Annotated in this window: 47 protein-coding genes and 1 pseudogene (1 of these 48 only partly in view); 27 read left to right on the plus strand and 21 right to left on the minus strand. The window is 73.2% G+C overall.

Translation table 11 applies throughout. The annotated features are described in order from the left end of the window. Positions 1-410: 410 nt before the first annotated feature. Together pspAA and ACZ4W5_RS21360 are read right to left on the minus strand one after the other, a co-directional pair. On the minus strand, positions 411-710 hold the full coding sequence (pspAA, locus tag ACZ4W5_RS21355; protein WP_360227951.1) for a PspA-associated protein PspAA: 300 nt from the start codon (positions 708-710) through the stop codon (positions 411-413). Positions 711-744: 34 nt separating this feature from the next. Continuing rightward, entirely contained in the window at positions 745-1,560 is an 816-nt protein-coding gene (locus ACZ4W5_RS21360; RefSeq protein ID WP_402487495.1) for a PspA/IM30 family protein, read from the minus strand. Positions 1,561-1,861: 301 nt separating this feature from the next. Here ACZ4W5_RS21360 and ACZ4W5_RS21365 point away from each other — a divergent pair, with 301 nt between their 5' ends. Then, positions 1,862-2,455 (plus strand): DUF3043 domain-containing protein, encoded by a 594-nt coding sequence (locus ACZ4W5_RS21365; protein WP_360227957.1) that lies wholly within the window; start codon positions 1,862-1,864, stop codon positions 2,453-2,455. Between the two features lie 158 nt (positions 2,456-2,613). After that, positions 2,614-3,354 carry a methyltransferase domain-containing protein gene (locus ACZ4W5_RS21370; RefSeq protein WP_360228946.1) on the plus strand — a complete coding sequence of 247 codons (741 nt, stop codon included), beginning with the start codon at positions 2,614-2,616 and terminating at the stop codon, positions 3,352-3,354. Between the two features lie 26 nt (positions 3,355-3,380). Here ACZ4W5_RS21370 and ACZ4W5_RS21375 read toward each other — a convergent pair whose 3' ends face one another. After that, positions 3,381-3,581 (minus strand): hypothetical protein, encoded by a 201-nt coding sequence (locus ACZ4W5_RS21375; protein WP_360227960.1) that lies wholly within the window; start codon positions 3,579-3,581, stop codon positions 3,381-3,383. Between the two features lie 105 nt (positions 3,582-3,686). Here ACZ4W5_RS21375 and cobU point away from each other — a divergent pair. The 7 genes and pseudogenes from cobU to ACZ4W5_RS21410 form a co-directional block, all read left to right on the plus strand. Then, positions 3,687-4,259, plus strand: a pseudogene (cobU, locus tag ACZ4W5_RS21380) (bifunctional adenosylcobinamide kinase/adenosylcobinamide-phosphate guanylyltransferase); the annotation flags it as partial. Between the two features lie 11 nt (positions 4,260-4,270). Next, a complete protein-coding gene (locus ACZ4W5_RS21385) occupies positions 4,271-5,386 on the plus strand; it encodes a nicotinate-nucleotide--dimethylbenzimidazole phosphoribosyltransferase (protein WP_360227963.1) in 1,116 nt (371 codons plus the stop codon). Between the two features lie 209 nt (positions 5,387-5,595). Next, a complete protein-coding gene (locus tag ACZ4W5_RS21390) occupies positions 5,596-6,387 on the plus strand; it encodes an adenosylcobinamide-GDP ribazoletransferase (protein WP_465656253.1) in 792 nt (263 codons plus the stop codon). A 257-nt stretch (positions 6,388-6,644) separates the two neighbouring features. Then, entirely contained in the window at positions 6,645-8,150 is a 1,506-nt protein-coding gene (locus tag ACZ4W5_RS21395) for a leucyl aminopeptidase (RefSeq protein WP_360227965.1), read from the plus strand. Positions 8,151-8,556: 406 nt separating this feature from the next. Beyond that, positions 8,557-9,945: a dihydrolipoyl dehydrogenase gene (lpdA, locus tag ACZ4W5_RS21400; RefSeq protein WP_360227968.1), complete on the plus strand. Its 1,389-nt coding sequence runs from the start codon at positions 8,557-8,559 to the stop codon at positions 9,943-9,945. Positions 9,946-10,020: 75 nt separating this feature from the next. After that, positions 10,021-11,805 (plus strand): 2-oxoglutarate dehydrogenase, E2 component, dihydrolipoamide succinyltransferase, encoded by a 1,785-nt coding sequence (gene sucB / locus ACZ4W5_RS21405; protein ID WP_465656206.1) that lies wholly within the window; start codon positions 10,021-10,023, stop codon positions 11,803-11,805. 138 nt (positions 11,806-11,943) lie between these two features. Continuing rightward, positions 11,944-12,459, plus strand: coding sequence for a DUF4240 domain-containing protein (locus ACZ4W5_RS21410; protein WP_360227974.1), 516 nt, complete (start codon positions 11,944-11,946; stop codon positions 12,457-12,459). 13 nt (positions 12,460-12,472) lie between these two features. Here ACZ4W5_RS21410 and ACZ4W5_RS21415 read toward each other — a convergent pair whose 3' ends face one another. Together ACZ4W5_RS21415 and ACZ4W5_RS21420 are read right to left on the minus strand one after the other, a co-directional pair. Continuing rightward, entirely contained in the window at positions 12,473-13,561 is a 1,089-nt protein-coding gene (locus ACZ4W5_RS21415; RefSeq protein ID WP_465656208.1) for a DUF2510 domain-containing protein, read from the minus strand. A gap of 109 nt (positions 13,562-13,670) precedes the next feature. Then, the gene (locus tag ACZ4W5_RS21420; protein WP_360227980.1) at positions 13,671-14,171 is read right to left on the minus strand and encodes a GNAT family N-acetyltransferase; all 501 of its coding nucleotides are present in this window, start codon (positions 14,169-14,171) and stop codon (positions 13,671-13,673) included. Positions 14,172-14,236: 65 nt separating this feature from the next. Between ACZ4W5_RS21420 and ACZ4W5_RS21425 the strand changes: the two genes are divergently transcribed. The 3 genes from ACZ4W5_RS21425 (at position 14,237) to ACZ4W5_RS21435 (ending at position 18,350) form a co-directional block, all read left to right on the plus strand. After that, a complete protein-coding gene (locus ACZ4W5_RS21425) occupies positions 14,237-15,142 on the plus strand; it encodes a TIGR01777 family oxidoreductase (RefSeq protein ID WP_465656211.1) in 906 nt (301 codons plus the stop codon). 346 nt (positions 15,143-15,488) lie between these two features. Next, complete coding sequence (locus tag ACZ4W5_RS21430) at positions 15,489-16,820, plus strand: NAD(P)/FAD-dependent oxidoreductase (RefSeq protein WP_465656212.1); 1,332 nt, start codon at positions 15,489-15,491, stop codon at positions 16,818-16,820. A 306-nt stretch (positions 16,821-17,126) separates the two neighbouring features. Further along, on the plus strand, positions 17,127-18,350 hold the full coding sequence (locus tag ACZ4W5_RS21435; protein ID WP_465656213.1) for a cation:proton antiporter: 1,224 nt from the start codon (positions 17,127-17,129) through the stop codon (positions 18,348-18,350). A gap of 28 nt (positions 18,351-18,378) precedes the next feature. Here the strand turns inward: ACZ4W5_RS21435 and ACZ4W5_RS21440 are convergent, their stop codons facing one another. Next, entirely contained in the window at positions 18,379-20,262 is a 1,884-nt protein-coding gene (locus ACZ4W5_RS21440) for a regulator (protein WP_465656215.1), read from the minus strand. 310 nt (positions 20,263-20,572) lie between these two features. On the opposite strand from ACZ4W5_RS21440, the gene ACZ4W5_RS21445 reads away from it, so the two are divergent. The 7 genes from ACZ4W5_RS21445 to ACZ4W5_RS21475 all read left to right on the plus strand — a co-directional run bounded on the left by ACZ4W5_RS21445 (position 20,573) and on the right by ACZ4W5_RS21475 (position 28,192). After that, positions 20,573-21,334, plus strand: coding sequence for a 3-hydroxybutyrate dehydrogenase (locus tag ACZ4W5_RS21445; RefSeq protein WP_465656216.1), 762 nt, complete (start codon positions 20,573-20,575; stop codon positions 21,332-21,334). 138 nt (positions 21,335-21,472) lie between these two features. Beyond that, positions 21,473-22,828 (plus strand): MFS transporter, encoded by a 1,356-nt coding sequence (locus ACZ4W5_RS21450; RefSeq protein WP_465656218.1) that lies wholly within the window; start codon positions 21,473-21,475, stop codon positions 22,826-22,828. Positions 22,829-22,909: 81 nt separating this feature from the next. After that, entirely contained in the window at positions 22,910-24,943 is a 2,034-nt protein-coding gene (locus tag ACZ4W5_RS21455; protein ID WP_465656220.1) for a helix-turn-helix domain-containing protein, read from the plus strand. 95 nt (positions 24,944-25,038) lie between these two features. Then, positions 25,039-25,821: a lipoyl(octanoyl) transferase LipB gene (lipB, locus tag ACZ4W5_RS21460; RefSeq protein ID WP_465656254.1), complete on the plus strand. Its 783-nt coding sequence runs from the start codon at positions 25,039-25,041 to the stop codon at positions 25,819-25,821. Positions 25,822-25,975: 154 nt separating this feature from the next. Next, a complete protein-coding gene (gene lipA / locus ACZ4W5_RS21465; RefSeq protein ID WP_350504590.1) occupies positions 25,976-26,929 on the plus strand; it encodes a lipoyl synthase in 954 nt (317 codons plus the stop codon). Positions 26,930-27,111: 182 nt separating this feature from the next. Then, positions 27,112-27,369: a hypothetical protein gene (locus ACZ4W5_RS21470; RefSeq protein WP_465656221.1), complete on the plus strand. Its 258-nt coding sequence runs from the start codon at positions 27,112-27,114 to the stop codon at positions 27,367-27,369. A 133-nt stretch (positions 27,370-27,502) separates the two neighbouring features. Then, complete coding sequence (locus ACZ4W5_RS21475; RefSeq protein ID WP_360228010.1) at positions 27,503-28,192, plus strand: DUF4191 domain-containing protein; 690 nt, start codon at positions 27,503-27,505, stop codon at positions 28,190-28,192. Positions 28,193-28,317: 125 nt separating this feature from the next. On the opposite strand, the gene ACZ4W5_RS21480 is transcribed toward ACZ4W5_RS21475, so the two are convergent. Next, positions 28,318-28,785, minus strand: coding sequence for an RDD family protein (locus ACZ4W5_RS21480; RefSeq protein ID WP_360228012.1), 468 nt, complete (start codon positions 28,783-28,785; stop codon positions 28,318-28,320). A gap of 398 nt (positions 28,786-29,183) precedes the next feature. On the opposite strand from ACZ4W5_RS21480, the gene glnA reads away from it, so the two are divergent. After that, the gene (glnA, locus tag ACZ4W5_RS21485) at positions 29,184-30,596 is read left to right on the plus strand and encodes a type I glutamate--ammonia ligase (RefSeq protein WP_360228015.1); all 1,413 of its coding nucleotides are present in this window, start codon (positions 29,184-29,186) and stop codon (positions 30,594-30,596) included. Positions 30,597-30,915: 319 nt separating this feature from the next. Next, the gene (locus ACZ4W5_RS21490) at positions 30,916-32,559 is read left to right on the plus strand and encodes a translation initiation factor 2 (protein ID WP_360228018.1); all 1,644 of its coding nucleotides are present in this window, start codon (positions 30,916-30,918) and stop codon (positions 32,557-32,559) included. 15 nt (positions 32,560-32,574) lie between these two features. Here the strand turns inward: ACZ4W5_RS21490 and ACZ4W5_RS21495 are convergent, their stop codons facing one another. The 5 genes from ACZ4W5_RS21495 to ACZ4W5_RS21515 all read right to left on the minus strand — a co-directional run bounded on the left by ACZ4W5_RS21495 (position 32,575) and on the right by ACZ4W5_RS21515 (position 40,590). After that, entirely contained in the window at positions 32,575-34,647 is a 2,073-nt protein-coding gene (locus ACZ4W5_RS21495) for a hypothetical protein (RefSeq protein WP_465656224.1), read from the minus strand. 65 nt (positions 34,648-34,712) lie between these two features. Then, on the minus strand, positions 34,713-35,777 hold the full coding sequence (locus tag ACZ4W5_RS21500; protein WP_360228024.1) for a class I SAM-dependent methyltransferase: 1,065 nt from the start codon (positions 35,775-35,777) through the stop codon (positions 34,713-34,715). A gap of 298 nt (positions 35,778-36,075) precedes the next feature. Beyond that, the gene (locus ACZ4W5_RS21505; protein WP_465656255.1) at positions 36,076-36,837 is read right to left on the minus strand and encodes a class I SAM-dependent methyltransferase; all 762 of its coding nucleotides are present in this window, start codon (positions 36,835-36,837) and stop codon (positions 36,076-36,078) included. Between the two features lie 217 nt (positions 36,838-37,054). Further along, complete coding sequence (locus ACZ4W5_RS21510) at positions 37,055-38,071, minus strand: phosphotransferase family protein (RefSeq protein ID WP_360228027.1); 1,017 nt, start codon at positions 38,069-38,071, stop codon at positions 37,055-37,057. Further along, positions 38,068-40,590, minus strand: coding sequence for a hypothetical protein (locus ACZ4W5_RS21515; protein WP_465656227.1), 2,523 nt, complete (start codon positions 40,588-40,590; stop codon positions 38,068-38,070). Before ACZ4W5_RS21515 ends, ACZ4W5_RS21510 begins: the two co-directional genes overlap by 4 nt. Before the next feature lie 217 nt (positions 40,591-40,807). Here ACZ4W5_RS21515 and ACZ4W5_RS21520 point away from each other — a divergent pair, with 217 nt between their 5' ends. Further along, positions 40,808-41,434 carry an exonuclease gene (locus ACZ4W5_RS21520; protein WP_360228033.1) on the plus strand — a complete coding sequence of 209 codons (627 nt, stop codon included), beginning with the start codon at positions 40,808-40,810 and terminating at the stop codon, positions 41,432-41,434. Here the strand turns inward: ACZ4W5_RS21520 and ACZ4W5_RS21525 are convergent. Next, positions 41,421-42,509, minus strand: a complete 1,089-nt coding sequence (locus tag ACZ4W5_RS21525) for a PP2C family protein-serine/threonine phosphatase (protein ID WP_360228036.1) — start codon at positions 42,507-42,509, stop codon at positions 41,421-41,423. The genes ACZ4W5_RS21520 and ACZ4W5_RS21525 overlap by 14 nt on opposite strands. Before the next feature lie 231 nt (positions 42,510-42,740). Beyond that, positions 42,741-43,958, minus strand: a complete 1,218-nt coding sequence (locus tag ACZ4W5_RS21530) for a cytochrome P450 (RefSeq protein ID WP_360228039.1) — start codon at positions 43,956-43,958, stop codon at positions 42,741-42,743. A 151-nt stretch (positions 43,959-44,109) separates the two neighbouring features. Between ACZ4W5_RS21530 and ACZ4W5_RS21535 the strand changes: the two genes are divergently transcribed. Next, on the plus strand, positions 44,110-44,466 hold the full coding sequence (locus tag ACZ4W5_RS21535) for an arsenate reductase family protein (RefSeq protein WP_360228042.1): 357 nt from the start codon (positions 44,110-44,112) through the stop codon (positions 44,464-44,466). 56 nt (positions 44,467-44,522) lie between these two features. Here the strand turns inward: ACZ4W5_RS21535 and ACZ4W5_RS21540 are convergent, their stop codons facing one another. Continuing rightward, entirely contained in the window at positions 44,523-44,993 is a 471-nt protein-coding gene (locus ACZ4W5_RS21540) for a pyridoxamine 5'-phosphate oxidase family protein (protein ID WP_360228045.1), read from the minus strand. 95 nt (positions 44,994-45,088) lie between these two features. Here ACZ4W5_RS21540 and ACZ4W5_RS21545 point away from each other — a divergent pair, with 95 nt between their 5' ends. Together ACZ4W5_RS21545 and ACZ4W5_RS21550 are read left to right on the plus strand one after the other, a co-directional pair. Further along, on the plus strand, positions 45,089-45,673 hold the full coding sequence (locus ACZ4W5_RS21545) for a DUF1697 domain-containing protein (protein WP_360228048.1): 585 nt from the start codon (positions 45,089-45,091) through the stop codon (positions 45,671-45,673). 192 nt (positions 45,674-45,865) lie between these two features. Further along, on the plus strand, positions 45,866-46,411 hold the full coding sequence (locus tag ACZ4W5_RS21550) for a DUF1707 and FHA domain-containing protein (protein ID WP_360228051.1): 546 nt from the start codon (positions 45,866-45,868) through the stop codon (positions 46,409-46,411). A gap of 34 nt (positions 46,412-46,445) precedes the next feature. On the opposite strand, the gene ACZ4W5_RS21555 is transcribed toward ACZ4W5_RS21550, so the two are convergent. Next, positions 46,446-47,408, minus strand: coding sequence for a DUF1152 domain-containing protein (locus ACZ4W5_RS21555; RefSeq protein WP_465656231.1), 963 nt, complete (start codon positions 47,406-47,408; stop codon positions 46,446-46,448). Between the two features lie 69 nt (positions 47,409-47,477). Between ACZ4W5_RS21555 and ACZ4W5_RS21560 the strand changes: the two genes are divergently transcribed. Further along, entirely contained in the window at positions 47,478-48,089 is a 612-nt protein-coding gene (locus ACZ4W5_RS21560) for a DUF6891 domain-containing protein (protein WP_465656233.1), read from the plus strand. Positions 48,090-48,227: 138 nt separating this feature from the next. Here ACZ4W5_RS21560 and ACZ4W5_RS21565 read toward each other — a convergent pair whose 3' ends face one another. Beyond that, on the minus strand, positions 48,228-49,019 hold the full coding sequence (locus tag ACZ4W5_RS21565) for a hemerythrin domain-containing protein (RefSeq protein ID WP_465656235.1): 792 nt from the start codon (positions 49,017-49,019) through the stop codon (positions 48,228-48,230). A 193-nt stretch (positions 49,020-49,212) separates the two neighbouring features. Beyond that, positions 49,213-50,274, minus strand: coding sequence for an alpha/beta hydrolase (locus ACZ4W5_RS21570; RefSeq protein ID WP_360228063.1), 1,062 nt, complete (start codon positions 50,272-50,274; stop codon positions 49,213-49,215). 445 nt (positions 50,275-50,719) lie between these two features. Here ACZ4W5_RS21570 and ACZ4W5_RS21575 point away from each other — a divergent pair, with 445 nt between their 5' ends. Further along, complete coding sequence (locus ACZ4W5_RS21575) at positions 50,720-51,472, plus strand: SDR family oxidoreductase (protein ID WP_465656237.1); 753 nt, start codon at positions 50,720-50,722, stop codon at positions 51,470-51,472. Between the two features lie 240 nt (positions 51,473-51,712). Here ACZ4W5_RS21575 and ACZ4W5_RS21580 read toward each other — a convergent pair whose 3' ends face one another. The 3 genes from ACZ4W5_RS21580 to pulA all read right to left on the minus strand — a co-directional run. Then, on the minus strand, positions 51,713-53,458 hold the full coding sequence (locus tag ACZ4W5_RS21580) for a carbohydrate-binding module family 20 domain-containing protein (RefSeq protein WP_465656239.1): 1,746 nt from the start codon (positions 53,456-53,458) through the stop codon (positions 51,713-51,715). A gap of 280 nt (positions 53,459-53,738) precedes the next feature. Then, a complete protein-coding gene (locus ACZ4W5_RS21585) occupies positions 53,739-56,069 on the minus strand; it encodes a M4 family metallopeptidase (RefSeq protein WP_465656241.1) in 2,331 nt (776 codons plus the stop codon). A 713-nt stretch (positions 56,070-56,782) separates the two neighbouring features. After that, positions 56,783-57,057, minus strand: partial view of a pullulanase-type alpha-1,6-glucosidase gene (pulA, locus tag ACZ4W5_RS21590; RefSeq protein ID WP_465656243.1) — the 3' portion only. The gene runs 5,239 nt beyond the window's last position; 275 of the gene's 5,514 nt are visible here — the last part of the coding sequence; its start codon lies beyond the right edge, outside the window; its stop codon occupies positions 56,783-56,785.

The following is a 57,057-nucleotide window of genomic DNA, read 5'->3' on the forward strand; positions in this document are numbered from 1 at the left end:
CTGCTCGCCCCCCCTTCCGCTCCTTTCCGGGTCAAGGCTTCCCCCCCCCCCCCCCCCCCCCCCCCCCCCCCCCCCCCCCCCCGAGCCCCCGCCCCGAGCCGAAGGGGCGCGCCGGTGCCGAAAGCGAGGAGCGAGGAGGCCCCAAGGAACGAGGGGCATCGGAGCGACGACCGTCGGCACCGGGTCCGAGCGCCCCGGAGGCGAGTGGGCGAATCCCCGCCCCGAGCCGAAGGGGCGCGCCGGTGCCGAAAGCGAGGAGCGAGGAGGCCCCGAGGAACGAGGGGCATCGGAGCGACGACCGTCGGCACCGGGTCAAGCGCCCCGGAGGCGAGCGGGGGCGAATCACAGCGAAGGGCGGGTCCCCTCCGATCGGAGGGGACCCGCCCTTTCGTCTGGCAGCGGCCGCGCGGCTACTCGTACTCGGGGAAGCCCGGGATGACGCCCTCGCCCTCGGAGAGCAGCAGGGACCGGACCTCGTCGAGGGTCGCCTCGGCATTCGGCAGGATCAGCTCGGACGGCTCCAGCGAGTCGTCCGGCAGCCGGGTGCCGTACTGCTTCACGGCGTCCAGCAGCTTGCCGTAGGCCTGGCGGAAGGTGTCCTCGTCGCCCGACTCCACCGCGGTGAGCAGCTCGTCGTCGAGCTGGTTGAGCAGGCTCAGGTGGTCCTCGCCCACCTCGAACTGCCCCTCACCCATGACCCTCATGATCATGCTGCGCTTCTCCTGGTTCGTGGGTGGTTCCAGCTCACTTGTTGTAGTTGATCCGCGGGGTGTCCTGCGGGTGCGAGTCCTGCGACTGCGGCTGCTGGGCCGGCTTGCCCTGCTCGATCGCGGCCGGACCGGCGGCGGGGCCGCCGGACAGCTCGGCCTTCATCCGGGCCAGCTCCAGCTCGACGTCGGAACCGCCGGCCACCCGCTCCAGCTCGGCCTCGATGTCGTCCTTGCGGCCGAGACCGCTGGCGTCGTCGAGCGCGCCGGAGGCCAGCAGCTCGTCGATCGCACCGGCCCGGGCCTGCATCTGCGCCGTCTTGTCCTCGGCGCGCTGGATGGCCAGGCCGACGTCGCCCATCTCCTCCGAGATCCCGGAGAAGGACTCGGCGATGCGGGTCTGCGCCTGCGCCGCGGTGTAGGTGGCCTTGATGGTCTCCTTCTTGGTGCGGAAGGCGTCCACCTTGGCCTGGAGCCGCTGGGAGGCGAGCGTGAGCTTCTCCTCCTCAGCCTGCAGGGCCTGGTACTGCGTCTCCAGATCGGTGATCTGGGACTGCATGTTGGCCTTGCGGGTCAGCGCCTCGCGGGCGAGGTCCTCGCGGCCGAGGGAGAGCGCCTTGCGGCCCTGGTCCTCGTACTTCGCCGACTGCTGCTGCAGCTGGGTCAGCTGGAGTTCCAGGCGCTTGCGCGAGGTCGCGACGTCCGCGACGCCACGCCGTACCTTCTGCAGCAGTTCGAGCTGCTTCTGGTAGGAGTAGTCGAGCGTCTCACGGGGATCCTCCGCCCGGTCCAAGGCCTTGTTCGCCTTGGAGCGGAAGATCAGCCCCATACGCTTCATGATTCCGTCGCTCATGGGCCTCGGGTGCCCCCTTCTCCGGCCTGCGGTCTTAAATCTCGTTACCAGACACGACGAGTGTATGTGCAGCGAGCCCGTCGCCGCAGTGCACCTGCCTGCAACAAGACTGCTACAGCGACCAGCGGCAGAACCTCATCCCCCGGGTGGATCCGCCTCTCATCCTCCCCATACTCCATCCGATTGATCCCCTACGGGAAGAGCCCGGGAAACCCCGGTCGGAACGCGGCCGAACGGATCGATACGCGTTTGGGTCCGAGGGGACCCGTGGTCACGGTGCCGCACCCCGTACGCTGGGGGTGTGTTCCGACGCCGTTCAGATGATGCCGCCGCCTCCGCCACCGTGCTGGAGGACGAGACGCCCCAGGCCCGCCACCCGCAGGCCAAGAAGGGCCGCCCCACCCCCAAGCGCAGCGAGGCCGAGGCCAGCCGGCGCACCCGGGTCGTGGTGCCCAAGGACCGCAAGGAGGCCTCCCGCCAGGCACGCGAGCGGATGCGCGTCGAGCGCGAGAAGCAGCGCCAGGCGCTGATCGACGGCGACGAGCGCCACCTGCCGGCCCGCGACAAGGGGCCGGTGCGCAAGTTCGCCCGCGACTACGTGGACTCCCGCTGGTCGCTCGCCGAGTTCTTCCTGCCGGCCGCCGTGGTCATCCTGGTGCTGAGCATCGTCAAGATCCCCGCCCTGCAGCTGCTGTCCACGCTGCTGTTCCTGCTGTTCTTCGTCCTGGTGATCCTGGACTTCGTCCGCCTCGGCCTCGGCCTGCGCAAGCAGCTGGGCGAGCGCTTCGCCGGGCAGAACACCCGCGGCGTGGTCGCCTACGGCATCATGCGCACCCTCCAGATGCGGCGGCTGCGCCTGCCCAAGCCGCAGGTGCGGCGCGGGGAGAAGCCCTGACCGCCGAACCGGTGGACTCCGGCTGGGCCCCGCCTTCCTGGGAAGGGCCCGGCCTCTACGCACTGCCCGGGCAGGGGGACGGCGGCCACGACCGGCTCGGTCAGGAACGTCGGCTGCCCTCCCGCAGCGGCTCCTTCGCCGGCGGCACCGCGGCCTGGCTGGACCGGCTCGGCGGACTGCGCAACTTCGTCCGGCAGGAGCTCGTCTCCCGGCAGCTCGCCGAGCAGCTCGCCGGCCGCACCGCCCAGCGGGTCCTGGACATCGGCTGCGGGCAGGGCACCCAGGCGCTGCGGCTGGCCCGGGCCGGCCACTACGTCACCGGGATCGACTCCGACCCGGTCGCGCTCGGCGTCGCCCAGGGGGCGCTCGCCCAGGAGCCGCCCGAGGTGCACGGCCGACTGCAGCTGCTCAGCGGCGACGGCCACCAGTGCGGGCGCTGGTTCGGCCCGCGCAGCTTCGACGTGGTGCTCTGCCACGGCGTCCTGATGTACCTGCCGGACCCGGACCCGATGATCGCCTCGCTGGCCCGGCTGCTGGCGCCGGGCGGGCTGCTCTCGCTGCTGGTGCGCAACGGCGACGCGCTCGCGCTGCGGCCCGCCGCCGCCGGGGACTGGCGGGCCGCCCTGCACGCCTTCGAGAGCGACCGGTACTACAACCGGCTCGGACTGGCCGCCCGGGCCGACCGGCTCGCCGACCTGACCGTCACCCTCTCCGAGGTCTCGGTGCCGGTCCGGCACTGGTACGGCGTCCGGGTCTTCACCGACAACGCGCCCGACGACGCCGCCCCGCCGGTGGACGGGCGGCAGCTGGCCCAGCTGCTGGAGGCCGAGGACCGGGCCGGCCGCACCGACCCGTACCGGCAGGTCGCCGCGCTGCTGCACGTGATCGGTGCGAAGTAACCACCCCTGACGGGCAGTTGCGTCGGTCAGCCCTCGTGCAGGCTCATCGAGTAGATCACCCGGTCGTCGTCCAGCAGGACGGCGTTGTCCACGCCCTCCTCGGCGAGCTGCTTCCAGCTCTCCCCGATCCAGGTCTCGGCGTCGCCCTGGCCGGCGAACTCCTCCTGCCCGAGGGTCGACGCCACCGCGCTGCCGTCCGCCTTCTCGTACCGCCACGTCCAGACCATGCCCGGCTCCTCCCACTGACGCTGCCTTGTGTGCTGCGCAGGTTAGCCTGCCCGGCCCGATCTTCCGTATGCCTGTCGGGCAGGATGGGCGGCATGGCGACGCACCCTCCGCTCCCCCGCACGCTGCTGCTCGGCGGCGCGCGCTCCGGCAAGTCCACCCGTGCCGAGCAGCTGCTCGCCGAGCACCCGGACGTCCTGTACGTGGCCACCGGCGGCACCCGGGACGGCGACGCCGAGTGGGCCCAGCGGGTCGCCCTGCACCGGGACCGCCGGCCGGCGAGCTGGCGCACCGCCGAGACCTGCGACCTGGAGGCCGTACTCGCCGACGCCGAGGATCCGGCGCCGGTGCTGATCGACTGCCTGGCACTGTGGCTGACCGCCGTGATGGACGAGTGCGACGCCTGGGACGACGACGCCTGGGCGGCCGGCGGCGAGGCCGCCGTGCAGCGCCGCTGCGCCTCCCTGGCCGCGGCCTGGGCCGGAACCCGGCGGACCGCCGTCGCGGTGAGCAACGAGGTCGGCATGGGCGTCGTCCCGGCCACCGCCGCCGGACGGCGCTTCCGGGACACCCTGGGCCGGCTCAACATGGCCGTGGCGGACGCCTCCGAGCAGGTCCTGCTGGTGGTCGCGGGACAGGTTCTGACGGTCAAGCCGAGCCCGCACACCTGCGCCGTGTAGCCTTCCGGACGATGGACACGACCGTGGATCTCGATACGTTCTCCTCGCTCGTCGAGCGCCCCGACGACAGCGCCCGACGGGCCGCCGAGGAACGCTGGCAGGAAGCCGGCCGACCGCGCGGCGGCCTGGGCAAGCTCGAGGAGCTGGGCAGCTGGCTGTCGTCCGTACAGGGGCGCTCCCCGGTGCGGCCGGTCTCGGCGCCCAAGGTGCTGCTGTTCGCCGCCGACCACGGCGTGGCCGCGCTCGGCGTCTCCCGACTGCCCGCCGACGGCGGCACCGCGGCCCGGGTGCGGGCGGTGCTCGACGGCAGCGCCCCGGTGGCCCGGCTGGCCGCGCGCTACGGCGCCGACGTACGGGTCGTCGACGTCGCGGTGGACGCCGACCCGGCGGACTTCCCGGACGAGGTGGTCGCCCACCGGATCCGGCGCGGCTCCGGCCGGATCGACGTCGAGGACGCGCTCACCCCGGAGGAGACCGTCCGGGCCTTCCGGGCCGGCATGGCCGTGGCCGACGAGGAGGCCGACGCCGGCACCGACCTGGTGCTGCTCGGCGACCTCGGGGTCGGCTCCACCACGGTGGCCGCCGTCCTGGTCGGCGCGCTGTGCGGGACGGACGCGGCCGCGGTGTGCGGACGCGGCTCGGGCATCGACGACCGGGTGTGGATGGTCAAGTGCGCCACCATCCGGGACTCGCTGCGACGGGCCCGCCCGGTGCTCGGCGACCAGCTGGCGCTGCTCGGCGCCACCGGCGGGGCGGACTTCGCCGCGATCACCGGCTTCCTGCTCCAGGCCGCCGTCCGCCGGCTGCCGGTGGTGCTGGACGGCGTGGTCTCCTCGGCCTGCGCGCTGGTCGCACAGCGGATCGCCTTCCGGTCGCCGGAGTGGTGGCGGGCCGGGCAGTCCAGCGGCGAGCCCGCCCAGGCGAAGGCGTACGACCGGCTGACCCTGACGCCGTTGCAGGACCAGGGGATCACCCTGGGCGAGGGCGTCGGCGCGGTCCTCGCACTGCCGCTGCTCCAGGCCGCGGGCGACGCGCTCGCGGACGAGGCGCCCCGGCCGTTCGTGCCCTCGGCGCCGAAGGAGCAGCCGAAGCTGCCGTCGGCCGCCGACCTGCTCAGGAAGCTGTAGCGGCTGCCACGGGGGCGGGGGCGTCGGAGGTCGGCTCCCGGTCCGTGGCCTTCCGCTTCGCGCGGTTCCCCGTGCCCCTACTCCGGGGCGCGGGGATTCTGCTTGTCGGGGGGGCTTCCGCTGGTCAGGGCGAGCCCCGGTGCGCGGCGGGTGCGGTTCGGGTGCGGTTCGGGTTCGGTTCGGGTGCGGTGGAGGAGCGAGTGGGAGCGATGGCCGACGGCGGCGAGCGGGCGACCTGGGGTGAAGGGCTGCGGTTCGCGTTCGGGACGCTGTCGGTGCTGCGGGTGCGGGTCGAGCGGTGGGACCGGGCCGCGGCGGGCCGGGCGATGACGGCGGCTCCGGTGGTCGGCCTGGTGCTGGGCGCGATCGCGGCCGGGGCCGGCGCCCTGGTGGCCTGGCGGGCGGGCGGACCGCTCGCCGCGGTGACGGCGGTGGGGGTGCTCGCCGCACTGACCCGGGGGCTGCACCTGGACGGCCTGGCGGACGTCGCCGACGGCCTGGGCAGCGGCAAGCCGGCCGAGGACGCGCTGCGGATCATGAAGCAGTCCGACATCGGCCCGTTCGGGGTGCTGACCCTGCTGCTGGTCCTGCTCGCCCAGGTCGCCGCCCTGGCCGGACAGTTCGGGCAGTCGACGCCGCGCGGCGCCCTCGCGGTGCTCGCCTCGGCGGTGGCCGCGCGCTGCGCGCTGGCCTGGGGCTGCCTGCGGTCGGTGCCGGCCGCCCGCCCGGGCGGGCTGGGGGCGATGGTGGCGAGCACCGTCGCCCCCGCCGCGGCCGCCACCGGGACGCTGGCCGCCGCGCTCGCCGTGGCCGCGGCCGGACTGTTCGACGGATGGTCAGCCGTACGCCTCCCGCTGGCCGTTGTGCTCGGCGTCGGCTGTGCCCGGCTGCTGCTCACCCGGTGTGTGCGCCGGTTCGGCGGGATCACCGGGGACGTGCTCGGCGCGACGGCCGAGACCGCCGCCACCGGGACGCTGTTCGCCCTGGCGTTGCTCGGCTGACACCGGGCGGCGCGTGATCCCACCATGCGGACTACCATGCGTGAAGCACCGCAGCCCTGCACCGTGGCAGGTCCTGCCCGCCCGGCGCGCACCGAGGAGCCGGGGCCTCTGGTGTGCGCGGCCACTCCGGCGGACGCGCGCGCCAGGGGGCCCGGACCCACAGGGCCCGCCGGCGGACGGCCTGCGACGGCGGGCTGCGCCGGTGCGGCAGTCACGCCGCGACCGGCCGTGGACCGCGAAAGAACAGGACGCATTACGTGACTGCATTGTCTGTGAGCACCTCCTCCGCCGCCTCGCTGCGCGCGGACGCCCTGGTGGTCGGTGTCGCGAAGGGCCCCAAGGGGATCGTGCTGGCCCCCGGTGCCGAGGCCGTGAACGAGGCGTTCGAGGGCAAGCTGGCCGAGATCCTCGGCACCCTGGGCGCGACCGGTGCCGAGGGCGACACCGTCAAGGTCGCCTCCCCCGCCGGTCTCAAGGCCGCGCTCGTGCTCGCGGTCGGCCTCGGCGAGGCGGCCGAGGACGGCTACGGCCTGGAGGCGCTTCGCCGCGCCGCCGGTGTCGCCGCCCGCGCCCTGGCCGGCGTCAAGAAGGCCGCGCTGGCCCTGCCGGCCGAGTCCGCGGAGGAGGTCGAGGCGGTCGCGCTCGGCGGCCTGCTCGGCTCGTACGCCTTCGGCACGTACAAGGGCAACGGCAACGGCAAGGAGCCGGTCGGCGAGCTGGTCCTGCTGACCGCCCGCAAGGGCAACAAGGACGCCAAGGCCGCCGTGGAGCGGGCCACCGCGATCGGCGAGGAGATGAACCGCGCCCGCGACCTGGTCAACACCGCGCCGAACGACCTGAACCCGAAGAGCTTCGCCGCGATCGCCCAGGCGGCCGGCAAGGAGCACGGCCTCAAGGTCGAGGTCCTGGACGAGAAGGCGCTGACCAAGGGCGGCTTCGGCGGCCTGCTGGGTGTCGGCAACGGCTCGACCAACCCGCCGCGGCTGGTGAAGGTGGCCTACACCCACCCGAAGGCGAAGGCCTCGCTGGCCTTCGTCGGCAAGGGCATCACCTACGACTCGGGCGGCATCTCGCTCAAGCCGGCCGGCCACAACGAGACCATGAAGTGCGACATGGCCGGCGCCGCCGCCGTGTTCGCCGCCGTGGTGGCCGCCAAGCGCCTGGGCCTGGCCGTCAACGTCACCGCCTGGCTCGCGCTGGCCGAGAACATGCCGTCCGGCTCCGCCACCCGCCCGGGTGACGTGCTGCGCATGTACGGCGGCAAGACCGTCGAGGTGCTGAACACGGACGCCGAGGGCCGCCTGGTGCTGGCCGACGCGATCGTCAAGGCCGGCGAGGAGAACCCGGACGTCATCGTCGACGTGGCGACCCTGACCGGCGCCATGGTGCTGGCCCTGGGCACCCGCACCTTCGGTGTGATGGCCAACAACGACGAGCTGCGCGACAACCTGCACGCCCTCGCGGGCGAGGTGGGCGAGCAGTCCTGGCCGATGCCGCTGCCGGCCGAGCTCAAGAAGGGCATGACCGACTCGACCATCGCCGACCTGGCCAACATGGGCGAGCGGATGGGCGGCGGCCTGGTGGCCGGCCTGTTCCTCCAGGAGTTCGTGGCCGAGGGCATCGACTGGGCGCACCTGGACATCGCCGGCCCGGCGTTCCACGAGAGCGCCCCGTTCGGCTACACCCCGAAGGGCGGCACCGCGAGCGCGGTGCGCACCCTGGTCCGGTTCGCGGAGCAGACCGCGGCCAACGGCAAGGCCTGATCCGAGCGGATCCGAATCCCGACGGGGGCCCGGCGCGCGTGCGCCGGGCCCCCGTCGGCGTTCCCGCACGGGTTACCTGCGAGTAGGCCCGAAGACCCCACCGCACCTCTGTTCGCCACGGGCGAAACTTTGTTCCGCACTGCGGAAGAGGTGGCGCCGAAGCGGGCGGACGACGCCCGTCCGGCGGCTGTCAACAAGGCCTTGAGCTGCGATGATGCCCTTCCGTCGGGGGTGTTCCCGCCCCGGTGACCACTCCGTGGGACACCCCTGGGGTGGACCCGGACATCAGCCACCGCGAACAAGTGCGAAGATGTATTTCCGGCACGACTGGGCGCCCCACAAAGGCTTCCGACCCACCGGACCGCGACCGGCCCGGCGACCCACCCCATTGCATGGAGGACGTGACGTGGCGAACGACGCCAGCACCGTTTTCGACGTAGTCATTCTCGGAGGCGGAAGCGGCGGTTACGCCGCGGCGCTCCGCGCCGCTCAGCTGGGTCTGAGCGTCGCCCTGGTCGAGAAGGGTGAGCTGGGCGGCACCTGCCTGCACCGCGGCTGCATCCCGACCAAGGCCCTGCTGCACGCCGCCGAGATCGCGGACGAGACGAAGGAGGCCGCCGAGTTCGGCGTCCTGGCCACCTTCCAGGGCATCGACATCAACGGCGTCCACAAGTACAAGGACGACGTCATCGCCGGCCTGTACAAGGGCCTCCAGGGCCTGGTGGCGTCCCGCAAGGTCACCTTCATCCAGGGCGCGGGCAAGCTCTCCTCGCAGACCTCGGTCGACGTGAACGGCCAGCGCATCGAGGGCCGCCACATCGTCCTCGCCACCGGTTCGGTGCCGCGCTCGATCCCGGGCCTGGAGATCGACGGCAACCGCGTGATCTCCTCGGACCACGCCCTCAAGCTCGACCGGATCCCGAAGTCGGCCGTCATCCTCGGCGGCGGCGTCATCGGCGTCGAGTTCGCCTCGGTCTGGAAGTCCTTCGGCGTCGACGTCACCATCGTCGAGGCGCTGCCGCACCTCGTCCCGCTGGAGGACGAGAACTCCTCCAAGCTGCTGGAGCGCGCGTTCCGCAAGCGCGGCATCAAGTTCGAGCTCAAGGCCCGCTTCTCGGGCGTCGAGTACACCGAGTCCGGTGTCCGCGTCTCCACCGAGAACGGCAAGCAGATCGACGCCGACCTGCTGCTCGTCGCCATCGGCCGCGGCCCGGTCTCGGCCGGCCTCGGCTACGAGGAGAACGGCGTCGCGATGGACCGCGGCTACGTCCTGGTCGACGAGTACATGCGCACCAACGTGCCCACCATCTCCGCCGTCGGCGACCTCGTCCCGACCCTGCAGCTGGCCCACGTCGGCTTCGCCGAGGGCATCCTGGTCGCCGAGCGGCTGGCCGGCCTCAAGCCGGTGCCGATCGACTACGACGGCGTCCCGCGCGTGACCTACTCCAACCCGGAGGTCGCCTCCGTCGGCATCTCCGAGGCCAAGGCCGTCGAGCTGTACGGCAAGGAGAAGGTCGTCACCCTCAAGTACAACCTGGCCGGCAACGGCAAGAGCAAGATCCTGAAGACCGCCGGCGAGATCAAGCTCGTCCAGGTCAAGGACGGCGCCGTGGTCGGCGTCCACATGGTCGGCGCCCGCATGGGCGAGCAGGTCGGCGAAGCCCAGCTGATCTACAACTGGGAGGCCCTGCCGGCCGAGGTCGCGCAGCTGATCCACGCGCACCCGACCCAGTCCGAGGCCCTGGGCGAGGCGCACCTGGCGCTGGCCGGCAAGCCGCTGCACGCGCACGACTGATCGCGCCCACCACCCCCCGTTTCCGGTACTTCCCGTACTTCCCGTACGCAAGACTTGATAGGAGTCGCTGAAACCATGGCGGTCTCAGTAACACTGCCCGCGCTGGGCGAGAGCGTTTCCGAGGGCACTGTCACCCGTTGGCTCAAGGCCGAGGGTGAGCGCGTCGAGGTCGACGAGCCGCTGCTCGAGGTGTCGACCGACAAGGTCGACACCGAGATCCCGGCCCCGGCTTCCGGCATCCTCTCCTCGATCAAGGTCGGCGAGGACGAGACCGTCGAGGTCGGTGCCGAGCTGGCGATCATCGACGACGGCACCGGTGCCCCGGCCGCCGCCCCGGCCCCCGTGGCCGAGGCCGCGCCCGTCGCCGCTCCGGCCCCCGTTGCCGCTCCGGCTCCGGTTGCCGAGGCCCCGGCTGCTCCGGCTGCCGCCCCGGCCGCTCCGGCTGCTCCGGCTGCTCCGGCCGGCGACGCCACCCCGGTGCTGCTGCCCGCCCTGGGCGAGAGCGTTTCCGAGGGCACCGTCACCCGTTGGCTCAAGGCCGAGGGTGAGACGGTCGAGATCGACGAGCCGCTGCTCGAGGTCTCCACCGACAAGGTCGACACCGAGATCCCGTCGCCGGTCGCCGGCGTCGTCGTCAAGATCCTGGTCGGCGAGGACGAGACCGCCGAGGTCGGCGCCCAGCTCGCGCTGATCGGTGCCCCGGGTGCCGCCGCTGCCGCTCCGGCTCCGGCTGCCGCCCCGGCCCCCGTCGCCGCCCCGGCTCCGGCCGCTCCGGCCCCGGTTGCCGCCCCGGCTCCGGTCGCCCCGGTCGCTGCCCCGGCCCCGGTTGCCCCGGCCGCCCCGGTCGCTGCTCCGGCTCCGGTTGCCGCTCCGGCTCCGGTTGCCGCTCCGGCCCCCGTCGCCGCTCCGGCCGCCCCGGTGGCCGACGCCGGTGACGCCTACGTCACCCCGCTGGTGCGCAAGCTCGCCGCCGAGCACGGCGTCGCGCTGTCCTCCGTCACCGGCACCGGTGTCGGCGGCCGCATCCGCAAGCAGGACGTCATCGCCGCCGCGGAGGCCGCCAAGGCCGCCCCGGCTCCGGTCGCCGCCGCCGCCGCTCCGGCTGCCGCCGCGCCGAAGGCCGCCGCCGCGCCGTCCGCCCTGCGCGGCCAGACGGTCAAGATGACCCGCATGCGCAAGGTCATCGGCGACAACATGATGAAGGCCCTGCACGAGCAGGCCCAGCTGACCAGCGTGGTCGAGGTGGACGTCACCAAGATCATGTCGCTGCGCGCCAAGGCCAAGGAGGGCTTCCTGGCCCGCGAGGGCGTCAAGCTCTCCCCGATGCCGTTCTTCGTGAAGGCCGCCGCCCAGGCGCTCAAGGTCCACGCGGTCGTCAACGCGCGGATCAACGACGCCGAGGGCACCATCACCTACTTCGACACCGAGAACATCGGCATCGCGGTGGACTCCGAGAAGGGTCTGATGACCCCGGTCATCAAGGGTGCGGGCGACCTCAACATCGCCGGCATCTCGAAGAAGACCGCCGAGCTGGCTGCCAAGGTCCGCGACAGCAAGATCACCCCGGACGAGCTGTCCGGCGCCACCTTCACGATCAGCAACACCGGCTCGCGCGGTGCCCTGTTCGACACCGTGATCGTGCCGCCGAACCAGGCCGCCATCCTGGGCATCGGCGCCACCGTCAAGCGCCCGGTGGTCATCGAGGCCGACGGCGGCACCGCCATCGGCATCCGTGACATGACCTACCTGTCGCTCTCCTACGACCACCGCCTGGTGGACGGCGCCGACGCCGCCCGCTACCTGGTCGCGGTCAAGGAGATCCTGGAGGCCGGCGAGTTCGAGGTCGAGCTCGGCCTGTAGCACAGCACGACCGCAGCGCGGTCCTACGGAGCCCCGTGTCGTCACCGGACGGCGCGGGGCTCCGCCGCTTCCCGGGATGCGGTTCCCGCCGGGTCATGGCATGCGTGGAGACGACAGAAAAGGGATGCTTGAGCGGTGATGGACGAGACCGACTTCTGGCAGATCATCGACGACACCTGGGAGGCCGCCGACGGCGATCCCGACGAACAGGCCGAGCGGCTGGTGGAGCGCCTGGTCCAGCTGACCCCCGACGACGTGATCGACTTCGGTCGGCTGTTCGAGGCCCGGTTCCAGCGCGCCTACCGCTACGACCTGTGGGGTGCGGCCCACCTGCTGCTGGACGGCGCCTCCGAGGACACCTTCGACTACTTCCGCTGCTGGCTGATCGGCCAGGGCCGGGAGGTCTTCGAGGGCGGGCTGGCCGAACCGGACGACCTGGCGGACCTGCTGCCCGAGTTCGACGAGGAGGAGGACGGCGAGGCCGAGGACCTCGGCTACGCCGCCGACGAGGCGTACGAGCGGCTGACCGGCCTGCCGCTGCCCGAGGTGGGCGGGCGGCAGGCGGGGCGGCCGGCCGGGGCGTTCCTGGACTTCGACGACCCGGACGTGATGGCGAAGCGCTTCCCCAAACTCTGGGAGCGGTACGGGGACTAGTCCTCTCGGGGGGTCAGGTGCTGCTGCCGGCGGAGCTGTCCTGCTTGATGCCCTTGAGGATCTGGTCGAGCACCGCCGGGTCCGGCGCCGCCGGGTCGTCGTCCACGCCGCCCTCGAAGATCACGTAGCCGCCGCCCTTGGCCGGGACGGCGGCCAGCAGGACGTAGCCCTGGGTGCCGTCCGAGGTGCGGACGTGCCAGCGGGTGGCGTAGCCGAGCACACCGGCAACGGAGACGTAGCCGGAGCCGGAGTCGGTGTGCGAGGTGATCCCGGAGAAGATCGTCCCGGCGTAGGTCGGCATCACCGAGTCGGCGGCCCCCTTGGGGGTGTCGCCCTGCACAGTGTCCTTCTCGATCGAGAACTGGCCGCGGATGCAGGAGTTGCCGTCGGCGCAGGAGTAGCGGCCGCTGCCGAGGTAGACGGTGGAGTGCGCGGAGTTGGTCGCCGCGTCCCAGCCGTCCAGGACCGGGACGGTGATCGCGTGCTGCGGGTCCGGGACGGTGCTCTTGACCGACGGGACGGGCTTGGGGGCCGGCGTGCTCCGGGTCGGGGTGGGGCTCGGCGTCGGGTTGTCGCTCTGGGTGACGGTGACCGTGGGGTTCGGGGTCGGGTCGGCCTTGGTGTCCCCGCCGCCGCTGAACGCGAGCCCGGCGATGATCCCGCCGACGACCAGCACCGCGACCGAGCTACCGACGATCACGCCGGTCCGGTTCTTCCGGGGGGCGGGCGGCGGGTAGCCGTAGCCGGCGCCCGGGTAGGCCTCCTGGCCGGGGTAGCCCGGCCGGCCCGGGTACTGCTGCTGGCCGGCGTACGGGCCCTGGCCGGGGTAACCGTAGCCGGGTGACTGGAGCGCGTCCTGCGCCGGGTAGCCGTAGCCGGGGGCGGGTGAGCCGCTCTGTGCCGGGTAGCCGTAGCCGGCCTGCGGCGGTTGCGGGGCGGGGGGCTGCCAGCCCTGGGTCGGGGCGTCGGCGAGCTGTCCGCCGGGGGCCTGGAGCGGCCGGACCTCGGCGGTCCAGGCGTTGCCGTCCCACCAGCGCTCGTGACCGGGGGTGCCGTCCGCACCCGGGACCGGGTACCACCCGGGAGGCGTCGAGTTGCTCACGGGCGTACGGTACCCGGCGGTCCGCCGCTCCAGACAGGGCAGGTACGTCACGACTGCGCCGCAACTGCCCTGGCGGACCGTCAGGGCAGCGGGCGGCGGTTCGGTCGGCTCAGTCCGCCAGTCGGCGGGCCATCCACACGTCGTCCACGTACTGCCCGTCGATCAGGAACTCCTCGGCCAGCGTGCCCTCGACCGTGAAGCCGCAGCTCTCGTACAGCCGGCGGGCCGGGGCGTTCCAGCCGAGCACCCGGAGGGTCAGCTTGCGGGCGCCGAGCGCCCGGGCCTGCTCGCAGGCCGCCTCGACCAGCCGTCGTCCGATGCCCCGGCCGCGGACCGAGCCGTCGACGGCCAGGCCCTGGATCTGCCGGACGTGCCGGTTGACGGCCAGTCGGGTCGGCGGGATCTGGCGGACGTAGCCGACGATCCGGCCGTCCAGGACGGCGAGCAGGAACTGGTCGGGGGTGCGGCTCTCGTCGAAGACCCGCTTCCCGACGGGCGGCTTCGGGGAGACCTCGGAGAGGGGGGACCAGACGGCGCGGTCGAGCTCGGCGAGCCCGTGCTCGTCCTCGGGGCGGGCCGGGCGGATGGTCAGATCGTCTTCGCGGGTCATGCCGCGTGATGCTACTGGGGCGCGTGCGAAAGGTGACAGGCGATAAGGCCTGCGAGGATGGGCCCATGCGCATCGCTGTCACGGGCTCCACGGGATTGATCGGTTCGGCCCTCGTCCGCTCCCTGCTGGCGGACGGCCACGAGGTGGTCCGGCTGGTCCGGCACCGCTCCAGGACGGGCCCGCAGCCCGACGGGAGCACCGCGATCGGCTGGAACCCGCTGCTCGGCGAGGTCGACCGGGAGGGGCTCGCCGGAATCGACGCCGCGGTGCACCTGGCCGGCGCCGGGGTCGGCGACCGCCGCTGGACGGACTCCTACAAGCGGGAGATCCGGGAGAGCCGGGTGTACGGCACCGAGACGCTGGCGGTGGCGCTGGCGGAGCTGCCCCGGCCGCCGCGGGTGCTGGTCAGCGCCTCCGCGGTCGGCTGGTACGGGCAGACCGGCGACCGGGTGATCGACGAGGGCTCTCCCGCCGGGGACGACTTCCTGGCCGAGGTGTGCCTGGAGTGGGAGGCGGCCGCACGGCCCGCCGAGCGGGCCGGGATCCGGGTCGTCCACCCACGCACCGGAATGGTGCTGTCCGCTGCGGGCGGCGCGGGCGGGCGGCTGTTCCCCCTGTTCAAGCTGGGCCTGGGCGGGCGGCTCGGCAGCGGCCGGCAGTACTGGAGCTACATCTCGCTGGCCGACGAGGTGGCCGCGCTGCGGTTCCTGATCGACCGCGAGGACCTCTCCGGCGCCTTCAACCTCACCGCGCCGGAGCCGGCCACCAACGCCGAGCTGACCGCGGCCCTCGGCCGGGCGCTGCGGCGGCCGACGCCGTTCCCGGTGCCGGAGGCGGTGTTGAAGGCGGTGCTCGGGGAGCTGGCGATCGAGGTGGTCGGGAGCCACCGGGTGGTGCCGCGGCGGCTGTTGGACGCGGGCTTCCGGTTCGCGCACCCGGACCTGGACTCGGCGGTGCGGGCGGCGCTGTGACCCCTCGTTCTGCGTAGGCCCGCTACGGCATTCACCCTGGCCAGGGGCATATGCCGGGCGGGGTCGGACGGGGCTCCGGGAGGGGGCGCACGGGAGCACACGGCGGGCGCGTCGCACGCCCCCGGTGACCGTGCGCGCCCGCCGACCCGGCATCCCGGCCGCCACGGCGCACTGTCCGTGACCGCGCCCCCGCCCGGCGGCGCACGACCCGCACGAGCCCAGCATCGAGTCCGCTCCGCTTGTCTGATGCTCACACTGACGGGGCATCACCTTCCTCGGACCGTGCCCGGCACCCCGCTGCCTGCGTCGGCCGGAGCCCCGGGAACCCCAGGGAGGGAGCACGCCAGTGCCCACGTACGACTTCACCCGCCGCGCCCGCCGCCCGTCCGACCCGGACGTCGTCGTGGTCGGCGCCGGACTCGCGGGCCTGGCCGCCGCCCGCGCGCTCACCGGCCAAGGCCTCACCGTCCAGGTCCTGGAGACCACCGACCGGATCGGCGGCCGGATGGCCACCCGCGAGCTCGACGGCTTCCGCCTCGACGACGGCAGCCACCTGCTCAACACCGCCTACCCGGAGCTGCGCCGGGCGCTCGACCTCGACCGCCTGGACCTGCGCCCGCTCGCGCCCGGCGTACTCGTGCACAGCGCCGGCCGCCGCTACCGCGCCGGGGACCCCCAGCTCACCGCCGCCCGGCAGGCCGCGCTCCGGGCCCCGCTCGGCAGCCCGCTGGACAAGGCCCGCCTGGGAGCCTGGCTGGGCCGGATCGCCACCACCCCCGCCGCCCGGTCGCAGGCCCGCCCGGAGACCACCGCCGCCCGCGCACTGGCCGGCCACGGCCTCGCCCCGCGCACCGTCGACGGCTTCCTGCGCCCGCTGCTCAGCGCCCTGCTCGGCGACCCGGCCCTCGGCACCAGCAGCCGGATCGCCGACCTGGTGCTGCGCTCGTACGCCCGCGGCCGGCTCTGTCTGCCCGCCGACGGGATCGCGGCCGTGCCCGCCCAGCTGGCCGCCGCGCTGCCCGTCGGCACGGTGCGGACCGGGGTGCAGGTCACCTCGATCGGCGCCGACGGCGTGGAGACCCTCGCGCACGGGCGAATCGGCGCCCAGGCCGTGGTGGTCGCCACCGACGCCCGCTCCGCGGCCGAGCTGCTGCCGGGGCTGCGGCTGCCCGACTTCCACCCCGTCACCACCTTCTTCCACGCGGCCGACCGCGCCCCGCTCGCCGAGGCCGTACTGCTGCTGGACGCCGACCGGCCGAACGGCCACCCGCCGCTGGTCTCGCACTCGCTGGTGCTCAGCGAGCTGCACCCGTCCTACGCCCCGGCCGGGCAGGCGCTGGTCGCCAGCACCGTGCTCGGCCGGCGTTCCTTCGACGCGGGCGGCCCGGCCGGGCTGGAACCGGCCGTCCGTACCCGGCTCGCCGAGCTGTACGGCACCTCGACGGCGGACTGGCAGTTCCTCAGCGTGCGGCACGTCCCGGACGCGCTGCCCGCGATGCCGCCGCCGCACAACCTCCGCCGTCCGGTGCGGCTGCTGGCCGGGCTGTACGTCGCCGGGGACCACCGGGACACCAGCACCGTGCAGGGCGCGCTGGTCTCCGGGCGGCGGGCGGCGCGGGCGGTGCTCGGCGACCTGGGGCTGCCGGCCGGGGAGCGGGAGGCCGAGGCGGCGGCCTGAGCCGCCCGGGGCCGCCCGGGCCGGTCGGGGCCGGTCGGGGCCTCTCGGGCCGGTCGGGGCCGCTCGGGGCCGCTCGGGGCCGCCCGGCAGTACCGGTGTGCGTCCGGGCGGCGCTGGGGGTGACGGGAGCGGTGACGGGCGCGGTGACGGGGGCGGTGGTGCGGGTGCCGGGACACGCCAGCGGTCTGCCGGGGTGACAGACCGACGGCGTGCCAGGATGCCCGGCATGACCGTTCTGACCGCTCATCGGATGGCTCGGGCACCCCGCGCCGTCCGAGCGACCGCCGTCGCCCGGCCGGCCGCCCGGTGAGCACCTCCGCCCACCCGGTGACGCTGATCCTGATCCCCGCCGCAGCCGTCGCCGCGCCGCTGCTCGCCGACCGGCTGCTGCGCTGGATCGCCGTGCCGACCGTGGTGTTCGAGATCGTGCTCGGCGTCCTGATCGGCCCGGACGTCCTGGACTGGGCGCACGTCGATGAGCTGGTGAAGGCGCTGTCCCAGTTCGGCCTGGCCATGCTGATGTTCCTCGCCGGGTACGAGATCGACTTCGCCAAGCTGCGCGGCGGCCCGTTGAAGCGGGCGGGCACCGCGTGGCTGGTCTCGCTCGTACTGGCCCTCGGCATCGGCGCCCTGGTCAACCGGGACCCGTGGGACGGCGCCTTCGCCGGGCTGGTGCTCACCACCACCGCGCTCGGCACGATCCTGCCGATCCTCCGCGACTCCGGCGAACTGCCCACCCCCTTCGGCTCGTTGGTGATGGCCACCGGTGCGGTCGGGGAGTTCGGCCCGATCATCGCGATCGCCGTGCTGCTCAGCGGCAACTCCCCCGCCCGGACCGCGGTCATCCTCGGAGCCTTCGCGGTGATCACCGCCGTCGCCGTGCTCGGCGCCCGCCGGCCGCGCCCGGCCTGGGCCACCCGGCTGATCGAGCGGACCCTGCGCACTTCCGGGCAGTTCGCGATCCGGGCGGTGATCCTGGTGCTGGCCGTCATGGTCGCGGCCGCGCTCTGGCTCGACCTGGACATGCTGCTCGGCGCCTTCACCGCCGGGATCGTCTCCCGGCTGCTGCTCTCCGACATCCGCCGGGCCGAGGAGGAGGTGATCGAGGCCAAGCTGGAGAGCATCGGCTTCGGTTTCCTGGTGCCGATCTTCTTCGTGGTCAGCGGGATGAACTTCGACCTGAACGCGCTGCTGGACGACCCCGGCACGCTGCTGCTCGTTCCGGTGTTCCTGCTGCTGTTCCTCGCCGTACGCGGCCTGCCGGCCGGGCTGCTCGCCCCGGGCGGGCTGGGCGGGCGGGACCGTGCGGCGCTCGGGCTGTACGCGTCGACGGCGCTGCCGCTGGTCGTGGTGATCACCACGATCGAGGTGGAGGCCGGGCACCTGCCCTCCTCGACGGCGGCGGCGCTGGTCGGCGCCGGGATGCTGTCGGTCCTGGTGTTCCCGCTGGCGGCGCAGCGGGTGCGGGGCGGGCGGCAGGCGGCGGCCGCCGACGCCGAGCGGCCGAGGGTCCGGGCCGAGAGCTGGTGAGCTCCCGGCCCTCGCACGGCCGGTTCCGTCAGATCACGCCCGCCTGGCGGGCCGTCTCCTCGAAGGCCCGGGCCACCTGGCTGCCCCGGTACGGGGTGAGGCGGCGGTGGAAGTCCCGGACGTACTCCAGCGAGCGGGCCGAGCGCATCTCCCCCGCCGCGCGCAGCGCGTCGGTGGCCATGGTGCAGGCCTCGTCGAGGTCCCCCATGCCGAGCCGGGCGGTGGCCAGCACCAGCCGGCAGAAGATCCGGCTGCGCGCGTAGGCGGGCGAGCGCAGCCGCAGCGACTTCTCGGCGTGCTGCGCGGAGGTGCGCCACTGCTGGAGGTCGCGGTAGCAGTGGGCGAACTCGTCGGAGAGCTGGGCCTCGTCGAAGTACCTTGCCCAGGAGGGCAGTTCGTCGCCGGTACGGGAGGCCGCGAGCGATCGTTCGGCCCGGACCAGCGCGGTGGTGCAGGAGCGGACGTCGCCCAGCAGGCCGTGGCCCCGGGCCTCGGCGGCGTGCATCAGCGACTGGACCACCGGCGGGACGGCGGTGCCGACGCCCTGCTGGGCGACCCGGGCGAGCTGGACGGCCTCCCGGCCGTGGCCCAGGTGGACGGCCTGCTGGCTCATCGTCACCAGCACGTAGCCGCCGAGCGCGCGGTCCCCGGCGGCCTGGGAGAGGCGCAGCGCCTGGACGAAGTAGCGCTGGGCGAGGCCGTGCGCGGCGATGTCGAAGGACGTCCAGCCGGCCAGCCTGGTGAGGTCGGCGACGGCTCCGAACAGGGCGCGGCCGATCTGCTCGCCGTAGCGGCCGCGCAGCATCGGCTCGGCCTCGCTCTCCAGGTAGCGGACCAGCGCCTGGCGGGCGTGGCCGCCGCCGTAGGCGTGGTCGAGCGCGCGGAAGAGGTCGCCGACGGCGCGGATGGCGGCGATGTCGCCGCGGCCGACCCGCAGGGCGGGGCGGGCCTCCCGGGTCGGGTCGGTGTACGGCGGTTCGACGGCGGCGGGCGGGCGGCGGCTCTGGGTGGGCACCCGGCCGATGGTGGCGGCGGTGCCGGTGGTTCCGGCGGTGCTGCGCACGCCCGGGGCGCCGGTGGGCTGGGTGCGCGCCGGGCCCGCGGCGGGTGCGCCGGGCGCGTTCGACGCGGGCGCGCCGGGGGCGGCGCCGGGCGGACCGGTGGCGGTGTCCGGGCGGGTCAGCGTGGAGCCGTCCCGGGCGACCCGCTCGTCGGTGCGGCCGATCAGCCAGTCCCGGCTGGGGACGACCAGGCCGGCCGGGGTGAAGGCGATCCGGCGCAGTTCGGACTGCGGGCCGTTGTCCTTGCGCCACATGCTCGCCACGATGTCCACCGCCTCCTGCGGGGTCTCGGCGAACTCCAGGCCCGCGTAGACCGGGGCGCAGGCGTCCAGGCCGAGGTCCTGGGCGGTGAGGCGGCGGCCGAGGCGGCGGGTGAAGACCTCGGCGATCAGCGCCGGGGTGGCGCCGCGGGGTTGCTGGCCGCGCAGCCAGCGGGTGACCGAGGTCTTGTCGTAGCGCAGGTCGAGGCCGTGCTCCAGGCCGAGCTGGTCGACCCGGCGGGCCAGGCCCGCGTGCGAGAAGCCGGCCTCCTCGATCAGGGCGGCGAGCTGGCCGTTCTGCGGCGTCGGGCCGGAGTGGCCGGTGTGGCTGCCGTGGCCGCTGGTGGTCGCGGGGGCGGGCGCGGCGGTGGCTTCGTGCCGGGCGGGCGTGGCCTGCACGGGCAGTCGCAGTTCCTCGGCGGTCGGGGCGTCGGCGGCCATCGGGTCAGCGGTCAGCGGATCAGCGGTCAGCGTGTCGGCGGTCAGGGCGTCGGGCGCGTCCGGAAGGGCCCGGCCGACCGGGCCTCGGCGCTGGCCGAGCGGGTCGAGCGGTCCGTACGCCGGGCTGTCGGTTGCAGGCCGTTGGGACATGTCAGTCAACACCTCTCGGACGTCGCACCGGGCTCCACCAGCAGTTCGGCTCGCCCGGGGCGGCGCCCCCTGTCGGGAATCGGCGTGAATGTAGCGAGCATTCGGGCGCTATGGGTGGATCTGACCGACCAATCCTCCGAACGGGTGAAGCAAGCGCGCCCATTGTGGGGAAGCGAAGCCAGGATGGGTTTGGCCGTACGGGGGCGAACCGTCAACCGGCGTCGGTGGTGGTCGACGCCATGACACAGCGGGATGCTGTGTCGGTCCGCCACATGGGAGCGGCGCCGCCGGATTCCTACCGTTCTCGGTCATGGACACCTCTACTGCCCGCCCGCTCGACGGCCGCACGGCCCTGGTCACCGGGGCCGCCTCGGGCATCGGCCGGGCCTGCGCCGAAGCCCTCGCCGGGGCCGGCGCCCGGGTCTACGTCGTCGACCTCGTGGCCGCCCCGGCCCGGGAGCTCGCGGACCGGATCGGCGGGCGGGCGATCGTCGCCGACCTGGCCGATCCCGCGGCCGTGGACGCCCTGCCCGCCGACGCCGACGTCGTGGTCAACAACGCCGGCCTCCAACACGTCGCACCCGTCCACGAGTTCCCGGTCGAACGCTTCACCCTCATCCAACGCGTCATGGTCGAGGCCCCGTTCCGGATCCTGCGCCGCACCCTCCCGCACATGTACGAGCGGGGGTGGGGCCGGATCGTCAACGTCTCCTCCGTCCACGGCCTGCGCGCCAGCGCCTTCAAGTCCGCGTACGTCACGGCCAAGCACGCCCTGGAGGGCCTCAGCAAGACCGTCGCCCTGGAGGGCGCCCCGTACGGGGTCACCAGCAACTGCCTCAACCCCGGGTACGTCCGAACCCCCTTGGTTGAGCAGCAGATCGCCGCCCAGGCACTGGCCCACGGCATCCCCGAGGAGGAGGTGGTCGAGCGGATCATGCTCGACCGGACCGCCGTCAAGCGGCTCATCGAACCCGAGGAGGTCGCCCAACTCGCCCTCTGGCTCTGCTCCCCCGCCGCCGCCTACATCACCGGTGCCAGCCTGCCGATCGACGGCGGCTGGACGGCGCACTAGGGCGTGCTCGACCGTCGTGGAGTGACCGGCCACCGGGGGACGGCGGGCTGTGTGGGTCACCCACATAGGCCGCCGCGCGTGGGCTCCCTACCTTGTGGCGACACCGTCCCCGTCCCCCTGCACCTGGAAGTGGTGACCATGAACGCCCCCGCACGAGCTTCGGCGGCTACCAGTTCACTCCCGCGAGTGGTGGCCGCGAGTCTGATCGGCACGACGATCGAGTGGTACGACTACTTCTTGTACGGAACGGCCGCGGCGCTGGTGTTCGGGAAGCTGTTCTTCCCGAACACCGACCCGCTGACCGGGACGCTGCTGTCGTTCCTGACCTACGCGATCGGGTTCGCGGCCCGGCCGGTCGGAGCGCTGGTGTTCGGTCACTTCGGCGACCGGGTGGGCCGGAAGAGACTGCTGGTGGTGAGCCTGCTGCTGATGGGCGGGTCGACCACGGCGATCGGGCTGCTGCCGACGTACGACTCGGTCGGGGTGGCGGCGCCGGTGCTGCTGACCGCGCTGCGGCTGGTGCAGGGCTTCGCGCTCGGCGGCGAGTGGGGCGGGGCGGTGCTGCTGGTGTCGGAGCACGGGGACCGGCGGCGGCGGGGGTTCTGGGCGTCGTGGCCGCAGGGCGGGGCGCCGGCCGGGAACCTGCTGGCGGCGGGCGTGCTGTCGCTGATGACGGCGGTGCAGTCGGAGAGCGCGTTCCTGGCGTGGGGGTGGCGGGTGCCGTTCCTGCTGTCGGCGGTGCTGGTCGGCGTCGGGCTGTGGATCCGGCTGGCGGTGGAGGAGTCGCCGCTGTTCCGGCAGGCGGTCGCGAACCGGCCCGAGACCGAACAGGCGCCGCTGGTCGGGGTGTTGAAGCACCACTGGCGGGAGGTGCTGGTGGCCATGGGCGCACGGATGGCGGAGAACATCTCGTACTACGTGATGACCACCTTCGTCCTGACCTACGCCGTCACCCACGCGCACTTCGACAAGCAGAGCGCGCTGAACGCCGTACTGATCGGCTCCGCGATCCAGTTCGCGCTGATCCCGCTGTTCGGGGCGCTGTCCGACCGGGTCGGGCGCAGGCCGGTGTACCTGGTGGGCGCGGCCGGGGTCGGGGCCTGGGCGTTCGTGTTCTTCGGGCTGGTGGACACCCGCTCGTTCGGGCAGTTGGTCGTCGCGGTGACGGTCGGCCTGGTGTTCCACAGCGCGATGTACGCCCCGCAGGCGGCCTTCTTCTCCGAGCTGTTCGCGACCCGGCTGCGCTACTCCGGGGCCTCGATCGGCGCCCAGTTCGCCTCGGTGGCGGCCGGTGCGCCCGCACCGCTGATCGCGACCGCGCTGCTCAAGGACTACGGCAGCGCCACCCCCGTCTCGGTGTACGTGGCGATCGCGGCGGCGGTCACCGTGCTGGCGGTGCTGTGCGGGCGGGAGACCAGGGGGCAGGACCTGGCGGAGGTCGCGGAGGAGCCGTCGACGGACGGTACGGCGGTCGGAAAGCCCGCCGTGGCCTGAACGTCGAGCCGATAGCATCGCGATTCCTCGGCACCGACGGACCCGACGCCGATTGGCGGCCCGCACCATGAACCACCCCGGATGAACCGGCCCGACGAGAGCGCCGCGCCCGCGCTGCGACGGCTGCTCGACCTGCTCGCCTCCGGCTCCGCCACCGAGGACTTCGCCGAGGTGCTGGCCGACGCCCGCCGCCGCGGGGCGCCGGCCGGCGTCCTCGCCGAGATCGACGAAGCCACCTGGCAGGCCCTTCGGGTGCACCGCACGCTGCGCCAACACCGGCGCCGGGAAGCCGAGTTGACGGCACTGTTCGACACCGCCGGGGACCTCGCCGCCTCCCGGGACCTGGACACCGTGCTGCAGGCCATCGTCCGCCGGGCCCGGATGCTGCTCGGCACCGACACCGCGTACCTGACCCTGCCGGACCAGGCCGCCGGCGACACCTACATGCGGGTCACCGACGGCTCGGTCTCCGTCCTGTTCCAGACCCTGCGACTCAGCCTCGGCGACGGCCTGGGCGGGCTGGTCGCCCAGACCGCCCGCCCTTACGCCACCCCCGACTACCGCACCGACGGGCGCTTCCGCCACACCGGCACGATCGACGCGGGCGTGCTGGACGAGGGCCTGGTGGCGATCATCGGCGTACCGCTGCTGCTCGGCGGCAAGGTCATCGGCGTCCTGTTCGCCGCCGACCGCTCGCCGCGCGCCTTCTCCCCCGACGAGGTCGCGCTGCTCTGCACCCTGGCCGCGCACGCCGCGATCGCCCTGGACACCGCCGGAGCACTGGCCGACACCCGGGCCGCGCTGGCCGAACTCAACGCCGCCAACGAGCTGGTCCGGGCCCACTCCGCCGCCGTCCAGCGCGCCGAGCAGGCCCACGACCGGCTGACCGACCTGGTGCTGCGCGGCGCCGAGGTGTCGGACGTGGCCGCCGCCGTCGCCCACCTGCTGGGCGGCGAAACGACCGTCCTGGACGCCGAGGGCGAGCCACTGGCCGGACCGCCCGCCACCGCGGCCGAACTCGCCGACGCGGTGGCCGCCTCCCGGGCCGAGGGCCGGTCCGTACGGCACGACGGGCTCTGGGTGTGCGCGGTGCTGGCCGGGCACGACGTGCTCGGCACCCTGGTGCTGCGCGGCCGGCCCGACCTGGACGACCCCGACCGGCGGCTGTTCGAACGGGCCGGCGTGGTGACCGCGCTGGCCCTGCTGCTGCGCCGCTCGGTCGCGGAGACCGAGAACCGGATCCGCGGCGAACTGCTCACCGACCTGCTCACCGCCCCCGACCGCGACCCGGCCGGGCTCACCGCCCGCGGCCGCCGGCTCGGGGTCGACCTCGCCCGGCCGCACCTAGCGCTGGCCGCCGAACCCGCCGACCGCGACGGCGGCGACCGGGGGCGGCTGGCCGGCGCGGCCCGGCGGTACCTGTTCAGCTCCCGCGGCCTCAGCGCCGAGCACGGCGAGGCGGTCGCGCTGCTGGTGCCCGTCGCCCCGGGCCGCGCCGAGGACCCGGAGGAGACCGCCCGGCGGGCCGCCGAACGGCTGGCCCGGCTGGCGGGCTTCGCCGTCACCGTCGGCGCCGGGCGCCCCGCCGCCGGGCCGGTCGCCCTGGCCGCCTCGTACGCCGAGGGCCTGCGCTGCGTACGGGCCCTGCGGGTGCTCGGCCGCGCCGGGGAGGGCGCCTCGGCCGGTGCGCTCGGCTTCCTCGGGGTGCTGCTTGGCGACGGCCACGACGTGGACGGCTTCGTCGGCGCCACGCTCGGCCCGCTGCTCGCCTACGACGCCCGGCGCGGCACCGAGCTGGTCCGCACCCTGCGCGCCTACTTCGACTGCGGCGGCAGCCTGACCAGGGCCAAGGACGAGCTGCACGTCCACGTGAACACGGTGGTCCAGCGGCTGGACCGGGTCGAGGCACTGCTGGGCGGGGACTGGAACCGGCCGGAGCGGTCGCTGGAGCTGCAACTGGCGCTGCGCCTGCAACTGCTGGCCGGGGGCGGGGCGGGGTCCGGATCGGGACCGGGGTCGGGGGCGGGATCGGGGGCGGGGGCGGCATCGGGATCGGGATCGGGATCGGGATCGGGATCGGGGAAGGCTGACGGAGAGGCGGGACGGGACGGCTGAACGGGTGACGCGGGCGTGGGCGTACAGTGGCGAGGTTGGTCTCGAACGCCTGGCAAGGAGCGGCAGCGGTGAGCGAGAACGTACGTTTCGTCCGAATGGGCATAGGCGAGCACGTCGTCCCGTACGAGGAGGCGTGGGAGGAACAGCAGCGACTGCACGCGCTGCGGGTCGCGGACGAGATCCCCGACACCGTGCTGCTGCTGGAGCACCCGCCCGTCTACACCATGGGCAAGCGCACCAACCCCGCCGACCTGCCGCTGGACGGCACCCCGGTGGTCGAGGTCAACCGGGGCGGCGAGATCACCTGGCACGGCCCCGGCCAGCTGGTCGGCTACCCGATCATCAAGCTGCCCGACCCGATCGACGTGATCGCCTACGTCCGCCGGCTGGAGGAGGCGCTGATCCGCGCCGCCGCCGACTTCGGCGTCGGGACCACCCGGGTCGAGGGCCGCAGCGGGGTCTGGGTGCTCGGCGAGAACCTCCCGGACGCCGTGGTGGACCCGGCCGAGGTGGTCGACATCGGCAAGCTGACCCTGCGGATGGGCCTGCCGCTGGGCATCGACCCGCGGCTGGCCGGGCCCGAGTACGCGCCGTCCAACGCCGGGCAGCGCGGCGGCGACCGCAAGCTCGCCGCGATCGGCGTGCGGGTCGCCCGCGGGGTGACCATGCACGGCTTCGCGCTCAACTGCGATCCGGAGATGACGTACTTCGACAAGATCGTGCCGTGCGGCATCCGGGACGCGGGCGTCGCCTCGCTGGCCGGCGAGCTGGGCCGGGACTTCCCGGTGAGCGAGGCGCTGCCGTCGGTCGAACGGCACCTCAAGGACGTCTTCGCCGAGCTGCCGGAGCCCGCGCTCAGTCGCTCGCTCAGCAGCTGAAGTCTTCCCGGAGCACGCTGGAATCCCGCCAGCCACTGGGAATCTACTGGCCGGTAGCCGTGTTGCCCTGCGATTGCAGGGCGGCAGGCCCGACGAAGGCCGCACAACCACAGGCGTACCCTGGGGGTACCCCGTCTAGTTCTAGGAGTCGCACGTGTCCGCTGTCGCGCCCGACGGCAGGAAGCTGCTCCGCCTGGAGGTCCGCAACAGCGAGACCCCCATCGAGCGGAAGCCCGAGTGGATCAAGACCCGCGCGAAGATGGGGCCGGAGTACAACGCCCTCCAGTCGCTGGTGAAGAAGGAGGGACTGCACACGGTCTGCCAGGAGGCCGGCTGTCCCAACATCTTCGAGTGCTGGGAGGACCGCGAGGCGACCTTCCTCATCGGCGGTGACCAGTGCACCCGCCGCTGCGACTTCTGCCAGATCGACACCGGCAAGCCCGCCGAGTTCGACCGCGACGAGCCCCGCCGGGTCGCCGAGTCCATCGTCACCATGGACCTCAACTACGCCACCATCACCGGCGTCGCCCGCGACGACCTGGAGGACGGCGGCGCCTGGCTGTACGCCGAGACCGTCCGCCAGGTGCACGCGATGACCGCCGAGCGCGCGGCCGGCCGCACCGGCGTCGAGCTGCTCATCCCCGACTTCAACGCGGTGCCCGAGCAGCTGGCCGAGGTCTTCTCCTCGCGCCCCGAGGTGCTCGCCCACAACGTCGAGACCGTGCCGCGCATCTTCAAGCGGATCCGCCCGGCCTTCCGCTACGAGCGCTCCCTGGACGTCATCACCCAGGCCCGCGCCGCCGGACTGGTCACCAAGTCCAACCTGATCCTGGGCATGGGCGAGACCCGCGAGGAGGTCAGCCAGGCGCTGGCCGACCTGGTCGGGGCCGGCTGCGAGCTGATCACCATCACCCAGTACCTGCGGCCCTCGCTGCGCCACCACCCGGTGGAGCGCTGGGTCAAGCCCCAGGAGTTCGTCGAGCTCCAGGAGGAGGCCGAGGAGCTGGGCTTCGCCGGTGTCATGTCGGGCCCGCTGGTGCGCTCCTCGTACCGGGCCGGGCGGCTGTACCGGCAGGCGCTGGAGAAGCGCGAGCAGGCTGCGGTCTGACCTGGCCGTCGGTCCCGGGGGCCGTTCGAGCCGTTCGGGCTGTTCGGGCTGTTCGGGTCCATTGAGCTGTTGAACTGTTGAGCTGTTTGAGCCATTGGAAGGGCGGAGCCGCGGCTCCGCCCTTCCGGGTTTCATCACGCTTTGACCGCCTGGTCACGGGCTGGTAACACGGGGTGGGGACGATGGACGCCTGGTGGGCGTTCGATTCTTCTCAGCCACGAGAGGAGCTGTTCGGCATGCGGATGCGGATCCGGTCGGTGGGGGCGGCGCTGCGGTTCGCCGAGAGCGTCCTGCTGGCCCCCGGCCAGCAGCACGCCCGGCGCAACGCCTGGGCGGCGGTGTGCGAGGACCGGCGGCACGCGGCGGACCGCCGGCACGACGGCCCGGTCGGGACGGTCGGGGCGGTCGGCCCGACGGGGGCGCGCGGCGCGGGACGGTGAGGTCCGCCGTCGCCGTGCGCGACGAGACCGGCCGTCGCTGTGCGCGACGGTGTGCGGGCGGACGGGTCACGGTTCGGGCGAACGGGTACCCGGGCTTGGATATCCCGTACCCGTGCCACGTACCATGAGCGTTATGGCGAGGGAAACATCCGAGAACCCCGGACGGCTGAAGCAGATCCGTCTGGCGTACACCATGACCAAGAAGGTCGACACCAAGATCGGCCTGATCATCGCCGGCGTCGGCCTGCTGACCTTCGGCGTGTTCCTCGCCATCGGCTTCGCGATCGACCACCCCATCTATCTGGGCATCCTGGGCTTCATCGTGGCCGTCCTGGCCATGGCGATCGTCTTCGGGCGCCGGGCCGAACGCGCCGCGTTCGGGCAGATGGAGGGGCAGCCGGGCGCCGTAGCTGCGGTGCTGAACAACATCCGGCGCGGCTGGAGTTCCAACTCCACCCCGGTCGCGGTCACCCGCAACCAGGACGCGGTCTACCGCGCCGTCGGCCGGGCCGGTATCGCGCTGATCGGCGAGGGCAACCCCAACCGGGTGCGCCAGCTGCTGGCCTCCGAGAAGAAGAAGATGGCCCGCGTGGTCGGTGACATCCCGGTGCACGACATCGTGGTGGGCACCGGCGAGGGCGAGGTCCCGCTCAAGAAGCTGCAGATCCACCTGATGCGCCTGCCCCGTGCGATCACCGCCGCCCAGGTCACCGAGACCAACGACCGGCTGCGCGCGCTGGGCGACCTGCTGTCCAAGGCGCCGATCCCCAAGGGCCCGATGCCCAAGGGTGCCCGGATGCCCAAGGGCGGCCAGGTCCGCTGACCCTCCCCCTCCGCTGACAACACTGAACGGCCCCGCCCCGGAAGCTCCGGGGCGGGGCCGTTCGACGTTTTCGGGTTCCTGGGCTCGGGCTGGCTCCCGGTGTGCGCCGTTGGGGCCGGGCTCCGCTAGATCCGGACCTCGACCGTACCGACGGCCTTGTCGTGCAGGCCCCGGGTGTCGCGGTCCCAGACCAGCGGCGGCACCACCAGGCACAGCAGCACGGTGCGCAGCAGGACCTGCGGGATGGTGGCGCGACGCCCGTCCAGGCGGATCACCCGGAGGCCGAACAGCCGCTTTCCGAGGGTCGTGCCGGTGGTGGAGAGCAGCAGGACCGCGACCAGGAAGAAGAGCGGGAGGGTCCACAGGTTGGCCTCGGCCGTGTCGCCCTTGGCCAGCAGACCGAAGGCGATCAGCGAGACCAGCCAGCCGTCCACGAACAGGGCACCGATCCGTCGGCCGGGGCCGGCGATCGAGCCGGGGCCCTCCTTGGGCAGTCCGAGGCGCTCGCCGCGGTAGCCGAAGTCGGCACCCATCTTCTCGGCGGCCGCCTTGGGGCCGTCGATCCACGATCCCAACGCTTCTCTGGTGTCCACGAATCCACACTAACCGGGCTCACGCCGCGGACCGGCACCGGCTCCCCTCCCGGCGGGGCGCGGCTCCGGGCCCGGGACCGCCCTCGGGACCGCCCTCGGACCGGGCAGGGACCGGGCAGGGACCGGGCAGGGACCGGGCAGGGACCGGGCAGGGACCGGGTTAGGACCGGGCCGGGACCGGGTTGGCTCCACGACCGGGTGAATCCCGCTCACCAGGCTTACCTGTGGTCCAGACCATTTCTCGGAGGACCCCCAGCTCCACGGGGCGATTTGCCCCGTCCCGTAGGCCTTTGCCGCCCATTCGGCGGTCGCGGTTAACATCTAGGAAACGAGCGGGTCACCGGCTGGAAACGACCCATTCCTAGGGTGAGCCCCAATTCGCGAGCCGAGGAGGATGGATGTTCAACAACGCCGCCGAAGTGAAGCAGTTCATCCAGGACAACGACGTGAAATTCGTCGATGTCCGCTTCTGTGATCTGCCGGGCGTCATGCAGCACTTCTCCGTACCCGCGGCGACCTTCGATCCGTCCGAGACCCTGATGTTCGACGGTTCGTCGATCCGCGGCTTCCAGGCCATCCACGAGTCCGACATGGCCCTGGTCCCGGACCTCGCCACCGCACGCCTCGACCCCTTCCGGGCCGAGAAGCACCTCAACATCAACTTCTTCATCCAGGACCCGGTCACCGGCGAGGCCTACAGCCGCGACCCGCGCAACGTCGCCAAGAAGGCCGAGGCCTACCTCGCCTCCTCCGGCATCGCCGACACCGCGTTCTTCGGGCCCGAGGCCGAGTTCTACGTCTTCGACTCGGTGCGCTTCGACACCAGCGCCAACGCGTCCTTCTACCACATCGACTCGGAGGCCGGCGCCTGGAACACCGGCGCCGCCGAGGGCGACGTGCGCGGCTACAAGGTCAAGTACAAGGGCGGCTACTTCCCCACCCCGCCGGTCGACCACTTCGCCGACCTGCGCGCCGAGATGTCCCTGGAGTTGGCCAAGTCCGGCCTGCAGGTCGAGCGCCAGCACCACGAGGTCGGCACCGCCGGCCAGGCGGAGATCAACTACAAGTTCAACACCCTGCTGCACGCGGCCGACGACCTGATGCTGTTCAAGTACATCATCAAGAACGTCGCCTGGCGGAACGGCAAGACGGCCACCTTCATGCCGAAGCCGATCTTCGGCGACAACGGCTCGGGCATGCACGTCCACCAGTCGCTGTGGACCGACGGCTCCCCGCTCTTCTACGACGAGCAGGGCTACGCCGGGCTCTCCGACACCGCCCGCTACTACATCGGCGGCCTGCTCCGGCACGCCCCCTCGCTGCTGGCCTTCACCAACCCGTCGGTGAACTCCTACCACCGCCTGGTCCCCGGCTTCGAGGCGCCCGTCAACCTGGTCTACTCCCAGCGCAACCGCTCGGCCGCGATCCGCATCCCGATCACCGGCTCCAACGCCAAGGCCAAGCGCATCGAGTTCCGCGCCCCGGACCCGTCCTCCAACCCGTACCTGGCCTTCTCCGCCATGCTGATGGCCGGCCTCGACGGCATCCGCAACAAGATCGAGCCGCTGGAGCCGGTCGACAAGGACCTCTACGAGCTCGCCCCCGAGGAGCACGCCAACGTCCCCCAGGTGCCCTCCTCCCTCCCCGCCGTCCTGGAGGCCCTCGAGGCCGACCACGAGTACCTCCTGGCCGGCAACGTCTTCACCCCGGACCTGATCGAGACCTGGATCGACTTCAAGCGCACCAACGAGATCGCCCCGATCGCCCTCCGGCCCCACCCGCACGAGTTCGAGCTGTACTACGACCTCTAAACAGGTCCCCACGGGCCACCATCGGGGTCGTCACGTTCCTCACGGAGCGTGGCGGCCCCTCTCCCTTGCACCGGGCAGGGCCGGAATGAGGATGCCTCGATCGATACGATCGGGACATGCCACACGAGGCCCACCGAGTCGAGTCCGCCACTCCTCCGCACTCTTGTGTCGGATCCTTTCAAACTGACACAATGGAAGGTTTTCAGGCAGCGGGCAGCGGGCAGCGGGCAGCGGGCAGCGGGCAGCGGGCAGCGGGCAGCGGGCAGCGGGCAGCGGGCAGCGGGCAGCGGGCAGCGGGCAGCGGGCGGTCCTGGTCCCGGTGCGGTCCGCGGGGGCGCTCCACCGGCTCCTGGACGTGCTGCCGGTGTTCCTCGGGGATCCGCGCATCAGCATCCGCTTCACGCTCGCCCCGGGTTCCGACTTCGGGGTCGAGGCCCTCGCCGCACTCGACCGGTCCGGTGCCCGGACCGTGCCGTGGGAGGAAGCCCTCCGCACCGACCACGACCTGGTGCTGGCCGCGAGCCCCAAGGGTGAGCTGCGCAAACTCGCCGGCCCCCGGGTCCTGCTCCCGCACGGGGCCGGTTTCAACAAGGCCGTCCGCAACGACGGTTCACCGGGCGTGCCGTCGGGCATGGATCCCGCCTACCTGCTGCCGGGCGGCACCCCCTGGGCCGACCTGCACGCCCTCGCCCACGACGACCAGGTCGCCCTGCTGACCCAGCACTGCCCTCCCCTGGCGGCCCGGGCCAGCGTGGTCGGGGATCCCACCCTCGACCGGCTCCTGGCCTCCACCGGCCACCGCGCGCACTACCGCGACGCCCTGGGGACGGGACCGCGACAGCTGGTCGTGCTCACCTCCACCTGGGGGCCGGAATCCCTCCTGTCCCAACGCCCCGGCCTGCCCGGCGAACTCGTCGCCCTGCTGCCCCAGGACGCCTTCCAGGTCGCCCTGGTCCTGCATCCGAACGAGTACAGCCGGACCGGCGCGTTCGACCTGTCCCGCCGGCTGGCCCCGGCCCTGGCCGCGGGGCTGGTGCTGTCCCGGCCGTACGAGGAGTGGGCCGCGCTCCTGGTCGCGGCGGACACCGTCGTCACTGATCACGGATCAACCGCCCTGTACGCGGCCGCACTCGGACGTCCGGTCGTGAACGCGTACGACGGCGGCGAGGAGTTGCTCCCCGGGAGCCCCATGGCGCGACTGCTCGCCCTGGCTCCCCGGCTCGCCGAGGCTCGGCAACTGGAGGAGCTCCTTCCGGAGGCCGCCGGGACGGACCCGCGTCCCGTCGCCGAGGCCGCCTTCGCGCGGCAGGGCGAGGCCCTGCCGCGACTGCAGCGAAGCCTCTACCGGATGCTCGGCCTGGACCCCGTCGCCGCGGCTCCGGAAGCCCGGGCCTTCCCCGCCCCGGACGATGTGAACCACCGTCCGGCGGCCCACGCCGTCCGAACGGAGCTGGACGGCCTCCGGATCAGCGTGGAGCGCTTCCCCCCGCAGACCCCGCGCACGGTGCACCACCTCGCGGCCGAGCATCCGAAGGCCGGGCCGCGAGCGGTGCAGAGCGCGGCCGTGCTGTGGCGGTGGGCCCGGACGGCCACCGCGGCGGGCCCGGCCGAGCCGCGACGGGCCTCCACCACCTGGACGGCGGCCGGCTGGACGGCCGACGTCCTGGAGGAGGCGCCGCTCTGCCGTACGGCCGCCGCGGTCCTGTCCGCCGAGCGGTGCCTCCTCAGGCACCGCGCGCACGGGCTCTTCAGCATCCGGGTGGAGCCGCACCGGGCCGGGGGCCGGATGTCACGCATCGATCCGGTGGCGGCGGTCTCGGCGGTACACGCCTGGCTCAGTGCCGCAACGCCCGCCGCCGTCGCGTCCGCCGTCCCGGTCGTCCTCACCTGCGGAGCGGGGCCGCTCACCGTACGCGTCCAGGTGTGCCCTCCCGCCCCCGAGGACCTCGACCACGAACTCTGATAACCCGACCGGCCCTCAGCCGCCGTCCCGGAGCTGCCGGGCGGCAGCCCGGTGCTGCTCGGCCTCGGCGAGGTCGCCCCGAGCCTCCGCGAGGGCCGCCAGTTCCTCCAGCACCCGGACCTCGTCGGTACCCGAGCGCCGCTCGCGGGCCCCGTCCAAGGCGGCCCGGACCAAGGCCTCCGCCTCCTCAGTGCGCCCCGACAGCCGCAACGCCCGCCCGAGTTCGAAGCCCGACCGCGAAGTCATCCGGCCGCGTTCCTGGTCCCGCGCCATGCGATGGCTCTGCTCCAGCAACCGGACCGCGCCGTCGAGGTCCCCAGCCGCCAGGGCGGTCCGGCCGAGCAGGTAGGTCTGCAGGAGCACCCCGTACTTGTTCTTGATCTCCGCGTGCACGGCCCGGGACGCCTCGAAGTCGGCGGCGGCCCCGCTCAGGTCACCGTTCGAGGACTTGAGCAGACCGCTGAACTCCACGACCGACGCCTGCAGTCTGCGCTCCTCCGTCCGGTCGGGAAGCACTCCGTCCAACAGCAGCGAGGCCTGCCGCGCGTGATCGACGAGCCGGGCTGCCTCCTCGTGGCACCCCTGCTCCCACAGCGGTCGGGCCAGCTGGCACCGCATCCGGACCATGGCCGGAAGGTACTCGGCCTGATCCGCGGCGGCGACCCCGAGCCGGAAGGCGTCGATCACGTCCGCGTAGTGCGGATGATCGAGGAAGTGGGTCCACAGCGGTTCGCAGAGTGCCCAGGCGTCCTCGTGGAGTCCGTCCTCGACCGCAGTCCGCACGCACCCGAACAGGGCGAGCCGCGCCGACTCCAGCCACCGGTAGGCCGCCGCCGCGTCCGGGAAGTCGACGTCGGCCACCTCCGGGCCGACCGGGTCCACCGGCGGCGCGAAGGTCATCCGCCGGCCGGCCGCCGTGAGGTCCGCGCGGGCCGCCTGCCTCCGGTACCACCTGACGACGGACGACCGGGCGGCCGCCCCGGCCGTACCGTCCGGATCGCTCTGCCGGGCCCGGCGTTCGGCGTGGCCGCGCAGGAGGTCGTGCATGCGGTAGCCGTCCAGCCGGTACTCCAGCAGGCCGGCGGCCTCCAGTTCCTCCAGCGCGTCGGCGGCCCGGCCGGGGGCCACGCCGAGCAGGGCGGCCGCCGGCAACTCCCCGAGGGCGGGCCCGGGATGCTGCGGCAGCAGCCGGTAGAGCCGCGCGGCGGCCGGCGCCAGCCCTTCGTACGCGGCGTCCCAGACGGCCTCGACCATGGGAATCCCCTTCCCGTGCAGCTCGGCGGTCAGCTCCTCGACCAGCCGGGACAGGCTCCGTCGGCGGTACTTGCGCACCCACTGTCCGGCCACCTGCAACGCAGCGGGAAGGCCTCCGCAGCCCCGGGCCAGTTCCGCGGCGGCCTCCGGCTCGGCCTGCAGCCGCGGGTCCTCCACGATGTTCCCGAGCAGGCGGACCGCGTCGTCCAGGGACAACGGGCCGACGGCCACCTCCACCGCGGCCGTCCCGTCGAGGTCGTACAGCGGCGAATGGCTCGCGAGGATCACCAGGCTCCGGCCCGAGGCCGGCAGGAACGCCCGGACCTCGCTGCCGAACCGCGCGTTGTCGACGAGGACGACGAGCCGTTTGTCCCGGGTCCGCGACCAGTACTGCTTCGAACGTCCGGCGGCGCTGCGCTCCAGCCGCTCGGGCGGAACCCCCAGCGCCGTCAGCATGCCGCCGACGGCGTCCGCGACATCCACCACGCCCTCCCGGCGCAGGTCGTCGAGATCGACGTGCAGCACCCCGTCCGGGAAGCGGTCGGCGAACCGGCGCGCCAGCTGGTATCCGAGGGCCGTCTTGCCGATCCCACCGATCCCGGTCAGCGCCACGAGCAGCGGACCGGCGTCCTCGGTGTGCTCCGCCACGGCCCGGACGACGCGGTCCTGCTCGGCCAGCCGGTTCTCGAACGGCCCGGTCACCGGCGGCAGTTGGAACGGCACCGAGCTCTCGGGGCCGCCACCCTGCTGATGGAAGTGCAACTCCCCGATGCTCCTGGCCTGGACGACAGTCTCCGCCCGCCCGTCCACGCTGTTGCGCGTCTCCTCAGACATGGGACCAACACTAGGGCCCGCAGGGAAGGATGACGCCGCGGTGGAGGCGGCGGCGCGGGTTCGTCTCAGCGGCGCGCCACGTAGTAGACGTTGAGGATGTCGCCCTCGACCCGCTGGGTGTCGACCTGGCCGAAGCCGGCCTCGGCGAGCATCCGCAGAGCGGTCTGCTCGCCCCAGACGGTGCCCAGGGCCTCGCCGCCCTCGCTGAGCGAGACGCTCATGCAGTAGAAGGTCGAGAAGGTGTAGAGCGCGGGTCCGAGCGGGTGGTCGAGGTTCTCCTCCAGCCGGCTGGAGGCGGAGATGTCGCCCATCAGGAAGACGCCGTCGTCCTTCAGGGCGCCGGCGACGGCCGCGAGGGTGCGGGTGGGCCGGGCCAGGTCGTGGATGACGTCGAAGGCGGTGATCAGGTCGTAGGAGCCGGTCAGTTCGGCGCAGTCGCCGACCTGGAAGTCGGTGTTGGTCAGGCCGAGTTCGGCGGCTTCGGCGCGGGCGGCCGCGATGCCCTCCTCGGACAGGTCGAGCCCGTGGAAGCGGCTGGCGGGGAAGGCTCGGGCCAGGACGTTGACGGCGTGGCCCTGGCCGGTGCCGATGTCCAGCGCGTCGATGCCGGACCGCAGCCGCTCGGTGAGGCCGGGGACCAGCGCGACGATGCCGTCCACCAGGGCCAGGTCGTACACCTCCCTGGACTCCTCCGCCTGCAGGGCCTGGAAGCGCGGGTACGCCGAGTACGGCACCCCGGCCCCGGTGCGGAAGGCTTCCAGCACCCGCTGCTCGACCTCCCCGCACATGCCGACGTCCTGGGCGATCCGCGCCAGGTTGTCCGGCCCGGCCGCTCTGGTGAGCGCCGCGGCGTGCTCGGCCGGCAGGTGGTAGGTGGCCTGCTCGGGCTGGTAGTCGACGAAGCCGCCGACCACCATCGCGCCCAGCCACTCGCGGACGTAGCGCTCGTCCAGCCCGGCGGCCCGGGCGATCTCGGCGCTGGTGGCCGGCGCCATGGTGGACATCGTGTCGAACAGCCCGCTCTCGTGGCCCAGACCGGTCATCAGGCACAGGCAGGCGTCGTTCAGCACCTGGACCATGCGGCCGCCGAACTCCTCCTGCTTCACCGCGTCCAGTTCTGCGACGGACATCGCTCCTCCTCTCGCCATCGGGCCGCGGCGAAGGGGACGAGACGTGCGGCCGACCACACTCGTGGCGACGGCTCGATGAGACGGCGACGGAATCTCTTCTCCTCTGCCCACGCTACGCCGCCCAGCGCGACTCGTCGCCGCGGCTCGGGGCGGCCCGACGGGCGCGCGGCTGCCCGACGGGCGCGCGGCTGCCGGACGGGCGCGCGGCTGCCGGACGATTCCCGCAGGTAGCCACGTGGCAGCGGTGTGTCAACGGGCGCCGCGGGCTCGTCGGCCTCGGCGCGGGCGGGTCCGGTGGTCAGGCCGCGGCGCGGAAGACGTACGCCGTCATCGGGGCGGTGACCGGCCCCGGGCCCAGACGGGCCGTCATCTCCTCGATGACGGTGGCCCGGACGGCCGTGCCGTCGCCGCGCTCCTCGACGGCCGCGCGCACCGGCGTCCCGGTGAGGTACCCGGTGGCGAGGTCCGCGGTCGACTCGGCCCGGCCCTGGAGCGTCAGCTCCTGCTCGTCCTCGACGGTGAACCCGGCGGCCACCAGATCGGCGGCCACGACGGCGGGGTCGGCGTAGCCGTGCGGAACCGTCGGGAAGAACCGCGGCGGGTCGTGGGGGAAGGCCCGCTCCAGCCCGGCCTGCAGCGCGGCTTGGAAGGCGTGCGTCCCGAGCGGGCCCCAGGTGTTGAACAGGAACCTGCCGCCCGGGGCCAGCACCCTGCGGGCCTCGGTGTAGGCCTCGACGCGGTCGGGGAAGAACATCACGCCGAACTGGCAGACCACCAGGTCGAAGCCGCCGTCCGGGAACGGCAGCCGCTGCGCGTCGGCCTGCCGCCACACCGCGCCCGGGGCCCGGGTCGACCCGAGCGCGACCATGGCCTCGTTCAGGTCGGTGGCCGTCACCTCGGCCGAGGGCGCCGCTGCGAGCAGGCCTGATGTCAACACGCCTGTGCCCGCGGCCAGTTCGAGGACTCTGCCCGGGTGGAGTGCCGCGGCCCGCGCGGCGAGGTCCTCGGCGAAGGGCCGGAAGACCACGGGCACCAGATACTTTTCGTAGGCCGCCGGCATGGACTCTGACCACCGCCGGTCGGCATCGATTTCTGTCACCCCGTGACGGTATCGCCACGTCGGGTGACCACCTCGGTGCCCCGCCCAGGCACCCCCGAACGACACCAGGACGCCGGGCGGGGGCGGGGGTGCCGGATCACGCTCCGGGCGGCGGTGATCGCGTGCGCGCGCCGCGGGACCGCCCCGGGCAGGTCCCCGGGGGAATCGCTACGGCCACTCAGGGCCGGGGGTGGGCGGCGTGCCAGGCGGCGACGGCGTCGTGGACGGCCCGGTCGGTGAGCGGTTCGTGGTGGCCCCAGTACGGCCTGGCGCGGTTCACCTTGCGGGCCAGCCGGGTGCAGAACGCATGCCGGCGGGCCCGGTCGTCCCAGTCGTCGGTCATCTCCCCGGTGTAGCGGACGGCGTCCACGACCGCCGACTTGATCCGCTCGTGGGCCAGGTAGCGGGGCAGGTCCTGCTGCCAGCCCGGGGCGCTCCGGCCGAAGTGCTCGGCCCAGCCCTCGACGACCTCCTTCTCCTCCTCCGGCAGGTAGGCCATCTTGTGGAGGTGGACGGCGAGCTCGTAGAGCGGGTCACCCCACAGGGCGAGCTCCCAGTCGAGGAAGACGGTCTGCCCGGAGCGCAGGAGCAGGTTCTTGCGGTGCAGGTCGGCGTGGACCAGGCCGAAGCAGCGGGGGCGCAGGCCGGCCCAGCCGTCCAGCGCCGGGCGCAGCGGGTCCGCCGGGAAGCCGAGCGCGGCGAACAGGTCGGCGTACTCGGCGGTGTACCGGTCGTGCACGCCTCGGGTCACGTCGGACAGCCGCCGGGCGAAGCCGGGGGTGTCCCCGCCCTGGGGCCAGTCGGCCGGGAGCCGCGGCAGGTCGTCCAGGGGCACCCGGGCGGCTTCCGCGAAGAAGCGCACGACGTCGGTGAGCACGTGCCGCGGTACGGGCGTGCCCCGCGGGGCGGTGTCCTCCAGCAGCTGCCCCTCGACGAACTCGTGGATCTGGAACCGCGGTTCGGCACTGGTGTGCACCACCTGCGGGACGTTGCGCACGTACCGGCCGGCGGCGGCCAGGACGGCGTCCTCGGGCCAGACGGCGAGGTCCATCGTGGCGGCGCCCGGGATCGGGATGCGGACCAGGACCGGCGCGCCGTCGACCGTGTCGACCCGCAGATTGTGGTTGTAGTACCCGGAGGCGCCGTCGGTGGCCCGAAGTGCCGTGCGGTACAGGGTGATCGGATCGTTGCTCACGGGGTGCCCTCCACGAGTGCGAAGATGACGCGTGCCATGCGGTCCTCGACCGCGGCCAGCGAGTCGATGGGCTGGATCGCGGCGCGCGCCCGGGAGCGGGCGCGCTCGATCGCGTCGTCCGCCGTACCCAGCCGTTCCGTCAGCAGGCAGGCCGCGAGCACCAGGGTCGGATAGACCTCGGCGGTCTCCAACTCGGCGATCGCCCAGCGGGCCGAGCGGTCGGCGGCCGCGCCGTCGCCGCATCGGGCGTGCAGGTAGGCGCGGAACAGTTCCGCGCGCGCCCGCCCCGAACGGTAGTGGGCCCGCTCCAGGTGGTGGCAGGCCGTCTGCAGTGCGGCCGCTGCCTCCTCCGTGCGCCCGAGGTTGAGCAGGGCACCCGCCAGCGCGGTGTAGGCCTTGCCCAGCTCGTGCAGGGCGCCCATCCCCTGCTGCACCTCGATCGCCGCGGAGGCCTCCCGCACCCCGGCCCCGGGATCGGTGAGCGCCAGCAGCTCGGCGCGGTTGACCAGGATGTTGGCCGAGCCGACGAGGGAGCCGGCCCGCTGGTACTCGCGCTCGGCCTCGTGGAGGTGGCGGAGGGAGGCGTCCCAGTCGAAGGCGAACCGGTGGGCGAGGTGGCGGAGCCTGGCGACGTCGCCCCGCAGCTCCGCCGCGTCGTCCGGAGCATCGGCCTGGATGCGCGCAGCCAGCGAGTCGGCGTCCAGGAAGCGCCCCTGGCACATGTGCAGGTCGGCGGCCCACAGTCCGGCCGTCAGCCGCGTCGCGCCGTCGTGCTCGTCCCAGACCCGGCCGTACAGGCTCAGCGCCTCGGCCGTGCGCCCCGCGATCCGGCGCCCGTTGGCCGCCGCCACCGCCAGGCGGGCGCCGACGGTCGTGGCGAGGGGCCACGTCGCCTCGGGCGTCAGGTGGTTGGCCGTACTAGCGTCCCCCATCAGGACCGCGGCCTCGGTCTCCAGGCAGAGCGCCGTCTCGGACAGTTCGGGGTCGGCGGCCGGGCCGGCGGCCAGGTGGCTGCGCAGGTCCCGCAGGATGCCCTCCACCGTGGGCCGCCCACCGTGCCGCAGTGCGCGATCGGCGTGGTCCAGCACGTCCGGCCCGCTGAGCCGCTGCGCCCGCAGCCCGTGGTAGACGGCCTCCTGGAGCGCCCGGACGTTGCGTCGGGCGGCCTCCGGCCCGCCGACGGCCGTCTCCCCCTCGGTCCGCTGTGCCGGGACCGCGGCGACGCCCCTGGCGCCGTGGCGCTCCCAGTAGCCGAACAGGACGGTGTGGATCTCCCGTTGGGCCGCCGGGGAGAGGCGACCGCGCAGGGCCGCCAGCATCAGCTGGTGCAGACGGTGGAAGCCGTCCTCGGCGCGGTGGACGAACGAGTAGGAGGTCAGCGCCTCCCACACCAGGCGGTTGCCCGGCAGGTCGAAACTCCGGGCCAGGTGCCGGAACAACGGGTAGTCGAACTGCCGGGCAGCGGAGAGCACTTCGAGCAGTCGGATCTCGTCCGCGGCCACGTGCGCCAGGAAGCGCTGGAGGATCTCCTCGGCCGACACGGCGGTCCGGGCCGCCCGCCCGGCGGCCGCGGCGGGCTGCTGGGTGCGGGTGTCGATCGCCAGGTGGAGGTAGAAGGGGAGCCCCACGCTCGCCTCCGCGATGGCACTCCGCTCGGCGCCCTCGCCGATGCCCGAGTGCTCCAGCAGCTCCAGCCGGGCCTCCATCGGCAGGCCCGCGATCCGGTGCGACCGGATGATCTGCGCCCAGGCCGGGTCGTAGGCGTTCCACCCGAGCGGCTCCCTGCTCGCCACCACGACCAGGCCGCGGTCGAGTTGGGCGATGAGGTCGCGCAGCCACGCGTCGGCGGACGCCACCCGCCCCGAGCGCACGGGGGTGGGGACGAGGGCCTCGAAGGCGTCCACGAAGACCACGTACGGCCTCGCCCGGCTGCCGTCCCGGAGCTCCTCCGCGAACAGGAAGGTCACGGCGTCGACCAGGTCCGCGTTGGACAGGCCGTCCAGGTGCTGCAGGGTCTCGTCCTGACGGATCGTCCGGCGCCGCCGACCGCTGCGCACCGCGAGCTGGGTGAGCTTCACCAGGCCGACCGCGCTGCCGAAGACGGGCAGACCGGTCAGCTCGTCCACCACCTGGGTCAGGACCTCGCTCGCGTCGACGAACGGGAGGTCCTTGCGGTTGATCCGCAGATGCGGGTGGAGTCGCTGCCACAGCACCGCGTACGCGATGTCGAACCGGTCGAACTGCACGCCCTGGGAACCCAGTTCGACCCGCAGCGCGGCGAGCGCGTCCTCCTGCTGGCGCATCACCGGGTTCTGCAGGTCCAGCAGGGCCGTACGGTGGCCGTCGGCGCACTGCGTCCGGAACTCGCGCAGCAGCCGCGACTTCCCGATGCCCCCGACCCCGGTCAGGTTCAGCACCCGGGGTTCCGGGTCCGCGTGGTCCGACTCCGTCCACTCCAGCTCCGACCGGAACGCCTCGAGTGCCGCCAGCCGGTCCACGAAGCGTCGTTGCTGCGCCACCGCACGCCGGAACCGCGGTTGAATGCCCACCCCTACCCCCGTCCACCCGTCCGGTGCCCGTACGCGGAGAAGCAGAACGTGCCGACCGGCACCCTCCGTCCTGTTGTACCAGCTCCCGACGCCCGGTTTGCCCCGATGGAGCGATGCGGTGAGGGCGGCGCCTTGCTGGAGAGGCGGTGGGCGGAAATGGGGTTGCGGGGGGCGGTTGGATGGGGGGATGGGGAAGAAGGAGCGGGTGGCGCCGACGGTGTACGTGTCGGTGGACGTGGAGGCGGACGGGCCGATTCCGGGGCCGTACTCGATGGTGAGCTTCGGGGCGGTGGTGGCCGGGTGGGACGACGGGGCGGGGTTTCGGCGGGCGGACGTCGTGGGGGCGGGGGCGGCGGGGTTCTACCGGGAGTTGCGGCCGATCAGTGCGGAGTGGGTGCCGGAGGCGCTGGCGGTGTCGGGGCTGGAGCGGGCCGCGCTGGAGGCGGGCGGGGCGGAGCCCGGGGTGGCGCTGCGGGAGTTCGGGCGCTGGGTGGAGCGGGTGCGGACCGGGCCGGACGGGCTGCGGTACCGGCCGGTGATGGTGGCGTACCCGGCCGTGTACGACTGGCAGTTCCTGTACTGGTACCTGATGCGGTTCACCGGCTCCAGCCCGTTCGGGCACTCCGGGTGCCTGGACCTCAAGACGCTGTACGCGGCGCGCGCGGGGGTGCCGTTCGCCGGGATCGGGAAGCGGTCGATGCCGGCGGAGCTGCTGCCGGACCTGCCGCACACCCACCACGCGCTGGACGACGCGCGGGAGCAGGCGGTGCTGTTCGCGAACCTGTGGGAGTGGGCCGGGGCTACTCGGGGGTGAGGGCGAGCACGGCGAGGTCGTCGGCGAGCAGGCCCGCGTACTGGTGGACGTCCCGGGCGAGGAAGGACACCACTCGCTCCGGCGCCGTACTGTCCAGGGCGGCCAGGCGCGGGGCGAGCGGGTAGAAGGCCCCGGTGGCGTCGCGGGCCTCGCTGACGCCGTCGGTGTAGAGCAGGACGGTGTACCCCGGGGGCAGGGCGACGGTCGTCGGCTTGGCGGGCTCGTCCTCGGGGCGGAGGTGGCCCAGGCCGAGCGGGAGGTCGTCGGCGCAGGCCACCGGGGCGATGGTGCCCCGGCCCAGCAGCAACGGGGTGGTGTGGCCGCGGTTGACGAACTCCACGCAGTCGGTGCCCGGGCGGTACTGGAGCAGGACGGCGGTGACGAACAGCTCGTCGTCGCCGCAGTCGGCCGCGTCGCGCAGCACCGCGCGGTCCAGCTGGTCGGAGAGCTCGACCAGGCCCGGGGTGTCGTGGGCGGCCGCCCGGAAGGCGCCGAGCACGTCGGCGACGGTGCGGACCGCGCCGAGGCCCTTGCCGCGGACGTCCCCGAGCAGCACCCGGACGCCGAAGCGGGTGTCGCACACCTCGTAGAGGTCCCCGCCGACCAGCACCTCGGCCTGGGCCGGGCGGTACAGCCCGGCGACCCGCAGGCCGCCGGCGCGCTCCGGCACCGGTCGCAGCACCGTGCGCTGCAGGGTCTCGGCGACGGTGCGGGCCTGCAGCAGGGTGCGGTTCTGCCGGGTGCGCTGCCAGGACAGGGCGGTGCCCATCACCCCGGACAGCGCGGTGGCGATGTACACCCAGACGTGGTGCTGCTCGTTGACGTGGCCCGCGCGCAGGGCCAGCAGCAGTTGGAGGGCCAGCGCGCCGCCCGTGCTGGTGGCGGTCAGCACCGGGCCGTAGCTGAACGCGGCCACCACGGGCAGGGCGGTGAGCAGGAAACCGGCCGCCACCGCGTCCGGGACGACGGCCTCGGTGACCAGGTCCAGGAGCAGCAGGACCACCGGCAGCCAGGGCACCCAGCGCGGCACCCGGGACTGCGCGACCGCGAGCTGCGGCGGGCGGGGGGCGGACACGGCGGGGACCTCCTGCTGACCGGGCCTGGGTGATTTCGCCAGGGATGACCGGATTCGTCCCTCCATGCTCCCCCACGGACGGCCCTGTCACGAATGGCCGAACGTCCCGGGTTCCGGCGGGTGGGCCGGGGCGGCCCGGGCCGGGAGCGGGCGGTCTGCGGAGGGTCAGCGGGGGGTCAGCGGAAGGTCACCGGCCGGTCAGCGGTCAGTCAGCGGTCGGTCAGCCGAGGGTCACCGGACGGTCACCGGCAGCGTCTCGTAACCGCGCAGGACCAGGCGGTCACGCCGGGTCGGGACACCGCCCTGGGCGAGCCTGGGGAAACGATCCAGCAGGGCGGGCACCGCGAGCTCGCCCTCCAGCCGGGCCAGCTGGTAACCCAGGCAGAAGTGGGTGCCACCGCCGAAGCTGAGCGGCTGGCTGTCCGTACGGGACGGGTCGAACACCGTCGGCCGCTCGTACCGGGCCGGGTCGTGGTTGGCCGCGCCGATCAGCAGGGTCAGCCCGCTGCCGGCCGGGACGGGCAGGCCCTCGACCGACAGGCCCTCCTCCAGGGCGACCCGCGCGGTGGCCTGGACCGGGGAGTCGAAGCGCAGCACCTCGTCGGTGAACCCGGCCGGGGTGACCGCGCCGCTGCGCAGTCCGGCGGCCACCTCGGGATGGCGGAACAGCAGGGCGAGGCCGTTGCCGAGCAGGTTGGTGGTGGTCTCGAAACCGGCCACCAGCAGCAGCACCAGGTTGGCCAGCAGCTCGGCTCCGGACAGCCGCCCGCCGTCCTCCGCGGCGATCCGGGCCAGGTCGCTGACCAGGTCGTCCTGCGGGCGGGCCAGCCGTTCGGCGATCAGCGCGGTGAAGTAGTCGGACAGCTCGTCGGCGGCCCGGTCGGCGGCGTCCAGCTCGTCGAAGTCCTGGGTGACCTCCAGGGCGACGGTCAGGTCGGACGCGAGGTCGCGGAAGCGGTAGCGGTCCTGCTCGGGCACGCCGAGCAGCTCGCAGATCACGCCGACGGGCAGCCGGAAGGCGAAGGCGTCCATGAAGTCCACCGGGGAGCCGTCAGCCCCCTGCTCGGCCATCCCGTCCAGCAGCCGGCCGATCGCCGCCTCCACCGCGGGGCGCAGGGCGGCGACCCGGCGGGCGGTGAACACCGAGGCGATCAGCGAGCGGACCCGGGGCTGGTCGGGGGCGTTGCGCTGGAGGATCGAGCGGCCGAACAGGGCGAGCGAGGAGTGCTCGGCGAACTCCGGGGCGAGGCCGGCCGTCATGTCGGCGGTCGCGACGCCGAAGGCGGGCGTGCGGAGCACCCTGTTGACCGCCGCGTAGCCGCTCACCACGAACATGCCGTCCCCCGCCGGGGCCACCGGGCCGAGCTGGTGCGCCCTGGCGTAGAGCGGGTACGGGTCGGTCCTGACCTCCGTGGTCATCAGCTGCTCGATGATCGCGGCGCCGTCCATCTGGTGCTCCCCTCCGACGTGCTGGTTCCTGCCGACGTGCTGGTTCCTGGTTCGTGAACAGCGGGCGGGCACGGCGGAGTTCCCGGCGCCGGCGGGATCCGGCGGCGTCGGCGGTCCGGGGCCGGGCCGCGGCGCGGATAGGCTGGTCGGTATGGAGATCTGGATCAACCCGCGTTGTGGCAAGTGCCGGACGGCGCTCAATGAGCTGACCGCCGCCGGGGCGGAGTTCACCGTGCGGCGCTACCTGGAGGACCCGCCGACCGTGGCCGAGCTGGAGCAGGTGCTGGAGCGCCTGGGCCTGGAGCCGTGGGACATCACCCGCACCGACGAGCCGGTCGCCAAGGAGCTGGGGATGAAGGGGTGGCCCCGGGAGGCCGGCGAGCGGGCGCGCTGGATCGCGGCGATGGCCGAGCACCCCGTGCTGATCCAGCGGCCGATCATCACCGCGGACGACGGGCACGCCGTCGTGGCCCGGACTCCCGAGGCGCTCAAGTCGGTTCTGCCGTAGGCGTCAAGGTCGGTCGCAGCCGTTACGGCCTGCGGTAGGCACTCCGGGTCGATCGGTCAGTGGAGCTGGGTCCGCTCCACCGGCCGGCCCGGGTGCCAGTTGAGGACCCACAGGGCGTCGCCGTCCAGGCTGGTGTGCACCACCTGCTGGATGTCCAGCCGGAAGAGGTGGAACGGGGTGGGCGGCGGCTCCGGCAGGTCGGCCGCGAAGGCGGCGAGCTCGTTCTCGTCGGTGACCTCCACCGCGCGGCCGGAGAGCTTGGAGTCCCCGCCGGCCATGGTCTCGTCGCCCGGGTGGGCGTGCAGCGCGAACCGCGCGTCCCGCTGGAGGTCGCGCGCCTTGACCGCGCCGTACATCGACCCGAGCCAGGCGTCGGCGCCGACGAAGTCGACCTCCGACCCGCTCACCCGGGGTGAGCCGTCCTTGCGCAGCGTCGCCAGGACGTGGTGCTTGTTGGCGTCGAAACGGGCCCGTACCAGGGCCGCGAGTTCGGGTTCCTCGTGCTCGAAATCCTGCCAGGTAGCCATGGCGCCAGTCTGGCACCCGGCACTGACGACCGCCGGGTACGAACGGCGGGGTTCGACGGGCGGGCGTTGTCGGCGGGCGGTGCCAGACTGGCGGGGTGACCAGCACAAGATCATCCGCGTCCACGAACGCGTCGAACGCCTCCACCCAGTACATCGCGTTCCTGCGCGCCATCAACGTCGGCGGCCGCACGGTGAAGATGGAGCGGCTGCGGGCGCTCTTCACCGAGCTGGGGCTGGGCGACGTCCGCTCGTACATCCAGACCGGGAACGTCTTCTTCCGCACCGACGAACCCGACCGGGCCGCGCTGACCGCGCGGATCGAGGCGCACCTGGAGCAGGCGCTCGGCTACCCGGTGCCGGTGCTGCTGCGGACGGTCGACGAGGTGGCCGCGCTGCTCGCCGCCGAGCCGTTCCGGGGCGTCGAGGTCACCCCGGACGTCCGGCTGGTGATCGCCTTCCTCTCCGAGCCGCTGCCGGCCGAGCTCGCCGGGCCGCACCGCTCGCCGAAGGGCGACTTCGAGGTGCTGGGCACCGATCCGGGCGCGGCGTACGTGGTGGTCCACCTCCAGGACGGCAAGTGGGTCACCAGGGAGATGTTCGGCAAGTCGTACCGGGGCGCGGTGACCTCCCGGTTCCTGCACACCACGGAGAAGATCCTGGCCGCCGCCCGGAAGGGCTGACCGCCCGCCCCGGGCGACGGACGGACGGCGGACAGGCAGCGGACAGGCGGGCGACGGCCGGGCGGGAAGCACCCCGGCGGAGCGGGAACCGCGCAGGTGGAGCGGGCGTCTGTCGCTCAGTGAGGTACGAACCCCGCGCCGGTACCCCGCGCGATCTGGACAGTCGAAGCCGGTCGAACCGACAATCGGGCCATGACGCAGCCTGAGCTCCCCACCGGCGCCGTCCGGCCCTCCGACGCCGAACGGGACCAGGCGCTCGGGCTGCTCCGGGACGGCGCGGGCAGCGGCCGGCTGTCGCACGACACCTTCCTCGGCCGGATGGACATCGTCCTCCAGGCAACCAGCCGCGGCGAGTTGGACGCGGCGGTGGCCGGGCTGCCCACCGGCGGGCCGGTCGAGCGCTTCGTCCTGCGGACGGTCGGCCGGGCCTCCGCCTTCGGCACCCGGCTGAACCGGGCCTGGCGCACCGAGCGGCTGCCCGGGCTGAGCCTGCCGCAGGCCGGGGCCGGACTGCTGACGATCGGCCGGATCCCCGGCTCTGGGCTGCGGCTGCACGACGCCTCGGTCTCCCGGCACCACGCCGAGTTGCGGCACGAGAACGGCGGTTGGGTGCTGTACGACCTCGGGTCGACCAACGGCACCCATGTGAACGGGCGGCGGATCGCGGGCGGGATCCCGGTACGGCCGGGCGACCAGGTGCGGTTCGGGAACCTGGAGTTCCGGCTCGCACCGCACTGAGCCGCGGCGGTACCGGGCAGCCGGCGGCCCCGGGTCAGTGCGGGAACTGCCGGGGCGGCCGCTGGCTGGGCAGCTCGTCCCGGAACTCCTCGATCAGGGTGGAGATCTGGCGGGTCACCACGGTGTGCTCCAGCCGGTCCAGGTAGCGGTTCTCGGCGGCCAGCGCCTCGACCGTGACGCCGAAGTAGAGCGTCATCAGCGGATTGACGAAGAGCTGCTCGCCCTTGGTCCGCTCGGTGAACTGCACGTCGCCGAACTCACCGCGCAGCGCCGCCGCCACCGAGCCGTTGACGATGCTGGGGTGCTTCGGGAAGGCGGCCCGGGCGTGCTCGACGGCGTCCAGGTAGAGCGCGCCCTCCCGGCTGCCGCGCGGGATGGAGAAGGCACCGAGGTAGCCGCCGGCCCGGTCGATCGCGGCGAGGTTCTCCAGCACCAGGGCGTGGTTGACGCCGTGGTGGGCGTCGATGCCGAAGCCCAGGCAGGCGACCAGCCGTTCCGGCACCTCCGTCAGGCCCGCCACGGCGGCCAGGCTCGCCATGTCCTCCTCGGGCGTGCCGAGTCCCATCTCGTCGCCGCGCATCAGGATGTCGGTGCCGCCGTCCACCAGCAGGACCGCGTCCACGCCCAGGTGGGCGACCAGTCTGCGGTAGGCCTCGCGGAGCAGTCTGACGCCCACCGTCGGGAAGGCCCACACCGTGTCGGGCATCCCGTGCAGCCGCAGCCAGCGGGCCAGCGTGCGTTCCGGGAAGTAGCCCTCGGGGGCGGGGGTGTCGGGTCCGATCCTGGCCACGTCGGGCTCGTGCCAGACCTCGCCGGGCAGCCCGTAGAGGTGGGTGAAGGAGAGGTTGGCCAGGTGCACCTCCTTGCCGGCGGCCCGCAGGGCCAGGGCGATCGGGAGTCCGGCATAGACGTCGAAACCGCCGCCGGCGCCGGCGATCAGGATGCGCTCGGCGGCCAGCAGCCGGGTGATCAGCGGGGGTTGCAGCAGAGAGGTCACCGCCGGACGGTAGCGCACGGGTGGTGGCCTCGGTCCGGAATTGTCAGTGCCGGGTGCCAGGATGCGGACATGACCCAGGATGCGGGCACGGCCCAGGACACGGCACTCACCCCCGACGTGCTGCTCGAAGCCCAGGAGCGGGCTCGCGAGTTGATCCGGTGCGGCTTCCAGGAGCCGGACGAGATAGCCGAGTCCCTGGTCGAGGTCCTCGACGACCAGGGGCTGACGCAGGAGGAGGCGGAGCGGATCGTCGCTCCGCTGTGGGAGGAACGGCTGGCCGAGCAGGCGCACTGGCCCGAGCTCACGGACGTGGACCGACTGGCGCAGGCCTTCGACCTCCTGGAGGACCAGGGCATCGTCGCGGCGATGGACTTCACCTGCTGCGCCGCCTGCGGCTACGCGGAGATCGGCGGCGAGGCGGAGGAGGACTCGCGGGGCTTCGTCTTCTTCCACCAGCAGGACACCGAGGCGGCCGCGGCCGGGCGCGGGCTGATGCTGCGCTACGGCGGCTTCCACACCGGGGAGGAGCCGGACGGGGCCGCGGAGCAGCGGACGGTGGAGATCGGCCGGGCCGTGGTGGCCGCGGTGGAAGCGGTCGGCCTTCCGGTGGAGTGGGACGGCTCGCCGCACACGGCGATCCGGGTCGCTCCGCTGGAGTGGCTCAACCGCCTGCCGGAGTAGGGGCGGCCGCGCGCCGGGGAGCGCCAACGTGTGCTGCGGGCTGGGGTCACGGCTCCGACGCGGCTCGGCCGGGCGCGGGCATATGTCGTCGGCACGTGCCACGCGCGTAGATCGACGACCCGCGAAAGGACCCGGCGCTCAGTCGACCAGGCTCCCCAGGCCGCCGCCGGCCGCGCCCTCGCCCGCCGCCCCCCACAGCGGCGCGGTGCAGCGCTGGTAGGTCGCCTGCCAGTGCGGCCAGTTGCGGGCCACGTCGTCGTCGCACTCGGCCAGCAGCCGCTCCACCAGCACCGGGTCGACCCCGTCCAGCAGCCAGGCCAGCGCGTCCGCCGTACCCGGACCGTCCGCCCCGCGCAGCAGGTCGAGCAGCTCGGCGAGGCCGCCGAGCCGGGAGCTGTCGGGCACCACCAGCTCCATCCTGGGCAGCAACTGCCGCTCCTCGATCCGCAGGTGGGTCTCCAGCCGGGCGGCCAGGTCCTCCATCGCGTAGGCGACCGGCCAGGCGCTGCCGGTGTCCCGGCTGGCGATCCGGACCAGCGTGGTGACCCGGGTGAAGGAGTGGTCCAGGTTGTGGTGGTCGGCCTCCAGCCAGTTGAGCAGCAGCCGCAGCTCGGGCGCGAAGCGCCGCACGATCGGCCAGATCCGGGTGTCCTGCTGCTCGTGGTGGCAGGTCAGCATGGCGGTCATGAAGGTCCAGTGCCGCAGCACGGCCTCGCCCTTGTCCTCCTCGTCGGGCTGGAGCAGCCGAAGCGCGTTGGGCAGTCGTGCGAGGTCCCGGCGCAGGGCGGCGTGCACCAGCCGCAGGCCGGCGAACCGGACGGTGACCGGCTCCTCGTCCGTGGCCGGCCCGTACGCGTCCCGGGGGTCGACTCCGGGCTCCGCCTGGGCGGGGACGGAGACGGCGGGCGGAGGCAGCAGGTGGATCGGCATGGCACTCTCTTCACGGCTGGTGAGGACGGAGGGGCGGCCGGTGAGGACCGCCCCATCCAAGGTGCTCGCAGTCGATCAGAAGCGAATCAATGTCCGATTGACGCGCAGGTCACGGGCCTGCGCGGGGACCTGCACGGGGGCTTGCACGGGGGCGGGGGCGGCTGCTGCGACCGCCCCTCCCCAGGGGCCCGGATCACTCCGAGGCCGGGCCCTCCAGGTTGGCGCTGAGCCACTGCAGGGTGTCCGGGATCATCTTCTTGAAGTCCGAGGTCAGGTGCTTGCCACCGGGCTGCTCGTAGTACTGGATGGTCACCGGGGCGACGGCCTTGGCCACCCAGCTCTTGACCAGGTCCTTCTCGTAGCCGTTGGCCCCGCCGGCGGTGACGTACATCTTCACGTCGGCCTTGCCCTGGGTGATGAGCAGGTTGGGGTTGTTGGCCGCCTTCTCGGCGTCGTGGCCCTTCCACAGCCCGGAGTCCGGGATGAAGTAGCCGTCGATCGGCACGGCGGCCTTGTAGACGTCCGGGTACTGGAGGGCCATCTTGGCGCTGCAGAAGCCGCCGGTGGAGGCGCCCATCACGCCCCAGCTGTCGCGGCCCTTCAAGGTGCGGAAGTTGGCGCGGACCCAGGCCGGGATGTCCTCGGCCATCCAGGTGCCCATCTTCGGCTGGCCCGGGATGTCGGAGCAGTCCAGCGCGTTCTTCTCGTCGCTGTTGAAGTTCTGCACCGGCATGATCATGATGAACGGGTGGGCCTTGCCCTGCTTGGCCAACTGCTCGTCCACCTCCTGGATCGGCAGCTGGTTGTCGGTCCAGGTGTTGTAGCCGTTGCTCTGGCCGCCCGCGTAGAGGGTCAGCACCGGGAAGCCGGTCTTGGCGAACTTGGGGTCGTTGTACTCGGGCGGCAGCCAGACCCAGACCTGGCCGGTGACGCCGGACTTCGCGCCGGTCACCTTGGTCATCATGATCGGGCCGGCGGCGGTGTCGCGGACCTTGTTGAGGCTGGCGGCCGGGCCGGTCGGCATCAGCACCTTCCCGCCGCCCGGGGTGGGCTGGTCGGCGGCGGGCGTCCCGGGGGCGGCGCTGCCCGTGGCGCTCGGGCTGCCCGCTCCGGTGGTCGCCGCCGGGGTGCCGTCGGCCGAGGAACCGTTCCCCTTCCCGCCGTCGGACCCTCCGCAGGCCGCGAGCGAGGCGGCCAGGGTGAGCACGGCGGCGCCGGTCAGGACGGCACGGGAACGGGACGACTGCCTAAGCACGGTGAGGACTCTCCGACCGATGTCGCGCCCGGTCCGTCTGACCGGGCGGCGGCCCCCCGGTGGGGCCGGACAGGCCCGGGGGCGCGGGCGCTGTGCGGTCCCCGGAGCGGTGGTGCGCCGTCCGTCGCGGAAGGGCACCTTCCTGCGATCTTATGACGTGGCCCGGGGCGGGCCGGTTGCGAGGTGGCCACCGGAAATCCAATGTTTGTTCGCGATCAGGTAAAGGCCTTCACCGTGCCCGCCGGACGGCGGGGGCCGCACGGCGGGGAGCACGGGCACCGGCCCGTCCGGCCGTCCGGGTTTTGGATGCTTTGCCCAGTGACGGTGGCCTCCACATCCGGAACGATCGCTTCGGCACGCTCTTCGACCGGCTCCGGGAAGAGTGTGACCGTACCGGTACCGAACCGCCGAACCGCCGAACCGCCGAGCCACCGAGGAGAGCGCCATGCTGGAGCAGATCGCCGTCGTCACCGGAGCCGGGAGCGGCGTCGGCCGGGCCGTCGCGGTGGAGCTGGCCGCGGCCGGTTGGCGGCTGGTGCTGGCCGGGCGCCGGGCCGAGCAGCTGCACGGAACGGCCGCGGCCTTCCCGCCGGGCGTGCTGCCCGCCGACGTGCTGCCGACCGACGTCACCGACCCGGCCGCGGTGGACGCGCTGTTCGCGACGGCCGTCGAGCACCACGGCCGGGTGGACCTGCTGTTCAACAACGCGGGGACCTTCGGCCCGGCCGTCCCGGTGGACGAGCTGGCGGTCGAGGACTGGCGGGCGGTGGTCGACCTCAACCTGACCGGCGCCTTCCTCTGCGCCCGGGCCGCCTTCCGGCAGATGCGGGCCCAGTCCCCGCAGGGCGGCCGGATCATCAACAACGGCTCGATCTCCGCGCACGTCCCGCGTCCGCAGTCGATCGCCTACACCGCGACCAAGCACGCGGTCACCGGCCTGACCAAGTCGCTCTCGCTGGACGGCCGCCCGTACCGGATCGCCTGCGGCCAGATCGACATCGGCAACGCGGCGACCGACATGACCGCCGCGATGAGCGCCGGGGTGCGGCAGGCGGACGGCCGGATCGCGCCCGAGCCGACCATGGACGTGGCGGACGTGGCCCGCACCGTGCGGCACATGGCGGCGCTGCCGCTGGAGGCCAATGTGCAGTTCGCCACCGTGATGGCGACGGCGATGCCGTACATCGGGCGGGGCTGAGGCCCGCCCCCGGGCCCGCCCTCGGGAGCGCCCGGCAAGCGGGGCGCTCACTCGTCGTGCGAGTGGCGGTACCGCAGCCCGCCGTCCCGCCGCTCCAACCGGTAGACGCTGGTGGTCGGCCCTGGAGGTTTGAAACGGTGCGGCCACTCACACGGGTGACCCCCGTCAGCCGCGGGCTGACGGGGGTCCCGGGTTCGGACGAGCGGAGTACGGACGAGCAGGGCGCGGGCGCGCAGAGCGCTACGGCCGCCAGGTGTCGTTCAGGGTGACGTTCCCCGAGCCCGGCACCGTCGCCGTCCGGTTGGCGCCGGACTCCCAGGTGACCGCCCCGCTCGCGTCCTTGCGCAGGTACTTGTACTGGAAGGACGTGCCGGCCGGCAGCGAGAGCGCCAGCGACCAGACCGGGTACCCGGCCGAGGACAGCGGCAGCGCCTTGGAGGGGTCCCAGCCGCCGAGCGCCGCGGCGTCGCCGACCACGTACAGGTTCTGCCCGTACGAGGTGGTCGCGTTGACGTTGAAGGAGGCGCCGGACACCGCCGTGCCGGGCTGGACGTACAGCGCCACCGCGTCGCCCGCGCCGACCGTCGCGGTGAACTGCCCGTTGGCGCCCACCTGGTAGGTCGGACCGGTGCAGCCCCCGCCGGGCTGCGGGTCGCCGTGCTGGACGTCGCAGTACGTCCCGGCCGGCAGCCCGGTCTGGAAGGTCTGGGTGATCGCGCCGCTCTCGTGGTTGATCGCGACGTAGCCCCGGTTGCCGCGGCCGAAGGCGATCGCGTTGTTGCCGTTGGACCACCAGTCGGTCACCCCGGTGCCCGCGACGGCGTTGCGGAAGCCGACCATGTTGGCGATCTGCCGCCAGGCGTGGGTGCAGTTCCAGCCGTCCTGGTAGCAGGCGTTGACGGTGCCGCCGTTGGGCGGGCCGTCGTCGTTGCTGGTGAAGCCGTAGCCCGAGTAGACGTTGGGCGAGCCGTAGGTCGAGGCCAGCAGGAAGACGTTGGCCAGGGTGTAGGTGCTGCCGTAGGTGTAGTTGAGGGTGGAGCCGTTGCGCTCGGTGTCCCAGTTGTCGACGAAGCTGCGCGCCTGGCCGCTCGGCAGGTAGCCCCAGGAGGCGCCCCAGGTGCTGAGGTTGGCGAGCTTGTCGCCGGTGAAGACGCGCTTGAGGTCGGTGCCGACCCGGAACTCGTCGACGTCGCCGTTGCCGGTGTACTCGGTGGGCTGGACGGGCTCGCCCGCGCCGTAGATGACCTCCTGCACCCAGTAGGCGCCGGGGTTGGCCATCTTGGCCTTGATCGCGGCGAGGTCGGTGGCGGCGATGTGCTTGGCGGCGTCGATCCGGTAGCCGTCGACGCCGAGCGAGCCGAGGTCGTCCAGGTAGTGGGCGATGGTGGTCCGGACGTGGTCGCTGCCGGTGTCCAGGTCGGCGAGGTTGACCAGCTCGCAGTTCTGGACGTTGCCGCGGTCCTGGTAGTTGCTGATCGGCTGGCGGCAGCTGTGGAAGTCCTGGTCCTGGTACGTACCGGGGTAGTTGTACTTGGTGTACGCGGTGCCGCCGGTGCCGGTGCCGGAGCCGGCCGTCATGTGGTTGACGACGGCGTCGGCGATCACCTTCACCCCGGCCGCGTGGCAGGTGTCCACCATGTTCTTGAAGGACGTGCGGTCGCCGAGCCGTCCGGCGATCCGGTAGCTGACCGGCTGGTACGAGGTCCACCACTGCGGGCCCTGGATGTGCTCCTGGGGCGGCGACACCTCGACGAAGCCGTAGCCCTTCGGGCCGAGGGTGGTGGTGCAGGCCTGGGCGACCGAGTCGAAGCGCCACTCGAAGAGGGTGGCGGTGACGTCCTTGCCGTTGTTCGCGGGCGGGGCGGCCTGCGCGGCGGGGGCGCCGAGGGCGGTGCCGAGCGAGAGGGCGAGCGCCGCCGAGGCGGCGAGCGCGCCGGCCGTGCGGGCGGGCCTGCGGGCGGGCCTACGGGTGGGGGTGGCGACCACGTTGTCTCCTGGGGGTGGCTGGGGTGGGGGCAGCCGGGGGCGAAACTGCAAGAAGCTTCTGTAACTTGCCGGAAACTTGCAGCGCTGAACCTAGGGCGACCGGAACAGACCGTCAAGGTCCCAGGAGATACGTTTCTGCATCAACGCGGAGCAGAGCCCGAGCAAACCCCACCAGAGCCCCGTCAGAGCCCGCCCCGGAGCACGACAAGGGCCCGGCAGCCGTAGCCGCCGGGCCCCTCACCTGTCCTGGTTCACCGGCCCCTCAGGAGCCGGTGCGACCTCAGCCGGTCTGGACGGAGGTGTCGTCGATCACGAAGCTCGTCTGCAGCGAGGAGTCCTCGGTGCCGGTGAACTTCACGGTGACCGTCTGGCCCGCGTAGGCCGAGAGGTCGAAGGTGCGCTGCTGGTAGCCCGCCGCGGCGTCCACGTTCGAGTAGGTCTTGAGCGTGGTGCCGTTGACCGACACGGTCAGCTTGTCGTACGCGGTGCTGCCGGTCTCGGCGGTGTCGATGTGCAGCCAGAAGCTCAGCGTCGCCTTGCAGCCGGCCGGGATGCTCACCGTCTGGGACAGCGTGTCGGTGTGGGTGCTGCCGTAGCCGTCCAGGTACGCCTTCCAGCTACCGCCGTGGGACGGCTCCGAGGATCCGTTGTCGATCACACCGCTCGACGCGGTCCACGGCGAGGCCGTGCCGGTCTCGAAGCCCGGGTTGCCGAGCAGCTGGGCCGGGGTGCACGAGCCGCCGCCACCACCGGTGACCGTCCAGGTGAAGCTGGTCGTACCGGACTTGCCGGCCGAGTCCTTCACCGTGACCGTCACGTTGGAGCTGCCCGCCGCGGTCGGCGAGCCGGTGATCACGCCGGTCGAGGCGTTGATGGCCAGGCCGGCCGGCAGCCCGCTCGCCGAGTAGGACAGCGGCGCCGTCCCGCCCGAGGCCTTGATCTGCAGGTTGACCGAGCCGCCCACCGCGGTGGACTGGTTGCCCGGGTTGGTGACGCTGACGCCGCCCGGGTTGGGCAGCGAGCCGACGTTGACGGCGGCCCAGGCGGTGGCGACCGCGTTGTACTCGGCGCTGTTGGCGCCGTACAGGTCGGTGGCCGCGTTCAGGGTCGCGGTGCGGGCGGCGGCGTAGTCGGTGGTGGAGGTCATGTAGGCGGTGAGCGCCTTGTACCAGACCTGCGCCGCCTTGTCCCGGCCGATGCCGGTGACGGTGATGTTGTTGACCGTCGGGCTGTTGTAGCTGACGCCGTTGATCACCTTGGCGCCGCTGCCCTCGGCCAGCAGGTAGAAGAAGTGGTTGGCCACGCCGGACGAGTAGTGGACGTCCAGGTTGCCGACGCCCGAGTACCAGGAGTCGGCCGAGGTGCCGTCCTTGGAGGGCTTGTCCATGTAGCGCAGCGGCGTGCCGTTGCCGTTGATGTCGATGAGCTCGCCGATGAGGTAGTCCGGCACGTCCTTCTGCAGGTTCGCGTAGAACTCGACCATCGTGCCCATGATGTCGGAGGTGGCCTCGTTGAGGCCGCCGGACTCGCCCGAGTAGTTCAGGTTGGCGGTGGCCGAGGTGACGCCGTGGCTCATCTCGTGGCCGGAGACGTCGAGTTCGGTCAGCGGGTGGGTGTCGCCGGAGCCGTCGCCGTACGTCATGCAGAAGCAGCCGTCGTCCCAGAACGCGTTGACGTAGCCGGTGTCGTAGTGCACCCGGCTCATCGCGCCGACGCCGTCGTTCTTGATGCCGCTGCGGCCGAAGGTGTTCTTGTAGAAGTCCCAGGTGGCGGCGGCGCCGTACTGGGCGTCGACGGCGGCCGACTCACGGTTGCTGGCCTGGCCGTTGCCCCAGGTGTCGGAGGACTTGGAGAACAGCGTGCCGTTGCCGGAGGTGCCGTTCTTCATGTCGGTGGTGTACTGGCCGCCGCGGGTGGCGTCCTTGAGCGAGTAGGTGGAGCCGCTCTGGGTGGTGGTCAGCGGGACGGTGCCGACGAAGACGCCGTTGCCGCTGCCGCGCTTGATGCCGTCCGCCTTGCTGAGCACGGCCCCGGTCTTGGCGTCGGTGACGACGTGCAGCTTGCTCGGGGTGCCGTCCGACTCGCGGCCGTTGACCACGGTCTCGTAGGCGAGCTTCGGGGTGCCGTCCGCGGCCCAGACGACCAGCCGGGGCGCGCCCTCGACGGTGCCCTGCTCGGCGGCGAGCGCGGCCTCCTGGGCCTTCGGCGCGGCCAGCGCGGGGGTGGTGTCGACGCCCGCGAGGTTGGCCTCGCTGGCCTTGGTCACGCTCTTGGTGGCGCCGGCGGAGTCCTGGTGGACGATCAGGTCGCCGCCGAGGACGGGGAGCCCGGCGTAGGTGCGCTCGTAGCGCAGGTGGCGAGCGCCGTTGGCGTCCTGGACGACGTCCTTGGTGACCAGCTGCTCCTTGCCGTCCAGACCGAGCGCCTGGGCCAGGGAGGCGGTCTGCTGGTTCGCGGAGGCGATCAGCGCGGCCCGGCTGGCCTGCTGGGTGGCGACGGCGGTCGGCGCGTCCGGAGCCGCCTGCGCGATCACCGGTATGCCGGTGACCAGCAGCGCGGTGGTGGCGGCCATGACAACCGCTGCCTTCCGGACGTGGGCGTGACGTGACATGCGGACTCCTTTTCCGACCGGCAGACCGGGTGGATCGACCCGGCGTGCGCGGTGGAGAGAACCTGGGCCGCGGTTGCGGCGCAGTGGGGGCCCCCGCCGGGTGCAACGGGGGTGCGGTTGCGGTGCTTTGCATGGCATTGCGTTGCGTTGCGTTTTGCGTCGGCATTGCAGTGCCTTGCCGTGCCTTGCCGTGCCTTGCCGTGCTTTGCCGTGCGGTGCGGAGCGGTGCAATGCGGTACGGGAGGCGCTGCACCTGAACTCGGGCAGCTGCACCGGGGGGTGGGGCCCCCTCGTCTGCAGCCGGAGGAATCGTGGCAGCAAACGCGCCGTTAATGACAGATGCATGCCACTGATTGGCCGATTATTTACCGAAACCGTATGCAGGACGCTTAGTCAGTTGTGTTACGGCATGACGAAGTCTTGAACACGGTTTTCATACCCCCGGTAAAGTTCGATCACCACCGGAGGTGACTGACCAGCGGTCAGGGCCGGCGCCCGCCCCGACCGGGGCCCGGCAGCGCCGCACCGGCGCGGCACGTCACACTTCCGGCCGTGCCACCGCCGGTTTCCGGCCATTTCCCGGCCGGAACGGAACCGGGCCCTCAATGGCCCGGCCGGAACGGAACCGGGCCCCGCATGGCCCGGACGGAACGGAACCGGGCCCCGCTCCGCCCGGACGGCGGTGCGGGGCCCGGGAGCCGGGGCCGGCGGGATCAGCCCTGCACGAACACCGCCACGGTGCGACCCGGCACGGTGAACGTGCCGGTGGCCGCGTCGAAGCCGGACTGCTGCACCACCCGGTCCACCCCGCCCGCCTGGACGGGGTGCAGCGCCTGGTTCGTCCCCTTCAGGGCGGCCACGGTCTGCGCCTGCGCGGTGGGCGTGGCGTTGAAGACGACGGTGATGCCCTTCGCCGCCCCCGCCAGCCCGGTGCCGTCCAGGTGCAGGGTGATCACCCCGGGCGTCTCACCGGGCGTGCCGGAGAGCG

Source organism: Kitasatospora sp. NPDC029367 (genome assembly GCF_055569135.1).

What these genes read in the sequence shown, in the direction of transcription:
- ACZ4W5_RS21425 (WP_465656211.1), top strand. Translation starts at nt 14,237, where the DNA reads ATGCGCATCGCTGTCACGGGCTCCACGGGATTGATCGGTTCGGCCCTC.
- ACZ4W5_RS21565 (WP_465656235.1), bottom strand. Translation starts at nt 49,019, where the DNA reads ATGCCGATCCACCTGCTGCCTCCGCCCGCCGTCTCCGTCCCCGCCCAG.
- ACZ4W5_RS21505 (WP_465656255.1), bottom strand. Translation starts at nt 36,837, where the DNA reads ATGCCGGCGGCCTACGAAAAGTATCTGGTGCCCGTGGTCTTCCGGCCC.
- ACZ4W5_RS21535 (WP_360228042.1), top strand. Translation starts at nt 44,110, where the DNA reads ATGGAGATCTGGATCAACCCGCGTTGTGGCAAGTGCCGGACGGCGCTC.
- pspAA (WP_360227951.1), bottom strand. Translation starts at nt 710, where the DNA reads ATGATCATGAGGGTCATGGGTGAGGGGCAGTTCGAGGTGGGCGAGGAC.
- ACZ4W5_RS21450 (WP_465656218.1), top strand. Translation starts at nt 21,473, where the DNA reads ATGAACGCCCCCGCACGAGCTTCGGCGGCTACCAGTTCACTCCCGCGA.
- ACZ4W5_RS21385 (WP_360227963.1), top strand. Translation starts at nt 4,271, where the DNA reads ATGGACACGACCGTGGATCTCGATACGTTCTCCTCGCTCGTCGAGCGC.
- ACZ4W5_RS21575 (WP_465656237.1), top strand. Translation starts at nt 50,720, where the DNA reads ATGCTGGAGCAGATCGCCGTCGTCACCGGAGCCGGGAGCGGCGTCGGC.
- ACZ4W5_RS21410 (WP_360227974.1), top strand. Translation starts at nt 11,944, where the DNA reads ATGGACGAGACCGACTTCTGGCAGATCATCGACGACACCTGGGAGGCC.
- ACZ4W5_RS21360 (WP_402487495.1), bottom strand. Translation starts at nt 1,560, where the DNA reads ATGAGCGACGGAATCATGAAGCGTATGGGGCTGATCTTCCGCTCCAAG.
- ACZ4W5_RS21530 (WP_360228039.1), bottom strand. Translation starts at nt 43,958, where the DNA reads ATGGACGGCGCCGCGATCATCGAGCAGCTGATGACCACGGAGGTCAGG.
- ACZ4W5_RS21440 (WP_465656215.1), bottom strand. Translation starts at nt 20,262, where the DNA reads ATGTCCCAACGGCCTGCAACCGACAGCCCGGCGTACGGACCGCTCGAC.
- lipB (WP_465656254.1), top strand. Translation starts at nt 25,039, where the DNA reads ATGGGCATAGGCGAGCACGTCGTCCCGTACGAGGAGGCGTGGGAGGAA.
- ACZ4W5_RS21455 (WP_465656220.1), top strand. Translation starts at nt 22,910, where the DNA reads ATGAACCGGCCCGACGAGAGCGCCGCGCCCGCGCTGCGACGGCTGCTC.
- ACZ4W5_RS21470 (WP_465656221.1), top strand. Translation starts at nt 27,112, where the DNA reads ATGGACGCCTGGTGGGCGTTCGATTCTTCTCAGCCACGAGAGGAGCTG.
- ACZ4W5_RS21445 (WP_465656216.1), top strand. Translation starts at nt 20,573, where the DNA reads ATGGACACCTCTACTGCCCGCCCGCTCGACGGCCGCACGGCCCTGGTC.
- ACZ4W5_RS21375 (WP_360227960.1), bottom strand. Translation starts at nt 3,581, where the DNA reads ATGGTCTGGACGTGGCGGTACGAGAAGGCGGACGGCAGCGCGGTGGCG.
- ACZ4W5_RS21585 (WP_465656241.1), bottom strand. Translation starts at nt 56,069, where the DNA reads ATGTCACGTCACGCCCACGTCCGGAAGGCAGCGGTTGTCATGGCCGCC.
- ACZ4W5_RS21550 (WP_360228051.1), top strand. Translation starts at nt 45,866, where the DNA reads ATGACGCAGCCTGAGCTCCCCACCGGCGCCGTCCGGCCCTCCGACGCC.
- ACZ4W5_RS21495 (WP_465656224.1), bottom strand. Translation starts at nt 34,647, where the DNA reads ATGTCTGAGGAGACGCGCAACAGCGTGGACGGGCGGGCGGAGACTGTC.
- ACZ4W5_RS21500 (WP_360228024.1), bottom strand. Translation starts at nt 35,777, where the DNA reads ATGTCCGTCGCAGAACTGGACGCGGTGAAGCAGGAGGAGTTCGGCGGC.
- ACZ4W5_RS21420 (WP_360227980.1), bottom strand. Translation starts at nt 14,171, where the DNA reads ATGACCCGCGAAGACGATCTGACCATCCGCCCGGCCCGCCCCGAGGAC.
- ACZ4W5_RS21475 (WP_360228010.1), top strand. Translation starts at nt 27,503, where the DNA reads ATGGCGAGGGAAACATCCGAGAACCCCGGACGGCTGAAGCAGATCCGT.
- ACZ4W5_RS21560 (WP_465656233.1), top strand. Translation starts at nt 47,478, where the DNA reads ATGACCCAGGATGCGGGCACGGCCCAGGACACGGCACTCACCCCCGAC.
- glnA (WP_360228015.1), top strand. Translation starts at nt 29,184, where the DNA reads ATGTTCAACAACGCCGCCGAAGTGAAGCAGTTCATCCAGGACAACGAC.
- sucB (WP_465656206.1), top strand. Translation starts at nt 10,021, where the DNA reads ATGGCGGTCTCAGTAACACTGCCCGCGCTGGGCGAGAGCGTTTCCGAG.
- ACZ4W5_RS21390 (WP_465656253.1), top strand. Translation starts at nt 5,596, where the DNA reads ATGGCCGACGGCGGCGAGCGGGCGACCTGGGGTGAAGGGCTGCGGTTC.
- ACZ4W5_RS21520 (WP_360228033.1), top strand. Translation starts at nt 40,808, where the DNA reads ATGGGGAAGAAGGAGCGGGTGGCGCCGACGGTGTACGTGTCGGTGGAC.
- ACZ4W5_RS21540 (WP_360228045.1), bottom strand. Translation starts at nt 44,993, where the DNA reads ATGGCTACCTGGCAGGATTTCGAGCACGAGGAACCCGAACTCGCGGCC.